52 protein-coding genes (1 of these 52 running past the window's edge) are annotated in these 57,671 nt (G+C 72.4%); 27 read left to right on the top strand and 25 right to left on the bottom strand.

Going from position 1 to position 57,671, the window contains the following annotated elements:
- From E1262_RS00245 to E1262_RS30065, 4 genes are all read left to right on the top strand, one after another.
- Positions 1–279: the 3' portion of a sulfatase-like hydrolase/transferase gene (locus E1262_RS00245; RefSeq protein WP_132101038.1), read on the top strand. It extends 1,152 nt beyond the left edge of the window; the window shows 279 of its 1,431 coding nt (coding positions 1,153–1,431); its start codon lies beyond the left edge, outside the window; it ends in the stop codon at positions 277–279.
- Between the two features lie 9 nt (positions 280–288).
- Positions 289–2,598 (top strand): FAD-dependent oxidoreductase, encoded by a 2,310-nt coding sequence (locus E1262_RS00240; RefSeq protein WP_203453389.1) that lies wholly within the window; start codon positions 289–291, stop codon positions 2,596–2,598.
- 90 nt (positions 2,599–2,688) lie between these two features.
- The gene (locus E1262_RS00235; protein WP_132101037.1) at positions 2,689–3,105 is read left to right on the top strand and encodes an NUDIX domain-containing protein; all 417 of its coding nucleotides are present in this window, start codon (positions 2,689–2,691) and stop codon (positions 3,103–3,105) included.
- A gap of 22 nt (positions 3,106–3,127) precedes the next feature.
- Entirely contained in the window at positions 3,128–3,295 is a 168-nt protein-coding gene (locus E1262_RS30065; protein ID WP_162605693.1) for a hypothetical protein, read from the top strand.
- A gap of 8 nt (positions 3,296–3,303) precedes the next feature.
- Here the strand turns inward: E1262_RS30065 and E1262_RS00230 are convergent, their stop codons facing one another.
- Positions 3,304–4,500 carry an MFS transporter gene (locus tag E1262_RS00230; RefSeq protein WP_132101036.1) on the bottom strand — a complete coding sequence of 399 codons (1,197 nt, stop codon included), beginning with the start codon at positions 4,498–4,500 and terminating at the stop codon, positions 3,304–3,306.
- Between the two features lie 125 nt (positions 4,501–4,625).
- Here E1262_RS00230 and E1262_RS00225 point away from each other — a divergent pair, with 125 nt between their 5' ends.
- The 4 genes from E1262_RS00225 (at position 4,626) to E1262_RS00210 (ending at position 8,041) form a co-directional block, all read left to right on the top strand.
- Positions 4,626–5,075, top strand: a complete 450-nt coding sequence (locus tag E1262_RS00225; protein WP_132101035.1) for a MarR family winged helix-turn-helix transcriptional regulator — start codon at positions 4,626–4,628, stop codon at positions 5,073–5,075.
- Between the two features lie 110 nt (positions 5,076–5,185).
- Positions 5,186–6,004 (top strand): hydroxypyruvate isomerase family protein, encoded by an 819-nt coding sequence (locus tag E1262_RS00220; RefSeq protein ID WP_132101034.1) that lies wholly within the window; start codon positions 5,186–5,188, stop codon positions 6,002–6,004.
- The gene (locus E1262_RS00215) at positions 6,001–6,918 is read left to right on the top strand and encodes a 2-hydroxy-3-oxopropionate reductase (RefSeq protein WP_132101033.1); all 918 of its coding nucleotides are present in this window, start codon (positions 6,001–6,003) and stop codon (positions 6,916–6,918) included. Before E1262_RS00220 ends, E1262_RS00215 begins: the two co-directional genes overlap by 4 nt.
- Positions 6,919–7,075: 157 nt before the next feature.
- Positions 7,076–8,041, top strand: a complete 966-nt coding sequence (locus tag E1262_RS00210) for a type IV toxin-antitoxin system AbiEi family antitoxin domain-containing protein (RefSeq protein WP_203453388.1) — start codon at positions 7,076–7,078, stop codon at positions 8,039–8,041.
- Between the two features lie 19 nt (positions 8,042–8,060).
- Here E1262_RS00210 and E1262_RS00205 read toward each other — a convergent pair whose 3' ends face one another.
- The 6 genes from E1262_RS00205 to E1262_RS00180 all read right to left on the bottom strand — a co-directional run bounded on the left by E1262_RS00205 (position 8,061) and on the right by E1262_RS00180 (position 15,164).
- Entirely contained in the window at positions 8,061–8,978 is a 918-nt protein-coding gene (locus E1262_RS00205) for a UbiA family prenyltransferase (RefSeq protein ID WP_203453387.1), read from the bottom strand.
- A 66-nt stretch (positions 8,979–9,044) separates the two neighbouring features.
- Positions 9,045–10,526, bottom strand: a complete 1,482-nt coding sequence (locus tag E1262_RS00200; protein WP_132101031.1) for a glycoside hydrolase family 3 protein — start codon at positions 10,524–10,526, stop codon at positions 9,045–9,047.
- Between the two features lies 1 nt (position 10,527).
- A complete protein-coding gene (locus tag E1262_RS00195) occupies positions 10,528–11,355 on the bottom strand; it encodes a carbohydrate ABC transporter permease (RefSeq protein WP_203453386.1) in 828 nt (275 codons plus the stop codon).
- Complete coding sequence (locus E1262_RS00190; protein WP_420810497.1) at positions 11,352–12,209, bottom strand: carbohydrate ABC transporter permease; 858 nt, start codon at positions 12,207–12,209, stop codon at positions 11,352–11,354. Before E1262_RS00190 ends, E1262_RS00195 begins: the two co-directional genes overlap by 4 nt.
- A gap of 214 nt (positions 12,210–12,423) precedes the next feature.
- A complete protein-coding gene (locus tag E1262_RS00185; protein ID WP_132101029.1) occupies positions 12,424–13,719 on the bottom strand; it encodes an extracellular solute-binding protein in 1,296 nt (431 codons plus the stop codon).
- Between the two features lie 257 nt (positions 13,720–13,976).
- Complete coding sequence (locus E1262_RS00180) at positions 13,977–15,164, bottom strand: ROK family transcriptional regulator (protein ID WP_203453384.1); 1,188 nt, start codon at positions 15,162–15,164, stop codon at positions 13,977–13,979.
- Between the two features lie 172 nt (positions 15,165–15,336).
- Here E1262_RS00180 and E1262_RS00175 point away from each other — a divergent pair, with 172 nt between their 5' ends.
- From E1262_RS00175 to E1262_RS00145, 7 genes are all read left to right on the top strand, one after another.
- Positions 15,337–16,311 carry an SMP-30/gluconolactonase/LRE family protein gene (locus E1262_RS00175; RefSeq protein ID WP_203453383.1) on the top strand — a complete coding sequence of 325 codons (975 nt, stop codon included), beginning with the start codon at positions 15,337–15,339 and terminating at the stop codon, positions 16,309–16,311.
- 20 nt (positions 16,312–16,331) lie between these two features.
- Positions 16,332–17,033 (top strand): SDR family oxidoreductase, encoded by a 702-nt coding sequence (locus E1262_RS00170; protein ID WP_132101027.1) that lies wholly within the window; start codon positions 16,332–16,334, stop codon positions 17,031–17,033.
- Between the two features lie 90 nt (positions 17,034–17,123).
- Positions 17,124–18,344 (top strand): hypothetical protein, encoded by a 1,221-nt coding sequence (locus E1262_RS00165; protein ID WP_132101026.1) that lies wholly within the window; start codon positions 17,124–17,126, stop codon positions 18,342–18,344.
- A 1-nt stretch (position 18,345) separates the two neighbouring features.
- Positions 18,346–18,879 carry a hypothetical protein gene (locus tag E1262_RS00160; RefSeq protein ID WP_132101025.1) on the top strand — a complete coding sequence of 178 codons (534 nt, stop codon included), beginning with the start codon at positions 18,346–18,348 and terminating at the stop codon, positions 18,877–18,879.
- Entirely contained in the window at positions 18,876–19,586 is a 711-nt protein-coding gene (locus E1262_RS00155) for a hypothetical protein (protein ID WP_203453382.1), read from the top strand. Before E1262_RS00160 ends, E1262_RS00155 begins: the two co-directional genes overlap by 4 nt.
- Positions 19,583–22,645, top strand: a complete 3,063-nt coding sequence (locus E1262_RS00150; protein WP_132101024.1) for a coiled-coil domain-containing protein — start codon at positions 19,583–19,585, stop codon at positions 22,643–22,645. Before E1262_RS00155 ends, E1262_RS00150 begins: the two co-directional genes overlap by 4 nt.
- Before the next feature lie 184 nt (positions 22,646–22,829).
- Positions 22,830–23,261, top strand: coding sequence for a CoA-binding protein (locus tag E1262_RS00145; protein ID WP_132101023.1), 432 nt, complete (start codon positions 22,830–22,832; stop codon positions 23,259–23,261).
- A 4-nt stretch (positions 23,262–23,265) separates the two neighbouring features.
- On the opposite strand, the gene E1262_RS00140 is transcribed toward E1262_RS00145, so the two are convergent.
- A complete protein-coding gene (locus E1262_RS00140; protein ID WP_132101022.1) occupies positions 23,266–24,072 on the bottom strand; it encodes a TrmB family transcriptional regulator in 807 nt (268 codons plus the stop codon).
- A 259-nt stretch (positions 24,073–24,331) separates the two neighbouring features.
- On the opposite strand from E1262_RS00140, the gene E1262_RS00135 reads away from it, so the two are divergent.
- Positions 24,332–28,759: a S8 family serine peptidase gene (locus E1262_RS00135; RefSeq protein ID WP_132101021.1), complete on the top strand. Its 4,428-nt coding sequence runs from the start codon at positions 24,332–24,334 to the stop codon at positions 28,757–28,759.
- 59 nt (positions 28,760–28,818) lie between these two features.
- On the opposite strand, the gene E1262_RS00130 is transcribed toward E1262_RS00135, so the two are convergent.
- The 4 genes from E1262_RS00130 to E1262_RS00115 all read right to left on the bottom strand — a co-directional run bounded on the left by E1262_RS00130 (position 28,819) and on the right by E1262_RS00115 (position 33,158).
- Complete coding sequence (locus E1262_RS00130; protein WP_132101020.1) at positions 28,819–29,739, bottom strand: serine protein kinase RIO; 921 nt, start codon at positions 29,737–29,739, stop codon at positions 28,819–28,821.
- Positions 29,740–30,136: 397 nt separating this feature from the next.
- The gene (locus E1262_RS00125; protein ID WP_162605692.1) at positions 30,137–31,198 is read right to left on the bottom strand and encodes a type IV toxin-antitoxin system AbiEi family antitoxin domain-containing protein; all 1,062 of its coding nucleotides are present in this window, start codon (positions 31,196–31,198) and stop codon (positions 30,137–30,139) included.
- 297 nt (positions 31,199–31,495) lie between these two features.
- Positions 31,496–32,020: a 5-(carboxyamino)imidazole ribonucleotide mutase gene (gene purE, locus E1262_RS00120; RefSeq protein ID WP_238992785.1), complete on the bottom strand. Its 525-nt coding sequence runs from the start codon at positions 32,018–32,020 to the stop codon at positions 31,496–31,498.
- 13 nt (positions 32,021–32,033) lie between these two features.
- On the bottom strand, positions 32,034–33,158 hold the full coding sequence (locus tag E1262_RS00115) for a 5-(carboxyamino)imidazole ribonucleotide synthase (RefSeq protein ID WP_203453381.1): 1,125 nt from the start codon (positions 33,156–33,158) through the stop codon (positions 32,034–32,036).
- Between the two features lie 202 nt (positions 33,159–33,360).
- On the opposite strand from E1262_RS00115, the gene E1262_RS00110 reads away from it, so the two are divergent.
- Complete coding sequence (locus E1262_RS00110; protein WP_203453380.1) at positions 33,361–33,834, top strand: GtrA family protein; 474 nt, start codon at positions 33,361–33,363, stop codon at positions 33,832–33,834.
- Between the two features lie 7 nt (positions 33,835–33,841).
- Here the strand turns inward: E1262_RS00110 and E1262_RS00105 are convergent, their stop codons facing one another.
- The 8 genes from E1262_RS00105 to E1262_RS00070 all read right to left on the bottom strand — a co-directional run bounded on the left by E1262_RS00105 (position 33,842) and on the right by E1262_RS00070 (position 41,733).
- Positions 33,842–34,741, bottom strand: coding sequence for a hydroxymethylglutaryl-CoA lyase (locus E1262_RS00105; RefSeq protein WP_203453379.1), 900 nt, complete (start codon positions 34,739–34,741; stop codon positions 33,842–33,844).
- A 1-nt stretch (position 34,742) separates the two neighbouring features.
- Positions 34,743–35,528: an enoyl-CoA hydratase/isomerase family protein gene (locus E1262_RS00100; protein ID WP_132101015.1), complete on the bottom strand. Its 786-nt coding sequence runs from the start codon at positions 35,526–35,528 to the stop codon at positions 34,743–34,745.
- A 27-nt stretch (positions 35,529–35,555) separates the two neighbouring features.
- A complete protein-coding gene (locus E1262_RS00095) occupies positions 35,556–36,278 on the bottom strand; it encodes a nucleotidyltransferase family protein (protein ID WP_132101014.1) in 723 nt (240 codons plus the stop codon).
- 87 nt (positions 36,279–36,365) lie between these two features.
- On the bottom strand, positions 36,366–36,764 hold the full coding sequence (locus E1262_RS00090; RefSeq protein ID WP_132101013.1) for an NUDIX domain-containing protein: 399 nt from the start codon (positions 36,762–36,764) through the stop codon (positions 36,366–36,368).
- The gene (locus tag E1262_RS00085; RefSeq protein WP_132101012.1) at positions 36,761–37,783 is read right to left on the bottom strand and encodes an adenylate/guanylate cyclase domain-containing protein; all 1,023 of its coding nucleotides are present in this window, start codon (positions 37,781–37,783) and stop codon (positions 36,761–36,763) included. The genes E1262_RS00090 and E1262_RS00085 overlap by 4 nt, the downstream gene beginning before the upstream one ends.
- A complete protein-coding gene (locus E1262_RS00080; RefSeq protein WP_132101011.1) occupies positions 37,780–38,289 on the bottom strand; it encodes a PH domain-containing protein in 510 nt (169 codons plus the stop codon). Before E1262_RS00080 ends, E1262_RS00085 begins: the two co-directional genes overlap by 4 nt.
- A gap of 46 nt (positions 38,290–38,335) precedes the next feature.
- Positions 38,336–39,076, bottom strand: a complete 741-nt coding sequence (locus E1262_RS00075; RefSeq protein ID WP_132101010.1) for a biotin--[acetyl-CoA-carboxylase] ligase — start codon at positions 39,074–39,076, stop codon at positions 38,336–38,338.
- Positions 39,076–41,733 carry a phosphoenolpyruvate carboxylase gene (locus tag E1262_RS00070; RefSeq protein WP_132101009.1) on the bottom strand — a complete coding sequence of 886 codons (2,658 nt, stop codon included), beginning with the start codon at positions 41,731–41,733 and terminating at the stop codon, positions 39,076–39,078. Before E1262_RS00070 ends, E1262_RS00075 begins: the two co-directional genes overlap by 1 nt.
- Before the next feature lie 105 nt (positions 41,734–41,838).
- On the opposite strand from E1262_RS00070, the gene E1262_RS00065 reads away from it, so the two are divergent.
- The 6 genes from E1262_RS00065 to E1262_RS00045 all read left to right on the top strand — a co-directional run bounded on the left by E1262_RS00065 (position 41,839) and on the right by E1262_RS00045 (position 47,999).
- Positions 41,839–43,440, top strand: a complete 1,602-nt coding sequence (locus E1262_RS00065) for an acyl-CoA carboxylase subunit beta (RefSeq protein ID WP_132101008.1) — start codon at positions 41,839–41,841, stop codon at positions 43,438–43,440.
- A 24-nt stretch (positions 43,441–43,464) separates the two neighbouring features.
- The gene (locus E1262_RS00060; RefSeq protein ID WP_132101007.1) at positions 43,465–43,674 is read left to right on the top strand and encodes an acyl-CoA carboxylase subunit epsilon; all 210 of its coding nucleotides are present in this window, start codon (positions 43,465–43,467) and stop codon (positions 43,672–43,674) included.
- A gap of 60 nt (positions 43,675–43,734) precedes the next feature.
- The gene (locus E1262_RS00055; protein ID WP_132101006.1) at positions 43,735–45,399 is read left to right on the top strand and encodes a DUF885 domain-containing protein; all 1,665 of its coding nucleotides are present in this window, start codon (positions 43,735–43,737) and stop codon (positions 45,397–45,399) included.
- Between the two features lie 117 nt (positions 45,400–45,516).
- Positions 45,517–45,594 (top strand): putative leader peptide, encoded by a 78-nt coding sequence (locus E1262_RS31945; RefSeq protein ID WP_407717011.1) that lies wholly within the window; start codon positions 45,517–45,519, stop codon positions 45,592–45,594.
- A gap of 111 nt (positions 45,595–45,705) precedes the next feature.
- Positions 45,706–47,127 (top strand): dicarboxylate/amino acid:cation symporter, encoded by a 1,422-nt coding sequence (locus E1262_RS00050; RefSeq protein WP_132101005.1) that lies wholly within the window; start codon positions 45,706–45,708, stop codon positions 47,125–47,127.
- A 191-nt stretch (positions 47,128–47,318) separates the two neighbouring features.
- Entirely contained in the window at positions 47,319–47,999 is a 681-nt protein-coding gene (locus tag E1262_RS00045; protein WP_238992771.1) for a Maf family protein, read from the top strand.
- 6 nt (positions 48,000–48,005) lie between these two features.
- Here E1262_RS00045 and E1262_RS00040 read toward each other — a convergent pair whose 3' ends face one another.
- Entirely contained in the window at positions 48,006–49,535 is a 1,530-nt protein-coding gene (locus E1262_RS00040) for an acyl-CoA carboxylase subunit beta (protein WP_132101003.1), read from the bottom strand.
- Between the two features lie 78 nt (positions 49,536–49,613).
- A complete protein-coding gene (locus E1262_RS00035; protein WP_132101002.1) occupies positions 49,614–50,783 on the bottom strand; it encodes an acyl-CoA dehydrogenase family protein in 1,170 nt (389 codons plus the stop codon).
- 100 nt (positions 50,784–50,883) lie between these two features.
- Here E1262_RS00035 and E1262_RS00030 point away from each other — a divergent pair, with 100 nt between their 5' ends.
- Positions 50,884–51,270 (top strand): MerR family transcriptional regulator, encoded by a 387-nt coding sequence (locus E1262_RS00030; protein ID WP_132101001.1) that lies wholly within the window; start codon positions 50,884–50,886, stop codon positions 51,268–51,270.
- Here E1262_RS00030 and E1262_RS30060 read toward each other — a convergent pair.
- Positions 51,267–52,259 (bottom strand): DUF4366 domain-containing protein, encoded by a 993-nt coding sequence (locus tag E1262_RS30060; RefSeq protein WP_162605691.1) that lies wholly within the window; start codon positions 52,257–52,259, stop codon positions 51,267–51,269. The genes E1262_RS00030 and E1262_RS30060 overlap by 4 nt on opposite strands.
- Positions 52,256–52,819 (bottom strand): SigE family RNA polymerase sigma factor, encoded by a 564-nt coding sequence (locus E1262_RS00025; RefSeq protein WP_132101000.1) that lies wholly within the window; start codon positions 52,817–52,819, stop codon positions 52,256–52,258. Before E1262_RS00025 ends, E1262_RS30060 begins: the two co-directional genes overlap by 4 nt.
- Positions 52,820–52,977: 158 nt before the next feature.
- Here E1262_RS00025 and E1262_RS00020 point away from each other — a divergent pair, with 158 nt between their 5' ends.
- Both E1262_RS00020 and E1262_RS00015 read left to right on the top strand, forming a co-directional pair.
- Positions 52,978–54,774: an acetyl/propionyl/methylcrotonyl-CoA carboxylase subunit alpha gene (locus tag E1262_RS00020; protein ID WP_132101241.1), complete on the top strand. Its 1,797-nt coding sequence runs from the start codon at positions 52,978–52,980 to the stop codon at positions 54,772–54,774.
- 90 nt (positions 54,775–54,864) lie between these two features.
- Positions 54,865–55,260, top strand: coding sequence for a PPOX class F420-dependent oxidoreductase (locus E1262_RS00015; RefSeq protein ID WP_132100999.1), 396 nt, complete (start codon positions 54,865–54,867; stop codon positions 55,258–55,260).
- 1 nt (position 55,261) lies between these two features.
- Here the strand turns inward: E1262_RS00015 and E1262_RS00010 are convergent, their stop codons facing one another.
- Complete coding sequence (locus E1262_RS00010; protein WP_162605690.1) at positions 55,262–56,395, bottom strand: winged helix DNA-binding domain-containing protein; 1,134 nt, start codon at positions 56,393–56,395, stop codon at positions 55,262–55,264.
- A gap of 103 nt (positions 56,396–56,498) precedes the next feature.
- Here E1262_RS00010 and E1262_RS00005 point away from each other — a divergent pair.
- Positions 56,499–57,671, top strand: a 1,173-nt coding sequence (locus tag E1262_RS00005; protein WP_132100997.1) for a hypothetical protein, incomplete at its 3' end; no start/stop codon positions are given.

The raw sequence follows: 57,671 nt of genomic DNA, 5'->3' as shown, positions 1-57,671 counted from the left end.
CGGACGGCCGTGTATGCCGAGGCCGTCGACCAGCGGATGATCCGTACCCGCGAATGGAAGCTGGTGCACTACCGGGCCAAGGCGTACGGCGAGCTCTACCACCTCGTGAGCGATCCCGGCGAGACGATCAACCGCTACGACGACCCGGACTGCGCCGCCATACGCGACGAGCTCCGGGCGATGCTCGTCGACCGCGTCGTCGGCCTGGAGGAACGGCTGCACCGAGAGGTCCCGTTCGTCGAGTTCCCCGCCGACGATGTCCGTCTTCCGGCCCTGTAGAGGAGTCTCGTGAACGTCCGTGACCGTCTGGTCGCCGCCCCCGCCACAGACCACCGTGAGTTCCGCACCGAGCAGCACGGGGCCGACCTCGTCGTCGTCGGCGGCGGACTGGCCGGCACCTGCGCCGCTATCACGGCCGCACGTGCCGGCATCCGGGTCGTCCTCGTCCAGGACCGGCCGGTGCTGGGTGGCAACGCATCCAGCGAGGTGCGGCTGTGGGCGCTCGGCGCGACCGCGCACATGTTCAACAACAACCGCTGGTCCCGCGAGGGCGGGGTCATGGACGAGATCATGGTCGAGAACGTCTATCGCAACCCGGAGGGCAATGCCGTCCTGGTCGACACCGTTCTCCTCGACAAGGTCATGGCCGAGCCCAACATCACCCTGCTGCTGAACACCGCGGCGATCAGTGTCACGAAGGACGGCGACGGCGACATCGCCTCCGTGACGGCGTTCAACAGCCAGAACTCGACCCGCTACGAACTCTCCGCCCCATTGTTCTGCGACGCGTCCGGCGACGGCGTCCTCGGCTTCCTGGCCGGCGCGGCGTTCCGGATGGGCGCGGAGAGCACGGACGAGTTCGGCGAGCTGTTCGCACCCGAGGAGTCGTACGGCAGCCTGCTCGGCCAGTCGATCTACTTCTACAGCAAGGACGTCGGTGCGCCGGTCGAGTTCACGCCGCCGGACTACGCGCTGGCCGACATCACGACGATCCCGCGGTGGCGCAGCTTCACCACGAAGGTGCAAGGCTGCCGGCTGTGGTGGATCGAGTACGGCGGGCGCCTCGACACCGTGCACGACACCGAGACGATCAAGTGGGAGCTGTGGAAGGTCGTCTACGGCGTCTGGAACCACCTCAAGAACTCCGGGCAGTTCCCGGAGGCGGAGACGCTGACGCTGGAGTGGGTCGGCCTGATCCCGGGCAAGCGCGAGAGCCGCCGGTTCGAGGGCCTGTACATGCTGCGCCAGCAGGACCTCGTCGAGCAGCGCGAGCACCACGACGCCATCGCCTCCGGTGGCTGGTCGATCGACCTCCATCCGGCCGACGGCGTGTTCAGCGAGCACCCGGGCAGCCACCACCTGCACGCGCGCGGCGTCTACCAGGTGCCGTACCGGTCACTGGTCAGCCGTGACATCGGCAACCTGTTCCTGGCCGGGCGGATCATCAGCGTCTCGCACGTCGCGTTCGCCTCGACCCGGGTGATGGCCACCTGTGGGCAGATCGCCCAGGCCATCGGCATGGCCGCCGCGTTGTGCACGCGGCAGGGCGTGGCTCCCGCGGACCTCGTCGAGCCGGCCCGGATGAGCGAGCTGCAGCGCGAACTGCTGCGGACCGGCCAGCACATCCCACGACTGCGGCTGGACGACCCGGACGACCTCGTCCGGCACGCCGAGCTGTCGGCGTCCAGCTCGTTCGTGCTGTCGTCGTTGCCCGACGACGGCCCGGCCGTCGCCCTGGACACGTCGCTGGCCCAGCTCCTGCCGGTGCCTGCCGGGCGGCTGCCGCAACTCGCCCTCTCGGTCGACGTCGCCACGCCGACGACTCTGCGGGTGGAGCTGCGTTCTGGCGCCAGGCCCGACGACTACACCCCCGACGTCGTGCTCGGCACCCGCGAATTCGACCTCGAGGCCGGCCCGGATCAACAGGTGAAGATCGACCTCGACGTCGAGATCGACGAACCTCGCTACGTGTTCGTGGCCCTGATGGCCAACGACGACGTCGCCGTCCACACGACGCAGACCCGGATCAGCGGCCTGGTCTCCGTCCGGCACACCGGAACACAGGAGTCCGAGCCCGGGATCGGCCGTCCGCGGGTCGAGTTCTGGACGCCGGAGCGCCGGCCGGGCGGCCACAACCTGGCGCTCACCCTCGACCCGCCGATCACGGCCTGGAAGGTCGAGAACCTGGCCAACGGCTTCGCCCGGCCCACCGCGCAGCCGAACGCCTGGGTGGCCGCCGCCGGCGACGACGCGCCCTCCGTCACGGTCCGCTGGCCGGCGCCGCGACGGATCGCCCGCCTGGACCTCGCGTTCGACACGGACTTCGACCACGCCATGGAGACGGTGCTGTGGGGGCATCCGGAGCGGGCGATGCCGTTCTGCGTACGCGACTACCGCGTCCGGGCCGGCGACACCGTCGTCGCCGAACGCACCGGCAACCACCACACCCGCAACACCCTCGCGTTCGACCCGCCGCTGGAGACCGACCGGCTGACCATCGACATCCTCGCCACCCACGGCGATGCCCCGGCCGCCGTCTTCGAGGTCCGCGCCTATGCCCCCGCGATCCACCCGGCCGGCTGGTCGAGTCGGTCATGACGGACGTCTCGTGGTCGGATCGGGCGCGCCGAGGCGACATCCCGGCGATCCGCCCGCATTCGGCCGCCTCTTGCGTCACACTTGTCCGCCATGACCGACCCCACCAGCGAGGCGCTCGACACGGGACCGTTCGTCGCCACCATCGTCGTGACCAGCCGGGGACCGAAAGGGCCGCACGTGCTGCTCCTGCACCCGGCCGACATCGAGATCCTGGACGGCGATTGGTCCTGGGTGCCGCCGGGCGGCGTCAGGCAACCGGGCGAGAAGATCGCCGACTGCGCCGCTCGCGAACTGCGCGAGGAGACCGGGATCGTGGCCGCTCCGGAGCCCGTCCGCGTCGACGAATCCGACGAGGTGGGGATCTACCGGCTCGAGGTGCCGTGGGGCACGCCCGTGAAGCTCAGCGCCGAGCACACCCTCTCCGAGTGGGTGCCGGTCGAGCAGGTGGCGGACCGCTGCAAGCCCGCCGACCTGCTCGACACCGTTCGGACCGGCCTCGACGCCTGAGCCGCGAGGTCAGCGTCCAATCGTGACCGTTCAGCCCGCAACCACCAGCGCCGGCTCGTCGGCGACACTGTTGATCACGGAGAAGTCGGCGTTCCGGGGCAGGCGGACGCCCACCTTCTCGATGATCAACGCGCCCAGAAGGCCGGAGCAGTTCCGCTCGCAGGAGACGCCGACGCCGATCGCCGCCTGACCCCGTCGTCAGCAGGGCGTCGCCACCCGTACCGGCACGGCGGCACCCGTCGCCTCGGCGGCCGGAACGCGGTCCAGCCGCCCGGCGACGACGGCGAGCAGCAGCGCGCCGAGCGCCATCAGCGCCCCCACCCAGTTCGGCGCCGTGTAGCCGAGCCCGGCGGAGATCACCAGCCCGCCGAGCCAGGCAGCCAGCGCGTTGCCGACGTTGAACGCGCCGATGTTGACCGCCGACGCGATCGTGGGCGCCGCCGCCGCGCTGTCGAGCACGCGCATCTGCAGCGGCGGGACGGTCGCGAACCCGAAGGCGCCGAGCAAAAAGAGCGTGACCGCCGCCGGCACCGGTGCGGTCGCCGTCAGCGTGAACACCGCCAGCACGACCGCGAGCCCACCGAGCAGCAGGTAGAGGCTGAGCATCAGCCGCCGGTCGGCGAACCGGCCGCCGAGCAGGTTGCCGAGCACCAGGCCGGCGCCGAACAGCACGAGCAGCCAGCTCACCGCGCCCTCGGAGAACCCCGCCTCCTCGGTCATCATCGGCGCGACGTAGGTGAACGATGCGAACACGCCGCCGAAGCCGAGCACGGTCATCGAGACCGCCAGCCAGACCCGTCCGCTGCGCAGCACCCGCAGCTCCTGCAGCACGCCGCCCGACGCGGCCCGCGGCAGGTCCGGGACCAGGACGGCGATGCCGGCGAACCCGATCACGCCGAGCGCCACGACCGCCCAGAACGTCGACCGCCAGCCGAACTCCTGCCCGAGGAACGTGCCCATCGGCACGCCCAGCACGTTGGCCAGCGTCAGCCCGGTGAACATGAACGCAATGGCGCTGGCCCGCTTGGTCGGCGCGACGAGGTCGGCCGCGACGACCGAGCCGATGCCGAAGAACGCGCCGTGGCAGAACGCCGCGACGATCCGGCCGGTCATCATCACCGCGTACGACGGGGCCAGCGCGGAGATCGCGTTCCCGGCGATGAAGACCACCATGAGGAGCAAGAGCAGGTGCTTGCGACGCATCCGTGAGCCGAGCACCGTCATCGGCACCGCACCGGCCGCCACCCCGAGGGCGTAGCCGGAGATCAGCCAGCCGGCCGTCGGGATGGAGACGCCGAAATCGGCGGCCACCTCCGGGAGCAGACCGGCGATGACGAACTCCGTCGTGCCGATGCCGAAGGCGCCGATGGCCAGTGCGAGCAGAGCGAGAGGCATGAAGGTCCCTGGAGTCGAGCGAATTACCGGGCGTTGCAAATAATTGCACACGCGCTCTATCTACAGAAGCGGGCTACCCTCTCGGACAGGTAAACTGGCATGAACGGACCGAAGGAGGTGCCGCGATGTTCCTCGCCGACGACGCCGTGGAAGCGCGGGCGCAGGGCTGGCGGGTATTGGCCGCGCTGCATGGGCGCCTGGAGTCACGCATCGAGCGTGCACTGCAGGAGGCGCACGGCCTGAGCGTGAGCGAGTACACCGTGCTCGACGTGCTCAGCCGCCAGGACGGCTGGCACATGCGCATGCAGCAGCTGGCCGACGCCGTCGTGATGAGCCAGAGCGCCACCACGCGGCTGGTGACGCGGCTGGAGAACCAGGACTACCTCGGCCGCTACCTGTGCGACACCGACCGGCGCGGCATCTACACCGAGGTCACGGAGGCCGGCTGCGCGCTGCTGGCCGAGGCGCGGTCGACGCACGACCAGGCGCTGCGCGCGGCGCTCGACGAGGCCGCCGAGTCGCCCGAGCTGAAGCCGCTGGTCGACGCGCTGAGCGGCCTCTACGCGACCACCTGACCGCACCGGCCGCCCGCTCGACAGCGCCGGAACCCCGGCTATAGTGCCGTCGCGGTGCTTCTATGGTCGGTATCGGATGGGTGGTCAGACCAATCAACGACGGGATGTCGATGCCTGAGCCGCGATTCGCCGTCAGCTGCTCGATCCTCCTGACCCGGCTGCCGCTGCGCGAGCGGCTCGACGCCGTCCGTGCGGCGGGGTTCGAGGCGGCCGAGTTCTGGTGGCCGTTCCCCACCGCGACGCCCGGTGACGCCGAGGTCGAGGCGTTCGTCGACGCGATCCGGGCGTCCGGGCTGCGGCTGGCCGGGCTGAACCTGTTCGCCGGCGACCTGCCCGCGGGCGAGCGCGGCGTCGTGTCCTGGCCCGGCCGCGAGGACGAGCTGCTGGCCAGCGTGCAGGTGGCGGCGCACGTCGGGGCAGAGCTGGGCTGCCGCAACTTCAACGCGCTGTACGGCAACCGCCTGCCAGGCCGCGACCCGGCCGAGCAGGACGCCGTCGCCGCCGGGAACCTCGCCGCCGCGGCCGCCGGGCTGGCCGCCATCGGCGGGACGGTGCTGCTCGAGCCGGTCAGCGGCATCGACGCCTACCCGCTACGTACCGCGGAGCAGGTGGTCGCCGTGGCCGACCAAGTCGCGGAGTCGTCGGGACAAACGAACCTGGGCCTGCTGCTCGACGTCTATCACCTCGCGGTCAACGGCGACGACGTCGCGGGCGCGATCGAGCGGTTCCGCGACCGCATCGCGCACGTCCAGCTGGCCGACGCGCCCGGCCGGGGCGCGCCCGGCACCGGGACGCTGCCGTTGCGCGCCTGGGTGGACGACCTCGTCGCGGGCGGGTACGACGGGTGGATGGCACTGGAACACGTGAGCGACGACGCGGACCCGTTCGCGTGGCGCGCGGCGTGGCGGACTGGAGGGAGCCGGCGATGACGGCCATCGGCTTCATCGGGCTGGGCGTCATGGGCGGGCCGATGGCGGCGAACCTGGTCAAGGCCGGGTTCGAGGTGACCGGGTTCAACCGCAGCCCGGCGAAGGTCCAGCGGCTGGTCGAGGCCGGCGGACGCGGCGCTGCATCGGCTGCGGCGGCCGCCGAGGGCGCCGACGTCGTCATCACGATGCTGCCCGACTCCCCCGACGTGGAGGCAGTGCTGCTGGGCGACGGCGACGACGACGGCGTGCTGGACCGGCTGGCGCCCGGGACGATCGTCGTCGACATGAGCACCATCCGCCCCGACGTCGCCCGGTCGCTGACCGCGGCCGGCGCGTCGCGCGGCGTGCGGGTGCTGGACGCCCCGGTCAGCGGCGGCGAGCAGGGCGCCGTCGACGCCACGCTCTCGATCATGGTGGGCGGCGACGCCGAGACGTTCGCCGCGGCCCGGCCGGTGCTCGACGCGCTCGGCCGCACCGTGGTCCATGTCGGCCCGCCCGGCGCCGGTCAGACCGTCAAGGCGGCCAACCAGCTGATCGTCGGCGGCACCCTGCAGCTGGTCGCCGAGGCGCTGGTCTTCCTCGACGCCCACGGCGTCGACCGGTCCCGGGCGGTGGACGTGCTGGCCGGCGGCCTGGCCGGCAGCGCCGTACTCGACCGCAAGGCGCCGGACATGCTGGACCGGAACTTCCAGCCCGGCTTCCGGGTCGACCTGCACCACAAGGACCTCGGCATCGTCACCGCCGCCGCCCGCGACGCCGGCGTCGCCCTCCCGGCCGGCTCCCTCGTGGCGACGCTCATGGGTGCGCTACGCGCCCAGGGCCACGGCGACCTCGACCACACCGCCCTGCTGCTCCAGGTGGAACAGCTCTCCGGCCGATCCCCCGCGGAGCGATCAGCGCGGGACGGGAAGTAGCGGTAGAGCGCAGCTGGAGCGTGCGAACGCCGAGATCTCCCGTGATCATCAAGGATTGACCCCGTCATGACGTGGTCGATCCTTGATGATCATGGTTTATCCACAGGTGGCGAACCGGGCCTGGCGCGACGGCGCCGACTCACGCACGCTGACATGCGTGGATCTCGACGACCTCCTGGCATCGCAGCAGGGCGTGATCAGCCGTGCTCAGGCGCACGCCTGCCGCCTGACGGATCGCCGGTTGGAGTGGCTGGTCTCGTCCGGCCGCTGGCAGCGCGTTCACCTCGGCGTGTACGCCACGTTCTCCGGCCCGCTGCCCTATCTCGCGTGGGTGTGGGCGGCGATCCTGCGCGCCGGCCCAGGCTCCGTGGCAAGTCACCGCACCGCCGCCTACCTCGACGGTCTGTGCGACGATCCCGGCCCGGTCATCCACGTGACCGTGCCCGCCGACCGGTACGTGGAGCCTCGCATCGACGGAGTCCGGGTCCATTTCGCGCACCGACTGGCGCGGACCCGGCACCCCGCCGCGACACCACCACGGACCCGGGTGGAAGAGACCGTGCTCGACCTCGTCGACGTCGCACCGCGCCCACGCGAGGCCGAGACCTGGGTGACCGCCGCCTGCCAACGCCGCCTGACCACTCCCGAGCGACTCGCTGACGCGCTGGGCCGGCGGAAGAAGATCCGCTGGCGCGCGATGGTCGAAGCGATGCTCGCCGACGTCGCCGACGGGGCCCAGTCGCCGCTGGAACTACGCCACCTGCGCCGGGTCGAACGCGCCCACGGGCTTCCCACCGGCCACCGGCAACGCCGCATCGCCGGCAACCGCGTCATCTGGATCGACGTCGACTACCCCGAATACCGCCTACGAGTCGAGCTGGACGGCCGCATCGGCCACACCGGCGAAGGACGCTTCCGCGACCGACACCGCGACAACCGCGCCACCGTCGACGGCCATGCCACGCTGCGCTACGGCCACGCCGACGTCTTCGGCGACCCGTGCGGCGTCGCCGCCGAACAGGCCCGCGTCCTCCGAGCCCGCGGCTGGACCCGGCGCCCGCGGTCGTGCGGCCCGTCCTGCCCCCACCCGTCCCGTGATCATCAAGGATCGATCCCATCATGACGTGGTCGATCCTTGATGATCACGGGAGCGTGCCGGTGTAGGTGAGGACGAACGTCAGGCTCGGCACCATGAACAGGACGGCGACCGCGATGATCCCGCGGAAGCTGCGCTCGGCCCGGACCAGCCGCCGGTACGCGAGCACCAGCAGCGGCACCAGGACGATCTCCATCGGCAGCATCGACCGCGGGATCACCACGTCCGCGGCCGACATGACCAGCGACAACGTCCCGGCCGCCAGCCACAGCCCGAGCCCGAGCAGGTACGCCCGCCGCGGGCCGAGTCGCACGGCCACGGTCGTGTAGCCGCTGCTCCGGTCCGCCTCGAGGTCGGCCAGCGTCGTTGGGACGTACAGCGCGGCGCCCACCAGCGTCCCGAGCACCGCCATCGGCCACGGGAACTCCGCGAGCGGCCGCAGCAACGACCACCCGGCCAACTGGCCGGCGGCCCCGATGGCCAGCGCGTTGACCGTGACGTCGAAGCCCGGCCGCGCTTTCAGCCGCAGCGGCGGCGCGCTGTACGCCCAGCCGACCAGGAGCACGATCGCCGTCCCGAGCGCGAACAGCGGCCCGGCGAACAGTGCCGCGGCCACCGCCAGCACCCCGGCCAGCAGCGCCACGACCTGCGCCGCGAACGGCGTCAACCGGCCGCCGACCAGCGGCGATCCGGCCTTGCGCGGATTGAGCCGGTCGCCGCGCAGGTCGTGCGCGTCGTTGACGGCCAGCACCGAGATCCACATCAGCGGGCCGATCACCGCCGCGCCGAGCGCCAGCACCGGCCAGTCCGCCGCCGGCGGGACCACCCGACGGGTCGCCAGGACGACGCCCAGGTAGTACGGCACGAGCGAGACGAACCAGAACCACGGCCGGCCGATCGCCAGCACGTCGCCGGCCAGCTGACGAGGCCGGACCGGCCCGGACCGAGTGCGCACAGTCGTCATGCCGACGATGCTTCCGGTCCGGACCCGTGCTCGGCCTCCCCCGAGCGAGGGAGTGAGCCGTGCCGGCTACCCCTGTGGAGCTAGCCCGGCCGCCAGCCGGTCGGCCGCCGCCTCCGCCGTCACCCGGGCGGCGCCGTGGGTCAACACGTAATGGTCGCCGAGCACTTCGGGCAGCGGGTTGACGTCGTGGTCGACGACGATGAGGTCCGGCCGGGCGGCCCGGGCGGCCTCGACGACCGCGACCTGCCACGGACGCCGTCGGACGCCACGCACACCGATCACCAGGCGCCGCGACGGCAGCGCGGCGAGCACCGCGGACAGGTCCGCGGTCGACTCCGTCACGCGCGCCAGGACCGTGCCGGGCAGACGGTCGACCAGGTGCCGGCCGATGCCCCACGGGATCGGGCCGGCGGCAATGGACGGGTCGTCGTCGAGCTCGACCACCAGCGGCGGCGCGGTGAGCGTGACGTCGCCGTGGACGGTGACGGCGCCCCGCGCGGCGTCGGCCGCCGATCCGTGCACCACGGGCGACGGCGACACGTCGCGCAGCCAGCGGCGCAGCGCCTGGACCCGTCCCGCCGCCTCGGCCAGCCGCTCCTCCGGCAGCCGGCCGGTCCGCACAGCGTCGACGAGCGCCGCCACCATCGCCTCGAGGGTCTGGGGGCCGACGGTGTCGCCGCCGACGCACAGCGCGTCGACGCCGGCCTGCAGCGCCAGCACCGCGCCCTCGGGGTGCCCGACGGTGTGGCTGATGGCGTGCATGTCCATGCCGTCGGTCATGACCAGGCCGTCGTAGCCGAGTTCGTCGCGGAGCACGCCGGTGACGACCGGCCGCGACAGCGTGGCCGGGCGGTCGCCGTCGAGCGCGGGGAACCGGATGTGCGCCGTCATGACGATCTTGACGTCGGCCTTCACCGCCGCCCGGAACGGCGGCAGGTCGCGGGCCTGGATGACGTCCAGCGGGTCGTCGATGGACGGCACGGTGAGGTGGCTGTCCTCGCTGGTGCCGCCGTGGCCGGGGAAGTGCTTGGCCGTGGCGGCGACGCCCTGCGCCTGCTGACCGGCGACGAACGCCGCGACGTGCCGCGCGACGAGGTCGGGGTCGAAACCGAACGAGCGGACCCCGATGACCGGGTTCAGCGGGTTGGAGTCGACGTCGGCGACGGGCGCGAAGTTGAGGTCGATGCCGCAGGCGCGCAGCCGGGCGCCCACCTCGGCCGCCACCCGCTCGGTCGCGGCGGGGTCGTCCAGCGCGCCGAGCGCGGAGTTGCCAGGCAGCATGGACCCGGCCGCGACGTCGAGCCGGGTGACGTCGCCGCCCTCCTCGTCGATGCCGACCAGCAGGTCGGGGTTGACGGCGTGCAGCGCGCCAGTGAGCGCGGCCACGCCGGCATCACCGCGGTCGGGGTCGACGTTGCGACCGAACAGCACGACGCCGCCCAGTCCTTCGGCGGCTAGCGCGGTCAGCCACGGCGGGACGGCGTGGGCGCCCAGGAAGCCGGGGAAGATCGTGGCGAGGGCGAGACCTCGCAGGTCACTGGCGTTCATGTCAGCCCTTCACCGCCCCGGACACCAGACCCGAGGTCATGCGGTGCTGGACGAGCAGGAAGAAGATCATCACCGGCACCGCCACGAGGACGGATCCGGCCATGATACCGGCCCAGTCACTGACGCGATTCGCCTCCGTGAACGAGCGCAGCCACAGTGGAAGAGTCATGTTCTCCGGTCTCGTCATGATCACTAGGGACAGGGTGAATTCGTTCCAGGCCTGCAGGAACGCGTACACGCCACTGGCAACCAACCCGGGTGCCAGCAGGGGGAACGTGATGCGGAAGAAGGCCTGCAGCCGGCTGCAGCCGTCGACCAGCGCCGCCTCCTCCAGCTCACGCGGCACGCCGTTGACGAACCCGCGCAGCATCCAGATGGTGAACGGCACGACCGCAGCGATGTAGAGCAGCGACAGCCCGACGACGCTGTTCAGCAGCTGCCAGCCCTCCAGGAGCTTGAACTGCGAGATGAACAGGCCCTCGGCCGGGATCATCTGGATGATCAGCACCGCCAGGATGAAGCTGCGCCGGCCTCTGAACCGGAACCGCGACAGCGCCAGCGCGGCCAGGAAAGCGAACAGCAACGCCGCGACGACGGTGATCCCGGTGACCATCGCGCTGATCCGCAGCGTGTCGAAGAAGTTGCTGTCGAACACGCGGCCGTACGCGGACAGCGTCCCGTTCAGCGGCAGGAAGGTCGGCTCGGCGGCGCGAATGCGGTTGTACGGCAGGAAGGAGCTGTTCAGCATCCAGTAGACCGGGAACATCCAGATCAGCGCGATGACGACGGCCAGCGCGCCGAACGTCCGCTGCCGGGTGCGGGTTCTCACAGCTCCTCCTCGCGGATCAGGACCCGGACGTAGTAAAGGCTCAGCACGACGGTCAGCAGCAGCACGAACCACGACGCGGCCGCCGCCAGCCCGAACTCGCCCTCGCCCAGCCCGAGCCGGTAGATGTACGTCCCGATCAGGTTCGTCTGCGCGGTGATGCCGCCGGCGTCCTGCAGCACGAAGATCTGGGTGAACACCTTCAGGTCCCAAATGATCTGCAGCAGCATGACGATCAGCAGCACCGGTCTCACCAGCGGGACGGTCACGGTGCGGAACCGCGCCCACGCCGACGCGCCGTCGATCTGCGCCGCCTCGTACAGCTCACCCGGCACCTGCGTCAGGCCCGCGTAGACCGCGAACGCGACGAACGGCACGCTCATCCAGACGACGATCACCGTCGCGACGACGAAGAACGAGAGCTGGTCGATCAGCCATGAGTGCCCGGCGAACTGCTCGAAACCGAGGTTCAGCAGCAGCCAGTTGATGACTCCGTACTGCGAGTCGAACAGCCACTGCCACACCGTCAGCGACGCCAGGTGCGGCATCGCCCAGGCGAGTAGCAGGCCGATCTGCAGCATCAGCCGCGGGCCGCGGCCGACCAGCGTCATCAGGACCGCCAGTGCGACCCCGATCACCATCGTGATGGCGGCGTTGGCGAAGCAGAACAGCACCGACCGGACGATGACCGTCCACAGGTAGGAGTCGGTGACCAGCGTGACGTAGTTGTCCAGGCCGACCCACTCCGGCGGCTGTCCGAACTGCTGCGCCAGGCCGTACTCCTGGAACGACATCACCGCCTGGCGGTACAGCGGGTAGCCCAGCGCGGCGACCAGGATCGCCAGCGCCGGCAGCAGGAGCACGTACGGCAGCAGCGAACGTCGAGGCCGTCGTGGCCGGCGGGGTGCGATGTCACCCGCCGTCCCCCGGTCGGCCCGTGGGTCGTGCGGCGGCGGCGCGGGGACCGACCGGCCGGGTCCCTGGTCCCGGCCGGTCCGCCCCGCCGCTCGGCGATTCCCCTTTTCCCCTGCGGGACTCACGACAGCCTGGGCCTTGGCGGCCGGCCGTCGCCTATCCCAGCTGGTCGGCGATGGCGGCATCGGCGTCCTCAGCCAGCTGCTGCACGTCGCCGCCGTTGGCGATGGCGACGAAGAGGTCCTCGAGCACCCGGGAGCCCTCGACGGTGGCCCAGTTGGCTGCGGCGGGGGTCAGCTTCGCGTTCGTGACCGCCTCGACGGTGGCGGCGGCGAACTCGTCCGTGCCCAGGCCGTCGGCCAGCGAGACCTTCGCCGGAGTGAGGCCGTTCTCGGCGTACTGGCTCTGAAACTCGTCGCTCATGATGATGCGCAGCAGGTTCGCGGCCAGCTCCTGGTTCGGCGACTTCGCGGAGATGGCGATGTTCGAGCCGCCGAGCAGGACGGGGGCCGGCTCGCCGTCGCTGCCCGGGAGGGCGAAGACGCCGACGTTCGGCATCATGTCCGGGCAGCCGATCTCCGGGTCCTCGAGGCTGCCGCGCAGCCAGCCCGGCCGCAGCATCATGCCGACCTCACCAGCGCAGAACGGGACGTGACCGTCGGCCTCGTTACCGTCCTTCGGCGCGCCGGAGGCCTCGGTGAACAGCCGCTGCACGAGCTGCAGGCCCTCCTGCGACTCCGGCGCCGACAGCGCGCCGGTCCATTCGCCGTTCTCCTCGACGGCGAACTCGCCGCCGGCGTCCCACAGGAAGGCGGCGCCGTCACGCCAGTCCTGGCCGGGCAGCCAGAAGCCGGAGAAGTTCGGGACACTGGCGTTGTCCTGCTTCAGCTTGACCGCCGCGTCGACGAACTCCTGCATCGTCGTCGGGACCTCGATGCCCGACGCCGCGAACAGGTCCTTGCGGTAGAAGACGTAGGACGAGCCGGCGTACAGCGGGACGGCGTACGTCTTGTCGTCCGCGCTCCCCGCCTCGACGAAGCCCTGCAGCAGGTCGTCCCCGCCGAGCTCAGGCACGAGGTCGGTGATGTCGGTGAACGCCCCGATCGTGGTGAACGTCGGCGCCTGCGTGTTGCCGACCTCGACGACATCCGGGGTCTCGGACTCGCTGCCCAGTGACGTCGTCAGGCGGTCGACCAGGCCCTCCCACTGCTGCTCCTCGATGGTCAGCGTCGAGCCGGGGTTCTGCTGCTCGAACTCGGCGACCAGCCAGTCGCGCATCGACTGGGGCGTGTCGGGACCGTTGAGCCAGAGGCGGATGTCCGCCGGCTCCGGCGTGCCGCCGTTCTCGGCATCGGCGGCGGGTTCGGTGCTGTCGTCGCCGTCGCCGCCGCATGCGGAGAGGGCGAGCGCCGCGGCGGCCAGGCCGGCGGTGAGACGAAGTGCTCTGTTCACGGCGGATTCCTCCGATTCGGCCCGAGCAGGGCGCGGGACGGGTGAACTGAAAGCTAACCTTCCAGTAATTCTGCCTACTGTAAGGTTTCTTGCCAGTCTCGGCAGTCACGTTTCCGTAACACCCGCTACCGAATCGGGGCTGGTTGGCGCTGGGCGAGAAGTGCCGGGCAGCCGCCCATCCGCCGCCCCATGATCATCAAGTATCCACCACACCATAGGGTGTCGAATCCTTGATGATCATGGAACGGGCCGTCCGGCTACTCCGTCGAGGCGAAGAGGGTCTGCCGGGCGTGGTCGACGGCCGTGAGGACGGCGCCGCGGAGAACCGGGGCGCCGGGGACCGTCGTCGGGACGACGCGGGGGTTGACCGGAGCGATGCGCCGGACGTCCTCGCCGACCATGTCGCACAGCCGGTCCCCGCCCGCCGCCCCGACCTCCCCGGCCACGACCACCAGTGCCGGGTCGACGACCGTGCACACCGACGCGACCCCCAGCGCCAGTCGATGCGAGAACGCCTGCAGGAACCCGTCCGCCGCGGCACCGCCACCGGCCAGCGCCGCCCGGACCGCCGCGGCCGCACCATTGGCCACGATGCCGTACTCACCAGCCAGTTCGTCCACGGCGCCGGCACCGACCAGCGCCTGGAACGCACCCTTCGCCGGGCGCTCCACGCTGGCCGGAGATGGAACGCCGGGCATCGGCAAGTAGCCGATCTCGCCGGCCGCACCGGTCGCGCCGCGGTGCAGGTGACCGCTGAGCACGACCGCGAGACCGACGCCGCGGCCGATCCACAGCAGCACCATGTCGTCGACGTCGCGGCCGGCGCCCTCGGCCCGTTCGGCGACGGCGGCGAGGTTGACGTCGTTCTCGAACGTCACGTCGCAGCCGAGGTCGTCGGCGAGCAGGTCGCGCATGCCGCGGTGCCAGCCGGGCAGGTCGAAGGAGAGCTCGATGTCGCCGGTCGACGGGTCGACGACTCCAGGCATGCCGATGACGACGTCGTCGACGTCGGCCAGGACGATACCGGCGTCGGCGGTCGCGGCCAGCGCGATGTCGTGGACGAGCCGGCGCGAGTCGGGCCCGCCGGCCGCGGAGATCTCGGCCGCGACCGGGGCCGTCACCGAGCCGATGACCGTGCCGGTGACGTCGGCGACGGCGGCCTCGGCGACGTCCGGGTTCAGCTCGACGCCGATGGAGTACGAGCAGCCGGCCCGGACGGCGTACAGCTCGGCGTTGGGACCGCGGCCGGCCGACCGGGTGCCGACGACCTCGACGAGGTCGCGCTCCTGCAGCCGCGCGAGGAGCTGCGACGCCGTCACCTTGGACAGCCCGGTCATGCGGCCGAGGTCGACGCGGGTCAGCGGTCCAGCGGTGAGCAGCAGCTCGAGCGCGCTGCGGTCGTTGATCGCCCGCAGCAGGCTCGGGGTGCCAGGTCGTTGCGACACGTGATCTCCGATCCGGCATCTGGAAACACTCTTGTGAAAAGAATTCTTGCCGACACGGTACAACCGGCCCCCGGACCCGGCGAGGATCGGCGTCCACAGCGCTGGACGTCGCGGGCGACGACGGCTATACCGGAACAAGCGCATCGGACCCGGCCTCGAGGGGGCGGCCATCATGTCCAAGGCCATCATGTCCAGCACGTCCAAGCTCGTCACGCTGTTGCTCGTCATACCAGCCGCCGTGCTGACGACGGCCGCCGCGCGGCCCTCGCCCGAATCGGTGCCGCTGCCGGACGACTTCTCGCCCGAGGGAATCGCCGTCGGCACCGGCGACACCTTCTACGTCGGCTCGCTGGTCGACGGCGACATCTACCGGGGCGATCTGGGCACCGGCGCCGGCGCCGTCTTCGTCGACGCGCCGCCCGGCCGGCAGGCCGTCGGCCTGAAGGTGGACGAGCGGCACCACACGATCGTCGTCGCCGGCGGCATCACCGGGCGGGTCTTCGTCTACGACAGCCGCGACGGCGCCCCGCTGGCCGACGTCGAGCTCACGCCGCCCGGAACGGGCATCATCAACGACGTCACGGTCACCCGGGAGGCGGCGTACGTCACCGACTCGGCCAACCCGGTGCTCTACCGGATACCGCTCGGCCCCGACGGCGCCGGCTCGCCCGAGACGATCCCGCTGAGCGGCCCGGCCGCCACCATCGCGGGCGACTTCAACCTCAACGGCATCACCGCCACGCCGAACGGCCGCACGCTGATCGTCGCGCACACCGGCCTGGGCGCGATCATGACGGTCGACCCGGCCACCGGCGCCAGCCGGCAGATCACGGTGACCGGCGGCGCTCTCACGCCCGGCACGCTCGACGGCATCCTGCTCGACGGCCGGACGCTCTGGGTGGTGGAGAACTTCGCCAACCGTGTCGTCGGCGTCACGCTGAGCCCGGACCTGTCCAGCGGCCGGATCACCGACGTCATCACCGACGCCGACGTGGATGGCCTGTTCCGTATCCCCACCACGGTGGCAGAGCACGGCAACCGGCTGGCCGTGGTCAACGCCCGCTTCGACGTCGGCCTGCCGCCACCGCTGGGAAGCGGCGTCCCGCCGGGCACGGACTACGACGTGGTGGTGGTCGACAAGCCCTGACGGCGGCCTAGGGTCGGCGCATGACCGACCCCGTGTTCCTGATCACCGGCGCGTCCCGCGGCATCGGCGCGGCCGTCGCCCGGCAGGCTGCCGCCGCGGGCCATCGCCTCGTCCTCACCGGCCGGACGGCGGCACCGCTCGAGGCCCTGGCCGACGAGTTCGGCGGGCCGTCCCGGGCGCTCGCTCGCGTCGCCGATGTCACCGACTGGACGGCGCTGACCAGCGTCGTCGCCGAGGCCGAGGAGCGCTTCGGCCGGCTCGACGTCGCCCTTGCGAACGCCGGCGCCAGCGTCGTCACGTCGTTCCTCGGCACCACCGGCGCACCACCCGAGGAGTGGCGCGACCTGGTGCTCACCAACGTCTACGGCCCGGCGCTGACCGCGCGCGCGACCCTCCCCGCGCTGCTGAAGACGCGAGGTCACCTACTCTTCACCGGCTCGGCCGCCGGGCGCGGCGTCCGTCCCGGCAACCTGTACGCCGCGACCAAGTGGGCGGTCACCGGGCTGGCCCAGGCGATCCGCGCGGAGTGCGTCGGCACCGGCATCCGGGTCACGCTGCTGCAGCCGGGACTCGTCGACACCGAGTCGATCCCGCCGAGCCGGGCAAACGACCCGAGGCTCCACCCCGACGACGTCGCCCGCGCGGTCCTCTACGCCGTCGGGCAGCCGCCGCACGTCGACGTCAACGAGATCATCGTCCGGCCGGCGGGCCAGCGGAACTGACTCTTCTTCACCGACTGCGTCAGACCTCGCGGTCGGCTGCAACGCCTTTCGGTTGGACAGACGGCCCACCCCGGATGGCATGCTGTCCCGATGACCGCCGGGCCCGAGCTGACGCTGGACCAGCTCGCCGGCGACGCCGCCGTCGAGCGGCTGTACCGGCAGGTCTTCGCGGTGCTCGCGCGCGAGTCCGGCGCGATGATCAGCGATCTCGAGCTGCTCGACGTCGACGAGGCGATCCTCGACGCGTTCGCCGACGCCGGGCGCGACGGGCTCACCGTCGACCAGGCGGTCGCCGCGTGCCGGCCGATCGACCCCGGCCTCATCCACCGCCGGTTCGAGGTGCTCCGCGACTACGGCGCGATCAGCAAGGTCGTCGACCGCCCCAACGAGCGGTTCCACCGGGCCGCGTTCGCGCCGTATGTCATGCTGCTGTTCCTGCGCCGGCTGGCCGAGCAGGGCGGTCAGGCCGAGCTGCACCAGCTGCTCACGCTCGAGCACGTCAGCGTCACCGCGCCCGACGCCGAACCCGAGACCGGGCAGACCACGATCAGCCGGCTGACCCGGATCTTCCGCCACCTCGGCAACGAGCTGGCCATCCTCGCCGCCGGCAGCACCGCCGAGCAGCTGGGCGACCACGCGCAGCTGCTCTGGGGCAACAAGGGCCTGATCAGCCAGGCCGAAGAGGTCCACACCGTCGTGCTGAACCGCTGGCCGCAGCTGGACCGCGAGTGCACGGCGCTGCGGGTCGCGCTGGCCGCGTACGGCGACGCCGTCGAGAAGGCGGCCGGGCGGCTGATCGAGCGGGCCGGGACGACGCGGGCGCTCGGGCTGCTGTCCGTCGAGACCTGGCTGAGCTTCGCCAGGACGGCGAACGAGGACGACCTCGCCGGGGTGCTCGACACGTTCGTCTTCGACGCGCCGGCGCCGTGGTTCTCGCCGAACCTGCTCACCGAGGCGGTCGAGAGCGGCCGCGGCGCGAACACCGTCCGGCAGCCGCCGCCCCGGCCCGAGGGCCCGGCCGCACCACCGCCGGACGACGTCCGCCCGGCCGACGACGCCGCGAGCCTGCGCGAGACCGCGGAGCGGCTGCTCGGCGACGGCGACGCCGTGGCGGTCTCGGATGTGCTCGACGATGCCGGCGACTGGCTGGCCGCCCGCCGGTTGCTGGCCGACCTCACCGCCATCCACCACCATCCCGACCTCGCGTACGAGCTGACCTGGTCCGACGGCCTGCACGTCGACCCCGGCGGCAGCCCGTCCTGGGTGTCGGACGGGACGTTCCGCCGCGGCCGCACCGAGGACGCCGCCTGACATGAGCATCGACGACACCGCCCTCTGGTGGGCGCGGCACCGCGCGGCCGGACCCGAGCGCGTCCCGCCCGCCAGCGCCCACCCCACCGGCATGATCCGCCTGGTCGAGCCGGACGCGAGTGCCGTCTGGCTGCTGCCCGAGCTGCCTGACAACGCCCGCCCGGACGTGCTCGACGAGCTCGGGCTGCCGGGCATCGCCGTCGACCAGCCGAACGACACCGCGCGCGTGCTGGCGGCCTGCCTGCGCTGCTGCTGGAACGAGCCCACCGGCCCGGTCTGGCCTGCCGTGCCGGCGCCGTTCGACCACGTCATCGGCGTGTTCCGGGCCATCACCGGCAGCCGCGACGAGCGCGCGCTGCACGCCGCCGCGATGGGCGCGGTGCGCCGGCTGGCCGGTGCCGGCTGGGTGCTGTTCGACGAGGACACCCGCGTCGTCCGGCTCGGCCCGCGGGTCGCGTCGTGGAGCGCCGCGGAGCTGAGCACGCTGCGCGAGCTGTGGCGCTCGCTGCCCGCCCCACCGGCGGGCGGCGCATGAGCGCGGTCTTCGACAGTGCCCTCGCCGAGCTGAACGAGCGCCACCGCGACGAGGTGCTGGCCGCGTTCGCCGCGCTGGAGCACGGCCGCGAGCCGGTCCCCGAGGCGCAGCTGCTGGCGCTGCGCGACGCGACCGTCCGCCGCGACCTGCAACGGCTGCTGTACCGGCTCGGCCGCACGCTGGTCCGGGTCGGCAGCACGCACTGGACGTCGGGGTTCCGCGACGACGTCGTGGCGCGGCTGGCCGCCGAGGGCGCCACGGCCCAGTCGCGCATCGACCGCGCGGTCCTGGTGCTGGTGCTGGTCCACTCGGTCGCGATCCCGCGAAGTCAAGGGCTGGTCAGCGGCGACTCGTGGACGTCGGCCCATCCGACCTCGGTCGACGAGCTGACGCGGTACACCCAGTTGCCACGCGGCGAGATCCGGCCGGCGCTGCAGCGGCTGCGGGCCGCTGGGCTGGTGCAGATCGCCCCGCCGCGCGGCCGGTCCGCGGTCACCGACGGCCCCGCCTACCTGCCCGGACCCGCGCTGCACCGGCTCACCAAGGCGGCCCGGGAGCGGCTGGAGCACGAGCTGATCCTGGCCGCCGCGCCGGACAGCCCGCTGGCCGCGGCGATCCGCGCCCGCCGTCCGGCGGCGGCCCCCGCCCCGGTCGCGGCCGCGGCCGACCCGGCGACGAGCACCACCGAGAGGAACGAGGACACGTGAGCGCTGCCGCACCGGGCGCCTTCGACGTCGTCGGCGAGCGGGTGCTCGTCGGCGTCCAGGTCGTCGACATCTCCCGGCTGTCCACCCACCCGGTCCCGATGATCGGCCAGGGCCTGGTCACCGTCGCCGGGCAGGGGCCGAAGGACTCCAACGGCGCCGGGAAGTCCTCGTTCATCGCCGCGCTGAGCCTGCTGCATGCCGACGAGCAGTGGAAGCTGGCCAGCGGCGCCGCCGGCGCGGCCGAGCTGCTGTTCACCGCCGAGCTGGCCGCGCAGGAGGGCCGCTGGTCCAACGTCGACCGCGGCTACGTCATCGGCGTCTTCGCGCCGCCCGGCAGCGCGCCGCAGGACGACGCCGTCACGGTCTGGCTCCGGATCAACCGCAAGGCGCCCTACCTCGACCTGCGCTGGACCAGTGGGCTGCACGTGCCCTATGGGGCGACGGAGTCCGAGCGGGCCGCGCGAGTCGACGAGCTGTGGGGGCAACTGCCGCGCAGCAACGGCCGCACCGACTTCCACGCCGGTCAGCTGTCGCGGGTGTTGTTCGGGCAGAACGCGCGCTGCGTGTCGTTCCTCTCGACGTCGGTGCGGTCCAGCCAGGCGGCGAACCTGCTGGCCCAGCCTCTGAACGACCTCCCGCCGCACCGGATCTTCGACGCGATCGCCACGCTCACCGGACTGGACCGCGAGCTGGAGCACGAGCAGGTGCTCCGCTCGGCCGAGCACCGGCACCGCAGCGAGGTCGAGGAGACCGAGCGGCAGATCGCCGAGTGGGAGAGCGAGGTCGCGGTCATCGAAGCCGGCATCGCCCGCCGGCTCGCGGCCAGGGAGCTGCTCGGCGAGGCGCGGACGGCGTGGCGGTCGCGCTGCGCCCGGCACCTGCTGGACGGCGTCGAGCGCGCGGCGGAGCTGCGTCAGGCGCTGGCCGAGCTGGACGACACCGAGGCGGCGCTGCGCCAGGAGCTCGAGGCGGTCGAGGACCGGCTGGCCGCGCTGACCGACGACGACGAGTCCGCGCGCCGGTTCGAGGCGGCCCAGCGCAAGCGCAACGAACTGATCGCCCGCGACCGCGAGCTGGAGGCCGCCCAGCTGGCCGCCACCCAGCACCTCGACCGCCTGACGACGACGCAGCGCCAGCTCTCCGACGAGGCACGCGCCGCAGACGGCCGCACCCCGGACGTCGCCGCGGCGGAGCTGGCCGAGGCGCGGACCGCGCTGGAGGACGCGATCGCGGCGCAGGCGGTGGCCCGGGCCGCGGCGAACGAGGCGGCCCGCCGGATGGCGGCGGCCGAGTCCGGCGACGACGTCGCCGCGGAGCAGGTGGAACGGCTGCGCGCGGCCGGTCTCGGCGCCGCGGCGCTGGTCGACGTCGTCGCCGTCGACCCCGCCGAGCGGGACGCGTGGGAGCCGCGGCTGTCGCCGTACCGCGAGGCCGTGGTGGTCGGCCGGAAGGACGCGACGAAGGCGGCGAAGGCGCTGGCCGGGCTGCCCGGGTCGCTGCTGGTGCTGGCCGACCCCCGAAATGTCGCTGCCGGTGGCTTCGATCTGTCGACGTTCCTCGACGCCGTCGCCGCGCGGGCCGGCAAGGGCGCCGTCGTCGACGAAGCCGCCGGGGTGCTGGCCATCGGCGGGTTCGCCGAGCCGATCACCGGCCAGCCGGCCCGCGTCGCCGCCGCCCAGGAGGCGCACCGCGAGCTGACCGCGTCCCTCGACGCGGCGGCCGCGGTGGTCGAGCAGGCCCGGACGGCGCTGTCGCGCGCCGAGACGCGGGCGAAGGCGGCCGAGGCCGCGGAGCGCGCCGAGGCGTTGCAGGACGAGATCGGCGAGCTGCGCGCGGCCAACGCGGAGCGCCAGGAGCACCGCGATGCGCTCGCCCCCGGGCTGACCGAGGCCGAGGCCGCCTACGCCCACGAGCTGGGTGTGCACAACTCCCGCGAGGAGCGGATCACCAGCCTCCGCGACACCCGCAAGCGGCTCACGCAGACGCTGCGCGAGAAGGAGGCCGACCGGTTCGCGCTGACCGAGGAGCGCGACCGCCTCGCCCTGCTCGACCGCGAGAAGGCCTGGGGCGATTCCCCCGACGCCGCCCGCCGGCACCTCGTCGAGCTCCAGGCCGACCTGCAAACCCGCACCACTACGGCCTGGGACGAGGACGCCACCCGCCTCACCGACGAGGTCGCCGTCCGCTGCTTCCCGCCCGGCACCCCACCGGAGGAGCTGACCGCGGAGCTGCGCGAGCTGCTGGTCACGCCGAACTGGTCCGGCGCGGCCCTGGAGACGCGGGTCTCGCTGGTCGCGGCGCTGCTGCGGGCGCTGGACACCCACCTGCGCGACCACGAGGACCACGACCGGCACCAGCTCAAGCAGATCGCCGAGCAGCGGGCCCGCCGCACCGCCGACCTCGACGCCGCCCGGCTCGGGTACAGCGAGGCCGAGCAGACGGTGCGCGCCCACCGGACGTCGCTCGCCGCCGGCATCAAGACGATGCTTCGTAAGGTAGCCGCGGAGTTCGACCGGCTCGACCAGGAGTACGGCGGCTACGGCGCCGGCCTGGACTACCCCGAGCCCGAGCCGCCGTCGGAGCCGGACAAGCCGTGGCGGTGGACGGTCAGCCCGAAGTGGCGCCGCGCCGAGGGCCAGCGGATGTCCGCCTACACGCTGCGCAGCAACACCGCCCAGATGGACGAGAAGGCGGTCAAGCTGGTCTGCGCCGCGGCGCTGGCCCGCGGCGGCGACCGGCCGCTACTGCTCATCCTCGACGAGCTCGGCCGCAACCTCGGCAAGCAGCACCGCCGCGAGGCCGTCGCCCTGTTCGAGCGGATCGGCAACGACCACAACATCACCGTCGTCGGCGCGCTGCAGGACGACATGGAGCGCTACGCCATCGAGGCGTCCGGCCTCTACATCAAGCTGCGGCGCCGGTCGGACACCATGGCCTACAACGAGGAGCCGGTCGTCGTCGGCAACGACGCCAACACCGACCGCGTCGAGCTGCTGCACTCGTGGATGTCCTCCTACCGCCCCGGCACCCTCGACGTCGAGTCGACCGGCACGGCCTGAACCGGGCGTTGTCACCCGGGCGGTGTGCACCTCACTCGTTTCGAGACCACACCAGGGCCGGAACGGCGCGGTATCCGGTCCTCCGGCGGGTGAAGTGCCCACGAAGCGAGTGAAGAAACCACGGTGTTCGTCGAGGGACGGCGGCCCATGCGGGCGATCCTAGACCCGACGTAGGGTGGAGGGAGTGAGCACGCACGTGAACGATCCCGAGACCGTCCGCCGGCTGCTTGCCACCCCCGCCACCTGGGCCGTCGTCGGGTTGTCGCAGAACACGGCGCGCGCCGCGTACGGGGTCGCGCAGTTCCTCGGCGACCGCCTCGGCATGACGATCGTGCCGGTGAACCCGCGCGGCGAGGACACCCTCGGCGCGATCGGCTACAAGAAGCTGGCCGACGTGCCGGGGCCGGTGGACGTCGTGGACTGCTTCGTGAACAGCCGGCGGGTCGGCGAGGTGGTCGACGACGCGATCGCGGAGAAGGAGCGGCTGGGCATCAGGGCCGTCTGGCTGCAGCTGGGCGTCATCGACGAGGAGGCGGCTGAGCGGGCCAAGGCCGCCGGGCTGGACGTCGTCATGGACACCTGCCCCGCCATCGAGGCGCCCCGGCTCGGGCTCTGAACGGTCAGTACGACCGCGCCGCGGCCACGTCGTCCAGCGTCCGCGCCTGCGCCCACAGGCTCTCGAACGCGATCTTCAGCGTCGCCGCCAACGCCTCGTGCTGGACGACCAGCGTCGTCACCGAGCCGTCGCCCTCGGCGGGGTCGGGCATGTTGAACGCCACCGACCGGCCGTCGACGATGGTCAGCTTCAGCGGCAGCTCGGTGGCCAGCCGGATCTGCTCGCCCAGCGCTGCCCACGTCCGCACCCGCTCGGCCATCCGCGGGTCGTCGAGGATGGACGTCTCGTAGATGGAGCGCTGCACGATGCCCGCCGGCACCGCGTCCGTCGACGGCGTCGACGCGCCGAGATAGGGCGGGTGGACGAACGTCAGCACCTCGTGCCGGGCGTCGGTCCACAGCTGCTGCACGCGTTCGACGGCGTGTTCGCGGTCGCGCAGCACCTCGACGTAGTCGAACGGGTTGCCGTGGTCCTGGCCGCGCTGGAACAGCGAACGCAGCTCGCCCGCGACGTCCGCGCTGATCTGCGTCAGCCGGTCCAGCTCGCGCCGGCGCACCGCGAGCAGCAGCTCGGCGACGTGGTCCGGCGGCTGCGCGCGGTAGCGCACCACATGGCCCGGCACTTGCACGACCAGCCCACGCTCGGACAGCGTCGCCAGCACGTCGTAGGCGCGCTGCCGCGGGATGGACGCCATCCTCGAGATCTCCGCCGGGGTGGCGTCGCGGCGGCCGACGAGCGCGACGTACGCCCGCGCCTCGTAGCTGGTCAGGCCGAGGTCGACCAGGCCAGCGACGTTCGCGGACGTGTCCATGCGCTTCACCCTAGTCTGTCACCATTGACAGTGGTGACAGGCTTCGTCTAGTTTCACCCGTTACCGAGCAGCTCATGGCAATGTGCATAGCAGCACGCCAGCTGCCAGGAACCTCGCTCCTGAGGAGGCCGGTGATGCCGACGCCACCGCGCGGACACCGGTGCCACGTTTCCATCCCGCCAGCACGTTCGCGCGTACTACCGACCCGTCGCCACCACACCCCGGAGTGGCCGGCGGGTTCGTCGTTGAAGGAGCCCGCATGTTGCGACGAAGCCTGACCTTTCCGGCGGCGGCGGCCCTGGCCCTTGGACTCACCCAGGCCGCCGGGGCCGTCCCTTCGGATCCGCCGTTGCCCGAGCAGCTCGAGGCGGTGACCGACGTCTCCGTGCAGCAGCAGGAGAAGGGCGTCGCCCTCAGCCTCGGCACGGCGGCCGCGCCGGAGCTGTACATCGTGCAGCTCGAACAGCCGGCCGTCCCCACCTACGACGGCGGCGTCGACGACCTCGCGGCCACCGGGCCCGAGGCCCGCGGTGCCGTGCCGCTCGACGCGGACAGCCGGGCCGCCCAGGCGTACGCCGGCCACCTCGAGGAGGCGCAGGCCGAACTGGTCGCGCGGATCGACGACGAGATCGGCCGCACCCCCGAGGTCGCCTTTACCTACACGTACGCGCTCAACGGCATCGCCGTCGAGCTGACCAAGGACGAGGCGCTGGCGGTCGCCGAGCTGCCCGGCGTCACGTCCGTCCAGGTCGACCAGCGGCGTGAGCTGCACACCGACGTCGGGCCGGAGTGGATCGGCGCGCCGGCGCTCTGGGACGGGTCCGGCACCCCGGACACCGGCGACACCGGCACCAGGGGCGAGGGCATCGTCGTCGGAATCCTCGACACCGGCATCAACCCGGCGAACCCCTCGTTCGCCGACGTCGTCGCACCGGAGGACGGCGGCGACGGCTACGACCACACCAACCCGCGCGGCGCCGGCAGCTACGTCGGCGTCTGCGACCCGGCGAACCCCGCCTTCATCCCCGACTGGGGCTGCAACGACAAGCTGGTCGGCGCGTGGGACTTCACCCCCGTGGACGGCACGAACCCGTACGACCACGACGGCCACGGCAGCCACACCGCCAGCACGTCCGCCGGCAACCAGGTCGAGGCCACCACGTTCAGCGCCGAAGGCACCGAGCACGAGTTCAGCGCCACCCGCACCATCAAGGGCGTGGCACCGCACGCGAACCTCATCGCCTACGACGTCTGCGACGCCGAGGGCTGCCCCGGGTCGGCCACCCTCGCCGGCATCAACCGGGCCATCGCCGACGGCGTCGACGTCATCAACTACTCCATCGGCAGCCCGTCGGCCTCGCCGGACCCGTGGAGCGACCCGGACTCCGTCGCGTTCCTCAACGCCCGCGCGGCCGGCGTGTACGTCGCCACGTCGGCCGGCAACGAGGGTCCCGGCGCGGCCACCACCGGCTCGCCCGGCGACGTGCCGTGGGTCACCGCCGTCGGCGCGGTCCAGCACAACCGGCAGTGGCAGTCCGAGGTGCAGAACATCGCGGCCGACGGCGGCCAGTCGCTGCCGGCGATCCGCGGCCAGGCCTTCAGCGCCGCCACCGACGGAGCTTTCCCGCTGGCCTACGCCGGCGACCTGGGCAACCCGCTGTGCCTGGTCGACGGGTTCCCCGCCGGCACCGACTTCACCGGCCGGATCGTGATCTGCGACCGCGGCGAGAACGGCCGGGTCGAGAAGGGCCAGATCGTCGGCGACCTCGGCGCCGAGGGCTTCATCCTGGCCAACGACGAGGCCAGCGGCACATCACTCAACGCCGACCCCCACGCGATCCCGGCGGTGCACATCACCTACGCCGACGGCGTCGCGCTGAAGCAGTGGATGGCGTCGGTCACCGGTGAACAGGCCTCGCTGTCCGGCGGCCTCGAGGTGATCTCCGACGACCTCGGCGACATCATGGCGTCGTTCTCCAGCCGCGGCCCGAACCGTACCGTCGAGCTGATCTCACCGGTCGTCAGCGCGCCCGGCGTCGACGTGCTCGCCGCCAACGGCACCGGCAACGACGTGTCCTGGGGCTTCATCTCCGGCACCTCGATGGCCAGCCCGCACGTGGCCGGCTCGTACGCGCTGTTGAAGGCGCTGCACGGTGACGACTGGACGCCGGCGGAGGCGCAGTCGGCGCTGATGACGACGTCGGCCACCGACGTCACCGACACCGACGGCTCGCCGGCCGACTGGTTCGACATGGGCTCCGGCCGCGTCGACCTCAACGTCGCGGCGATGGCCGGCCTGGTCATGGACGTCACGCCGGCCGAGTACGCCGCCGCCGACCCTGCCGAGGGCGGCGACGTCAAGGACCTCAACACCGCCAGCATGGCCGATCGCCAGTGCCTGGTGACCTGCGAGTGGACCCGTACCGTCACCGGCACCTCGACCGGCGCCGGGACCTGGACCGTCAGCACCGAGTCGATCACCGACGGCATCACGCTCACGGTGGAGCCGTCGACGTTCACCATCGCCGAGGGCCAGGACATCGAGCTGACGATCACGGCCGACGTCACCGGCTCGCCGACCGACGCCTACCAGTTCGGCACCGTCGTCCTGACGCCGGCCGAGGTCTCGGCCGCGCCGGTCGCGCACCTGCCGGTGGCCGCGCTGCCGTCGACCGGCGTGCTGCCCGACGGCATCGACATCGACACCCGCCGCGACGCCGGCTCGCAGGAGTCCTCGCCCATCGAAGCCATCGAGATCGACGACTTCACCGCGACGGTGTCCGGGCTGGTCCCGCTGCAGGAGCAGCAGCTGTCGATCCCCGAGGACACCACGAACACCAACCCCTACGACGGCAACGGGACGGTGACGATCCTGGTGGACGTGCCGGAGGACGCCGGCCGGCTGGTCGCCTCGCTGTCCGACTCCACCGCGCCGGACCTCGACCTGTTCGTCGGCACCGGTGACACGCCGAGCGAGGCGACCGAGGTGTGCGCCAGCGCCACCGGCAGCGCCGACGAGTTCTGCGACGTCGGCAACCCCGACGCCGGCACCTGGTGGATCCTGGTGCAGAACTGGGACGCCTCGACGCCGGGTGGCACCGACACCGTCACGCTCGGCACCGCCGTCGTCGCCGGCGCCCAGGGCAACCTGACGGTCGAAGGGCCGGCGTCGCAGCCGCAGGGCGAGCCGTTCACCATCCGGGCGTTCTACGACGAGCCCGACCTCGACCCCGGCGAAACATGGTTCGGCGCGGTCGCGCTGGGGACGTCGCCGGACTCGCCGGGCGACATCGGCGTCATCCCGGTCACCGTCACGCGGCACGCCGACGATGTCACCAAGACGGCGTCCGTCGAGACCGCCGGGCCGGGCGACACGATCCGGTACACGCTGACGGTGCAGCCGAACGTCACGCCGGAGGACCTCGCCTACACGATCACCGACACCCTGCCCAAGGGCACCCGGTACGTGGAGGGGTCGGCGACCGGCGGGGCCACCGTCGAGGACGGCGTGCTGACGTGGGAAGGCGCATTGGAAACCCTGGTCGGCGTCGAGGGCGCGTACGAGATCACCACCAGCGCCACCGACCCGCAGTGCATCAACCCGTTCACCGGCGCGGCCTCGTACTTCGACCTCGCCAGTATCGGCCGGGCACCGAACCCGAATGTGAGCGGCGACGGCGTCGCGTTCGGGGTCAATTTCGGCGGCACGTACGGGTTCTACGACCAGCCTTACACCCAGGTGGGCTTCAGCGACGACGGCTTCCTGATCTACGACGTCGACGCGAACTACGGCGGCGACCCGGGCACGCCACAAGCGCTGCCCTCGTCGGCCCGGCCGAACAACCTGGCCGCGCTGCTCTGGCACGACATGCAGATCGTCCACAACGCGGCGACGAACTCCGGCGTCACGCTGGCGGCGACGACCAGCGGCGGCGTGGGCATCATCGAGTACGACGACCTGCGGCTCGCCGGCGATCCGACCGGCGCGCAGGGCACGTACGACATGGAGGCGATCGTCTTCTCCGGCAGCAACGACCTGGTGTTCGCCTACGACAACATCACCGGGCCGCTGGCCGGGCCGATCACCATCGGCACCGAGAACGCCACCGGCACGTCGGCGACGGCGCTGGTCAACGCGGGTAGCGCGGCGGGCGTCATCGCCGACGACACCGTCGTCTGCGCAAACTATGCCGGGCCGAATGTCGACCCCGTCGTCATCACCTACGACGTCACCGTGAACGACGACGTCGAGAACGGCCAGGTGCTGACGAACTCGGCGGTGCACGTGACCGACAACCCGGGCGCGCAGGAGGTCACCGTCTCCGACAGCGTGACGGTGTCCGTGCCGGCCATCACGGTGGCGGCGACGGCGGACGCGGTCGAGCCGGCGACGGACGGCGCACTCACCTTCACCCGTCCGGCGGGGTCGGCGGCCCGCGAGCTGACCGTCACGTACTCCGTCGAGAACAGCCGGTACACCCGGCCGGGCCGCGACTACGAGGCCCTGGACGGCGAGGTCACGTTCGCTCCCGGGCAGACCACGGCGACCGAGGTGATCGAGGTCATCGACCGACGCGGGCCCAGCCCTCGGGAGCGTTCGGTGACCGTCACCGTCGAGCCGGGCGCCGGCTACCGCGTGGGCGATCCCGCCTCGGCGACCGTCGACATCATCAGCGACGGCCGCTGATCTGAGTAGGACCGGCGCGGCGGGCTCCTTCAGGGGCTCGCCGCGCCGGCGTTTCGTGGTCAGGTGAGGCGGGCGTCGGCGGCCAGGTCCCGGCCGAGCCGGTCGACGCGGTCCGGGTCGAGGCCGCGGGCGATGAACCAGCCGCCGACGTTGCGGACGTCGCGGTCGAGGAACTCGCGGCCGTGCGGGTTCCCGACGACGTCGACGATCTGCGGCACGTCGATGACCACCAGCCGGCCGTCGTGCACCAGCAGGTTGTACGCGGACAGATCGCCGTGCGCGTAACCGGCCAGCGCCAGCAGCGACAGGTTGTGCGCAAGCTGCTCCCACAGGTCATCGAGTTCGACGGGGTCGGGCCGCAGCTGCGCCAGCCGCGGCGCCGCGTTGCCGTCGTCGTCGCCGATGAACTCCATGAGCAGCTCGGTGCCGAGGATCTGCACCGGGTACGGTACGGCGACGCCGGCGCTCCACAGCGCGGTCAGCGCGGCGAACTCGGCGTGCGCCCACTGCCCGGCGACCGCCTCGCGGCCGAACGCGCTGCCCTTGGCGATGGCCCGGTTGATCCGTGATTCCTTGTCGCGGCGGCCCTCGCGATAGCCGACGTCGCGGTGGAACATGCGATGCTTCGGGTCGCGGTAGCGCTTGGCCGCCATCAGCGTGCGGCGGTCGGTGCCGGGGACCGAGCGCTCCACCAGGAAGACGTCGGCCTCCTTGCCGGTCTTCAGGATGCCGAGCTCGGTGTCGACTGCGCCGAGCTCGGTGACGACCCAGTCCGGGTACGGCCGCGGGCCGCGCTGACCCGCGGTCGAGTCGTCCCAGGTGGTCCAGCGGTCGCCGTACGGCGGGTCGTCCGTGACCGCCTCCTCGCCGGGGGCGGTGAGGCCGTACTTCGCGGCGTAGTAGGCGAAGGTGTCATCGAGGCTGCGCCCGGCGACGTCGGCGCGGTCCTCGCGGGTGCGGGCCCGCCCACGGGTGCGCATGGGTTGGAACTCGTGATGGTTCGGCACTGCGGTGGTCTCCTGACGAGGAGGTCCCCACCGCGTGTGTTTCGGCGTCAGGCGGTGGGAACGGCGAAGTGAGGGCGGTATGGCGCGCAAGCGACAGCGCGCCGCCTCGAGTGGGCAGCCATCGGACACGCCTCCCTTCGCCTCCGCCGGACGTCTCCACGACTCCGGCTCCTGTGTGCGAGGCCAGCCAACCGGTTCGGCGCCCGCCCGCGCAACCGAATTTCCGGCCGGACCGGCGGCCGTCGCCCGCCGCGCTCCTCACCCGCCCGCCGCGCTCCCCACCCGCGCCGAGGGCGCATGGACGCCGCAAAGCGGCCGCATGCGGTCCTCAGGCGGGTGACGTGTCGTCACGGCGCGTGAGCCAGCCGCTTCACCGGTCCCAGCCGGCCGGGAGGACGATGCCGCTCGGACTCGGCGACGGCCAGTCCGCCGGCTCGGGATCGACGGCGCCGGCGCCTGGTACGTGCTTCCACCAGCGCACCGGCCGCTCGCGCCCGGCGTGCTCGCGCAGCAGCCCGGCGAACCGCGCCGCCAGCTCCGCCCGGTTCCGCCAGGCGAGGTCCCACCCGAAACGGACGACGTCGAGACCCAGACGCCGCAGCCGCCACTCGCGTTCACCCTGCCGCGCCACGATCCGCGACGCATCGGGCCGGTTGTCGTACTTCAGCGCACCATCGGCCTCGAACACCACCCCGTGGAACGGCCACAGACCGTCGACCCGGTACTCGGGCCCGCCCTCGCCGACCCACGCGTTGCACACCGGCAGCGGCAGGTCGAACTGCAGACACGTGAACCGCCCGAGCGTCTCCAGCGGCGACTCCGCCCCTGGGTCGGCGTGCTCCGCCACCCACCGCGCCCGCCCGACTCCTGGCCAATGCGACATGTACCGCAGCGCGTCGGCGAGGTCCGCCCCCAACGCGGCGGCGGCGTCCGCGGCGACGAGCGCCGGCAGGATCGGCCCAGTGCGCGCGAGATCGGCCACCGCCCAGGCCCGGCTCACCACGTTCACGCCGCTGGTCCGGCGGGCGTGGTTCGGAGCGAGGGTGACGGCGCGCAGGTCGCCGAACGGCGTGTTCCGTACGGAGTGACCATCCGCGACGTGACGCACGGCGGTGTGTCGTGCCGGCGGTCGTCCGATCGCCGGGAGCCGCCACGTGACCACCGCGGACCAGCCGGTCAGGAGTGCCGCCGGTCCGCAGTGAGCGGCGAACGCACGGGCGCCGAGACGGAACACCTCCCACTCGTCATCGAACGAGGTCGTGGCGGCGAAACAGCCGGGAAGCAGCACCGTGAGCAGCCCGGCGTCGCGCAATCGCCGCAGCCGGCGCGGGTCGACGCCGGCGGCCCGGGCGACGCCGACCGCGACCACGCCGTGCTCACGTTCGATGAGCTCGGCGATGTCGTCGGGAATCCGGCGGGGTCGTCCAGGCACCGGCCCAGCGTCGTCGTCGCAGCGGTGGCGCACCAGGGCCGGCGGTCGATCTGTGGACAACCGCCGGAACCATGCCGGCCTGTGGATATCCCCGTCCTCGCTCGGCCGAGGTACACCTCGCTCGTCTGGGGACCGCATGAGCGCCGTTTCTGGCGCGGATGCGGTCCCCAGCCGAGTGAAGTGCTCCGTCAGCGCGCGAGGCGCCACAGACGCGGGCGAGGTGCGGGCGCGCCTGGGCGAGCGCGGGGGCGAGGGCGAGCGCCCGTGGGGCGAGGTACGAGCGCCGGGGGGGTTGGCTCAGGCCTCCTCGGACGCCAGCCGAGCGCGGAGGGCGACGCCCTTGTCCGTCGCCGCCGCCTCGAGTGACGAACGGAAGTCGTCCAAGCGTGAACGCAGGGCGGCGTCGGACGAGCCGAGGATCCGGGCCGCCAGCAGTCCGGCGTTCCGGGCGCCGCCCACCGACACCGTCGCGACGGGGACGCCGGCCGGCATCTGGACGATCGACAGCAGCGAGTCGAGACCGTCCAGGTACTTCAGCGGCACCGGGACCCCTATCACGGGTAGCGACGTCACCGAGGCCAGCATGCCCGGCAGGTGCGCGGCCCCACCGGCGCCGGCGATCAGCACCCGCAGCCCGCGCCCGGCCGCCGCCTCCCCGTACGCGAGCATCGCCTGCGGCATCCGGTGCGCCGACACGACGCCGACCTCGTACGGCACGGCCAGCTCGTCGAGCGCCGAAGCGGCCGCCGACATCACCGGCCAGTCGGAGTCCGAGCCCATGACGATGCCGACCAGCGGCGCGCCCGCACCTCGAGCCGTCACCAGGTCGGAAACGTCACTCATCGATGTCCCCCCGGATGTAGTCCGCCGCGTGCCAGGCCCGCGAGCGCAGGTCCGCGAGGTCCGAACCGTACGCCGTCACGTGGCCGACCTTCCGGCCCGGCCGCACGCCCTTGCCGTACCAGTGCACCTTCAGCTCGGGGTCGCGGGCCATGACGTGCCGATAGGCCGGGTAGACGTCGGGCAGGTCGCCGCCCAGCAGGTTCACCATGACGGTGTACGGCGCCCGCGCGACCGGCGAGCCCAGCGGCAGGTTTAGCACCGCCCGCAGGTGGTTCTCGAATTGGCTAGTGACGGCGCCGTCGATGGACCAGTGCCCGGAGTTGTGCGGCCGCATCGCCAGCTCGTTGACCAGCAGCCGCCCATCGACGGTCTCGAACAGCTCCACCGCCAGCACCCCCACGACGTCCAGCGCCGACGCGATCGTCAACGCCAGCCGCTGCGCCTCCACCGCCAGGTCCGACGACAGCCCGGGCGCCGGCGCGACCACCTCGACGCAGATGCCGTCGCGCTGCACCGACTCGACGACGGGGTACGCGACGGCCTGGCCGTGCGGCGAGCGGGCGACGACGGCGGACAGCTCGCGCGCGTAGTCGACACGCTCCTCCGCCAGCACCGGGACACCGGCGCGGAACGGCTCCGCGACGACCTCGGCCGGGGTGGACGACGTCACCAGCCAGACGCCCTTGCCGTCGTAACCGCCGCGCGTGGTCTTCAGCACGACGTCTCCCCCGAGGGACGCGGCGAACGACGCCACCTCATCCGGCCCGGACACCACGGTCCACCGCGGGCACGGAATCCCCAGCGACGTCAGCCGCGACCGCATCACACCCTTGTCCTGGGCGTGCAGCAGCGCCGCCGACCCCGGCCGCACCAGCACGCCGTCGGCCTCCAGCGCCTCCAGGTGAGCGGGCGGCACGTGCTCGTGGTCGAACGTCAGGACGTCGCACCCGGCGGCGAACGCGCGCAGGTCGGCCAGCGCCTTCTCGTCGGCGATCACCGGATCGTGGACCACCTGCGCCGCCGACTCGTCCGGCCCCGCGGCCAGCACCTTCAGCCGCACGCCGAGCGCCACCGCCGCCGGCTGGGTCATCCGGGCCAGCTGGCCCCCGCCAACCATGCCCACCACGGGCCACGTCGCATCATCACCCACAGGCCACGAGCGTACGGCACGGCCGGCGGACTGGGCTCGTGAGACAAACGATCAGCGCCTGACCTGCGCAAACCATGCGGGATGTCCGGATCCGGGCGTTGTGCCTTACCCTTGGCGGGTGCTCGATACCGCGCCACCGCAACACCGCACCTCGCGTCTGCCAGGTGCGGTGTCTCGTGTCTGGTACGGCCTGCACCACCTGATCCGCGAGGCCGCCAAGTTCGCGACCGTCGGTGGCGTCGGCTTCGTCTTCGACCTTGCGATCTTCAACGCCCTGCTGTTCTGGGGCGAGAACGGCATCGGCCCGCTGCACGACTCCCCGCTGTGGGCCAAGACCATCGCCGTCGTCGGCGCCACCACGGTCACCTACACCGGCAACCGGCTGTGGACGTTCCGGCACCGCGCCCGCACCGGCCTCGCCCGCGAGTACACGCTGTTCTTCGTGCTCAACGGCATCGGGCTGGGCATCGCGCTGGCCTGCCTCGGGTTCTCCCGCTACGTGCTGGGGCTCTCCGGCCCGCTGGCCGACAACGTCGCCGCCAACGTGGTCGGGCTGCTGCTGGGCACGCTGTTCCGGTTCTGGTCGTACCGCACCTGGGTGTTCCCGGCGCACCGGGTCCAAGTCCAGGAACAGACGACGTAGAACCGGCTCAGCGCACGGCTGGGCCGGCCCGCAGCACCTGCGAGTCGAGCTTGTGGCCGACCAGCCGCTCGGCCAGCCCGGCGACCCCGATGAGCGCCGGCAGGTCGATGCCGGTGTCGATGCCCATGTCCTCGAGCAGGTAGACGAGTTCTTCGGTGGCGATGTTGCCGGACGCTCCGGGCGCGTACGGGCAGCCGCCCAGGCCGCCGACCGAGGCGTCGAAGTCGTCGACGCCGAGTTCCAGGGCGGCGTAGACGTTGGCCAGCCCGGTCCCGCGAGTGTTGTGGAAGTGCAGGCCCAGCGGCAGACCGGGGTGCGCGGTGCGCGTTGCGCCGACCAGCCGCGTCACCCGCGGCGGCGTCGCCATCCCGGTGGTGTCGCCGTAGACCAGGCTGTCCACACCGGCCTCGACGCCGCGGCCGGCCACCCACAGCACCCGCTCGACCGGCACGTCGCCCTCGTACGGGCAGCCCCACGACGTCGACACGATGAGCTGCAGCGTCCCGCCGGCCTCATGGACGAGCGAGACCAGCGCGGGCAGTTCCGCCAGTGACTCCTCCGTCGTCCGGTTGATGTTGCGCTGGTTGTGCGTGTCAGACGCCGACACCACGACTTCCAGCTCGGTGAACCCGGCGGCGAGCGCCCGCTCGGCGCCGCGCAGGTTCGGCACCAGCGCGGAGTAGCGGATGCGGGGGTCGCGCCGGACCCGCGACCACACCTCGTCGGCGTCGGCCATCTGCGGGATCGCTTTGGGGTGGACGAACGACACCGCCTCGATGCGCCGGACGCCGGTCATCGCCAGCGCGTCGATCAGCTCGACCTTGGCGGCCGTCGGGATCGGGTCCTCGTTCTGCAGGCCGTCGCGCGGGCCTACCTCGCGCACGCTCACCTTCGTTGGGAACGCCACGTCACTCACCTGGCCAATCCGGACGCCGTTTCTCGTTGAACGCCGCCACACCTTCCTTTCTATCCCCGCTGAAGGCGGTGGCGCGCCAGGCGGCGTCCTCGATGTCCAGGCCGGCCGCGAGCGGGGCGTCGAATCCGTGCCGCATGGCCCGCTTCGCGTTGCGGATCCCCACCGGCGAATTCGCGGCGACGGCGGCAGCCAGCTCCAGCGCGGCGGCGCGCGCGGACCCGGCCGGGACCAGCCGGTCGGCCAGCCCGAGCCGGTACGCCTCGTCGGCGTCGAGCCGGCGGGCGGTGAAGATCAGGTCGGCGGCCCGGCTCCAGCCCAGGCGACGGGTGAGCAGCTGCGTGCCGCCGCCGCCCGGGATGACGCCGACGGACACCTCCGGCAGCCCGACGACGGCGGTCTCGTCGGCGACGATGAGGTCGCAGGACAGCGCCAGCTCCAGGCCGCCGCCGAGCGCGTACCCGTGCACGGCCGCGACGGTGGGCACCGGCAGCTCCACCAGGCCGGTGAACATCGCGCGGAACACGACTCGCTGCGCACGCAGGCCGTCGTCGTCGATGGTGTTGCGCTCCTTGAGGTCGGCGCCGACGCAGAACGCCTTCGGCGCCGACGACGACAGCACGACGGCGCGAGCGGCCGGGTCGGCGGCGACCTCCGCCGTCGCCGCGGCGAGCTGCCGCGCGTGGTCGGTGGAGAGCGCGTTGTGCGCCTCGGGCCGGTCCAGGACCAGCTCTATGACACCCGGCACGCCATCGAGCCGGTTGATCGTCACACTTCCCATGCCTCGAACACTACCGGGGCGCGGCGGTCACTCCCCGAGTGTCTGCCGGAGCGCCGCGAGCTCCTTCGCGGCCTCGGCGAGGTCCTTCGCGGTGTCGATGGCCCGCCAGTACGTCTCGATCGGATACCCGGCCAGCAGCCGCTCCTTGGCCAGTGACGGGAACGTCGTGCGCTCGTGGTCGCCGACGTCGGGCAGCAGGTCGAGGATCTGCGGCGAGAACACGTACACCCCACCGTTGATCGGGTACGGCGACGGCGGCGACTCGACGAAGTCGGTGACCCGGCCCAGCTCGTCCAGCTCGACGACGCCCCACGGCATCCGCGGCCGGGCCAGCGCGATGGTGGCGACGGCCTGCCGCTCGACGTGGTAGGCCGCCATGCCGCGCAGGTCGAAGCGGGTCCAGATGTCGCCGTTGAGCGCGTACCAGCCCTCGTCGGGCGCGGGCAGCTGCTTGCCGGCGTACTTCAGCCCGCCGCCGCGGCCCAGCGGCTGCTCCTCGACGACCGTGCGCACCCGCACCGGCAGCTCGCGGGAGTCGAGGTGGGCCAGCAGGACCTCGCTGAGGTGCCCGGCCGACACGACGACGTCAGTGACGCCGGCCTCGGCCAGCCAGTCCAGCTGGTGGTCGATGATGCACCGGCCCGCGATCTCGATCATCACCTTCGGCACGGTGTCGGTGTACGGCTTGAGCCGCGACCCCTGCCCACCGGCGAGGATCACGGCCTGGCGCACCGTCGCCGCACTCGTCATGCCGTCGCTCCGCTCGTCATGCCGCGGACCCTACCCGCTCATGGTGACGCATCGGCAAGGCTCTGGTGACCGCGAGCCGGCCGCCCGTCACTCGGCGGGCAACACCCGCCGCAGGAGGCCGGGATAGCGGGGATCGGGCAGCGTCAGGTCCACCGCCTCCGCGAGGGCGAACCAGCGCACGTCGTCGTGCTCCTCCGGCGCGAGGTTGCGCGGCGTGCCGTCCCAGCGCAGCAGCTGGACGAACGTGATGTCCTCGTCAGCCTCGACCCAGCGCGCCAGCTCGCGATGTGCCGCGGCCGCAGCGATGCCGAGCTCTTCGCGGCACTCGCGGCGCACCGTGTCGACCACGGTCTCGCCGTCCTCGACGTGCCCGCCCGGAAAGTCCCACACGTCCGGGTACCACGCGCGATCGGCGCGACGATGGCACAACAGGACGTGCGAGTCGCGCACCAGCACCGCGGCGGCGACCCGGTGCTCGACCGTCATGCCGGCGCCGGGGGTTCGCGGCGCGGGGTGACGGTGAACGCGTTGACGACGCCGAGGCCGCGCACCGTCGTCGGCGGCAGCGCGCGCAGCGCGAAGGCGGGCGCGTCGGCCAGCTCCTTCGCCGTCACGTCGTCGATCAGTACGGTGTTCCGCTCTGCCAGCGCGGTCAGGCGGGCGGCGAGGTTCGTCGGGGTGCCGAACACGTCGCCGAGCCGGGCCACCACCGGGCCGGTCGCGATGCCGACCCGGATGTCGGGCAGGTCGGCGTTCTCGCCGATCTCCTCGACCAGCCGGCAGCCGATCAGCGCTGCGGTCTCGGGGTCGTCGGCCGTGAACACGACCTCGTCGCCGAGCGTCTTGATCACCCGCCCGCCGGTGCCGAAGATGACGTCGTTCGTGGTGGCCTCGAACCGCTCGACCAGCTGGCCGAGCTCGTCGACGCTCAGGCCGCGGGAGAGCCGGGTGAACGAGACGAGGTCGGCGAACCCGACGGACGCGGGTGCCGCCAGCAGCGGCGCGTCGCCGATGCGGCCGATGGCGACCAGCCGGTTGACGGACGCGGCCAGCTTGCGCCGCCACGCGTAGATGAGCAGCCGCTCGAACTCCGGCAACAGCTTCTGCGCCACCAGGTACGCCGACGTCAGCCGGCTGCCGGTGCCGTGCCCGGCGGCCTCGTTGTCCTCGATGATCTCGGCGAGCGTCTCGACGTGCCACTCCGCCAGGCGGCCGGTCATCCGGCCCAGCGCCCGCACCATCTGCACCGCGGTGGCCTCGTCGACCACCTCGTCGCGCACCAGCTCGGTGACGCCGCGTAGCGCCTCCATGTCCCAGACGGTGAACGCCTGCTCCTCGCCGACGTCGGGGAACCCCAGCGCCCGCCAGTACCGCGTCACCTCGTCGACGGTGAGCCCGGCGCCCTCGGCGATCTGCTCCCGCGTGTAGCGGCGGGACGCACCGAGCAGCAGCCGTTCGAGCTCGTCGGGGGTCGGTTTCCGCGGCGGTTCGGGCGGCAGGGTCACGCGCGCTCGTCCTCGTCGTGCGCCTCGCGCACGAGCTCGCTGAGCCGCAACTGCACCTGCTGCACCCGCGGCACGTCGTGGAGCCGCACCTGGCCCTGCTCGCTGGCGGCCGACACCACCAGCGTGCCGCAGCGCAGGATGCGGTCGTTGAGCTGCATCTCGTAGGCGACGTCGTTGATGACCCGCAGCGGGATGTCACGGCCGGTGCGGGTGATGATGCCGCGCCGCGTGACCAGTCGCTCGCTGGTGATGGTGTACGTCGTGGTCAGCCAGGTGAGGAACGGCCAGATGACCCACGCGCACAGCGCCACGATGCCGACGATGACGATGGCCCAGCGGCCCACCGTGCCGACCAGCTCGTCGTCGGGCAGCGCGCCCAGGCCGAAGCCGACGCCTGCCGCCAGCAGCAACAACACCAGCACCGGCACGATCAGCGCCTTGACGTGCGTGTGCAGGTGGTAGATCACCTGCTCGTCGTCGCTGAGGTGCTTGTCGGAAAACCCCATGTCGTGAATCCTGGCACGTCGGACCCGCAGGCGAGAACAGGCGCTCTCACTGCGGCCGCAGGTGGACGACATCGCCGGCGCCGACCGCGACCTCGTCGCCGGTGCCGTCGACCCGCAGCACCAGCCGCCCGGCGTCGTCGACGCGCGTCGCCCGGCCCACGACGGCCTCGCCCCCGGGCAGCTCGGCCCGGACGTGGCGGCCGATCGTGTCGCAGCGGCGGGCGTAGTCGGCGGCCAGCCCGGACGCGTACGGGTCGCCGGCGGCCGCCCGCCAATCCGAATACCGCACCGCCAGCCCGTCCACGACGGCGTCGAGCACGGCGTCGGCCGCGGCGCCGTACGGTGCGAGCGACGCCCCTCCGGGTGGCAGCTGGTCCGGCGTCTGCGCGACGTTGAGCCCGATGCCGAGGACGGCGGCCGGCCCGGACGGCGTCTCGACCCGCTCGGCGAGGATGCCGGACAGCTTGCCGCCGTCCAGCAGCACGTCGTTCGGCCACTTGAGGACGGCGGACGCCCCGGCCGCCGCCGCGACCGCGTCGACGACGGCGACCCCGGCCAGCAACGGCAGCCACGACCACCGGGTCGCCGGGACGCCATCGGGCCGGAGCAGGAACGACATCGCCAGCGCCGTGCCGGGCGGAGCCTCCCAGCGGCGATCCAGCCGGCCGCGGCCCGCGCTCTGGTGGTCGGCGACGACGGCGTAGCCCTCAGCGGCACCGGAGCGGGCCGCCGCGGCGACGTCGGCGTTGGTCGACCCCGTGGTCGCGACCCGGTGCACCGACCACATCAGCCGGTGTTCTGCAGGCCGGCCGCGACGCCGTTGACACTGATCTGCAGCAGCCGCCTGGTGGCCTTCTCCTCCGCCGAGCCGGACTCGACGTCGGCCTGCCGGAGCGCCCGCAGTGCCCGGACCTGCAGGTACGACAGCGCGTCGACGTAGGGGTTGCGCAGCGCGACCGCGCGGCCCAGCACGTGGCGGTCCTCGAGCAGCCGGCTGTGCCCGGTGACGTCGAGCACCCAGCGGGTGGTCAGCGCGTGCTCGGCGAGGATCCGCTCGGTCAGCTCGGGACGGTCGCCGAGCGCCAGGTACCGCGCGGCGATGCGGCGGTCGGACTTGGCCAGCGACATCTCCGCGTTCTCCATCATCACGGTGAACAGCGGCCACTCCTCGTACGCGCGGCGCAGGACGTCGAGGTCGCCGACGGCGGCCAGGCCGGAGCCGAGGCCGTACCAGCCGGGCAGTGTGACGCGGGTCTGCGACCACGAGAACACCCACGGGATGGCCCGCAAGTCGTCCAGCGACGACACCGTCAGCCCGCGCCGGGCCGGCCGCGAGCCGATGGGCAGCGAGCCGACCTCCTCCAGGGGGGTGACCCGGGCGAACCACTCCGGGAAGCCGTCGGTGCGGACGAGCGCGTGGTAGGCGTCGCGGGCAGCGGTGTCGAGCACCGAGGCGACCGAGGCGAACTCGACGGCGGCCGCCCGGGCCCGCTCCTCCACCGCCGGCGTCGACGCCAGCAGGACGGCGGACGCGACCTGCTCGATGTGCCGCCGTGCGATGGCGGGGTCGCCGTACCGGGCGAAGATGACCTCGCCCTGCTCGGTGAGCTTGAACCGGCCGTCGACCGAACCCGGCGCCTGCGCCAGGACCGCGCGGTTGGCCGGCCCGCCGCCCCGCCCCAGCGCCCCGCCGCGGCCGTGGAACATCGTCAGCGTCAGCTCGTGCTCCCGGGCCCACGCGGTGAGCCGATCCTGCGCGTCGTACAACGCCAGCGTGGCCGACACCGGGCCGACGTCCTTCGCGGAGTCGGAGTAGCCGAGCATGATCTCCATGCGCCGGCCGGTCTCCTCCAGCCGGGACCGCACCTCGGGCAGCTCCAGCACGCCGTCGAGGATGTCGACGCAGGCCGCGAGGTCGGCGCCGGTCTCGAACAGCGGCACGACGTCGAGCGCGAGCGGCCGGCCGTCGAGCGCGTACCGGGCCAGTTCGAACACGGCGGCGACGTCGCCGGAGGACTGGGTGAACGAGACGACGTAGCGGCGGCAGGCGTCGGGGCCGAACCGGGCCTGGATCTGCGCCATCACCCGGATGGTGGCCAGGACCTCCTCGGTACGGTCGGACAGCATGCCGCCGGCGCGGACCTCCTCGAGCGCCGCCCGGTGCACGGCGCTGTGCTGACGGACCTCCAGCTCGGCCAGGTGGAACCCGAACGACTCGACCTGCCAGATGAGGCCCTGCAGCTCGCCGTAGGCCTGCCGCGCGGCGCCGGCCTCGGCCAGGCTGGCCTGGACGGCGCGCAGGTCGGCCAGCAGCTCGGCCGCCGACGCGTAGGACAGGTCGGCGTCGCGCCGGCGGGTGGCGCCGATGCGGGTGGCGGCGTACAGGACGGCGATGCGGTGCGGCTCGTTGGGCGAACGCGAGGCCAGCTCGGTGTACAGCTCGGGCTGGGCGGCCTGGGCATCGGCCAGGATGCGGCGCAGCTCGGTGGCCGCCGGCGTGGTCGAGGCGTCGAGCGTCAGCCCGCGGCCGACCCGGGTACAGGCGCCTTCCAGCGCCCGCAGCACATGGTCGGACTGGACGGCCATCGCCTGCCGGGTGACGGCGCTGGTGACGTGCGGGTTGCCGTCGCGGTCGCCGCCGATCCAGGAGCCGAGCCGGACGAACGCAGGCACCTGGGGCGCGGCGACCGCCTCGGAGCCGCCCGCCAGCGCCATCTCGGCGCGCCGGTACACCTGCGGCACGACGTGGAACAGCACGTCGTCGAAGGCGGACATCGCGGTGCGGACCTCGTCGAGCGGGCCGGGACGATCGACCCGCAGCGGAGCCGTACGCCACAGCACGTCGATCTGCTCCAGCAGCTGCCGCTGCGTCTCGGCGTCCTCGGACGCGCCCAGGCGCGGGTCGTCGCGGCGCTCCAGCAGGGCGGCGATGCGGCGGATGGCGGTGACGATGGCCCGGCGGCGCGCCTCCGTCGGGTGCGCCGTCAGGACCGGCCGGAACTCCAGGCCGTCGAGCAGGTGCTTGGCCTTGTCGTGCCCGGCGAGCCGGGCGACGTCCTCGACCGCCTTCGCGACGGTGCCGGCCAGCGGGTGGTCGGCGCGGTCGCCGGCTCGCAGCGAGCGGACGCGGTGGTACTCCTCGGCGGCGTTGACCAGGTGGAAGTAGACGGTGAACGCGCGCGCGACCTCGTCGGCGCGGTCCAGCGTCCACGACGCGACCAGCTGCTCGGCCAGAGTGGCGGCGTCGTCGGCGACCGTCTGGTCCTCGTGGTGCGAGGCGATGGTCAGCTCGCGCAGCCGCTCGACGTCGGCCAGCAGGCCGTCGCCGCCGTACTCGCGCAGCACCTGGCCCAGCGCGTCGCCGAGCTGCCGGACGTCGGCACGCAGCCGTTCGGGCATCTCGAAGCGCGCGGCTTCGCGGGATCCGGTGGCAGTGGAGGCCATGCGCCCAGCGTAGACAGCCGACGTGGAACGCCGCGGCCGTGCCCCACAGTGCGAGACGGACGTGCTCTACCCTGCTAGGGCTCCACCGATCACGGAGGCCACGACATGACGACGCACGAGGGTCCGGACATCCACACGACCGCGGGCAAGCTCGCCGACCTGCGGCAGCGGATCGACGACGCCGTGCACGCCGGCTCCGAGCGGGCCGTCGAGAAGCAACACGCGCGCGGCAAGAAGACTGCCCGCGAGCGCATCGCGATGCTGCTCGACGAGGGCTCGTTCGTGGAGTTCGACGAGCTGGCCCGGCACCGCTCCACCGCGTTCGGCATGGAGAGGAACCGGCCCTACGGCGACGGCGTCGTCACCGGCTTCGGCACCGTCGACGGCCGCCAGGTCGCGGTGTTCGCGCAGGACTTCACCGTCTTCGGCGGCAGCCTCGGCCAGGTCTTCGGGGAGAAGATCGTCAAGGTCATGGACTTCGCGCTGAAGACCGGCTGTCCGATGATCGGCATCAACGACTCCGGCGGCGCGCGCATCCAGGAGGGCGTCGTCTCGCTCGGGCTGTACGGCGAGATCTTCCGCCGCAACGTGCACGCGTCGGGCGTGATCCCGCAGATCTCGCTGATCATGGGCCCGTGCGCCGGCGGCGCCGTGTACTCGCCGGCGATCACCGACTTCACCGTCATGGTCGACCAGACGTCGCACATGTTCATCACCGGCCCAGACGTCATCAAGACCGTCACCGGCGAGGACGTCGGCTTCGAGGACCTCGGCGGCGCCCGGGCGCACAACACCAAGAGCGGCAACGCCCACTACATGGCCGGCGACGAGGCCGACGCCGTCGACTACGTCAAGGCGCTGCTCTCCTACCTCCCGCAGAACAACCTCGACCCCGCGCCGTCGTTCCCCGACGCCGTCGCGTCGCTGGAGCTCACCGACACCGATCTCGCGCTCGACACGCTGGTCCCGGACAGCGCGAACCAGCCGTACGACATGCATGCGGTGGTCGAGGCGGTGATGGATGTCGCTGCCGATGGTTCCGCCGATTTTCTCGAGGTGCAGCCGCTGTTCGCCGGCAACATCATCGTCGGCTTCGGCCGGGTCGAGGGCCAGTCCGTCGGCGTCGTCGCCAACCAGCCGCTGCAGTTCGCCGGCACCCTCGACATCGACGCGTCGGAGAAGGCCGCCCGGTTCGTCCGCACCTGCGACGCGTTCAACATCCCCGTGCTGACGTTCGTCGACGTGCCCGGCTTCCTGCCCGGCACCGACCAGGAGTGGAACGGGATCATCCGGCGCGGCGCCAAACTCATCTTCGCCTACGCCGAGGCGACCGTGCCGCTGGTCACGATCATCACCCGCAAGGCCTACGGCGGTGCCTACGACGTCATGGGCTCCAAGCACCTCGGCGCCGACGTCAACCTCGCCTGGCCGACCGCGCAGATCGCCGTCATGGGCGCCCAGGGCGCGGTGAACATCCTGTACCGCCGCGAACTCGCCGACGCCGACGACCCGGCCGAGCGCCGAGCCCAGCTCATCACCGAGTACGAGGACACGCTGGCCAACCCCTACGTCGCGGCTGAGCGCGGCTACGTCGACGCCGTCATCGAGCCGTCGCGCACCCGGGTCGCGGTGACGCAGGCGCTGCGGGCGCTGCGCACCAAGCGCGAGACGCTGCCGCCGAAGAAGCACGGCAACATCCCGCTGTGAGCGGCGGCCATTAGGGTGGACGGCGTGAGCGAGACGCCGCTGCTGCGGGTGGTCCGGGGAAACCCGACCGACGAGGAGCTGGTCGCGCTCGTCGTGGTACTGACGGCGAAGGCCGCGGCCGGACGCGCGTCGGCGAGCCCGCCGCGGTCGGCGTGGGCGTCGTACTGGACGAGGCGACGGGCGCCGCTCACCCCGGGCGCCGGCGCATGGCGGGCCAGCGCGCTGCCGCATTGACGAGGATCTGCCCGTCGATCGTCCTTCTCGCCGCAAGGATCGCCCGGATAGGGTCGCAGCGTGACGACTCCGCAGCCGCCGTCCGTCGACGAGATCGCTGACGCCTACGTCGACGAGTACGCTGCCCTCGACCCCTACACCGCCACCTACGCCGGCCTGAGCGGCTACGACGCCCAGAGCACGGACCTGTCGCCGGACGGGTTCGCGCAGCGCCGGGCGCTCGCGGAGCGGACTCTTGCCGCACTCGAGACGGCCACAGCGGCCGACGAGCGGGAGCGGGTCGCGGGCAAGGCGATGCGCGAGCGGCTGTCGCTCGACGTCGAGCTGGACGACGTCGGGCTGAACCGCAACCTCAACGTCATCGAGAGCCCGATGCACTGGGCCCGCGAGACGTTCGACCTGATGCCGACCGACACCGACGAGCAGTGGGCGAACATCGCCGCCCGCATGCGCGCCGTGCCCACGGCGCTGGATCAGTACCGGCGGACGATGGACGCCGACGTCGCCGCGGGCCTCCCGCCGGCCCGCCGTCAGGTGCTCGCCGTCGCCGAGCAGGCCGGCCGGGTCGCGAACACGTTCTTCACCGGCCTGGCCGCGGGCGGTCCGGAGGCGCTGCGCGCCTACCTCGACGCGGCCGCCGCGGCGGCGTCCGAGGCGTTCCGGTCGTTCGGCGGCTACCTCGCCGAGACGGTGGCCCCGGTGGCGCGCGAGCAGGACGCCGTCGGCCGCGACGCCTACGCCGTCGCCTCCCGCTACTTCCTCGGTGCCACCGTCGACCTCGACGAGACCTACGAGTGGGGCGTCGCCGAGCTGGCCCGCATCGAGACCGAGCTGGCCGAGGTCGCGCAGGACATCGTCCCCGGCGGCACCGTCGACGACGCCGTCGCCGCCCTCGACGCCGACCCCGCCCGCAAGATCGCCGGAACCGACGCGCTGCAGGAGTGGATGCAGAAGCTGTCCGACCGCACCATCGAGGCGATGAGCGGCGTGCACTTCGACATCCCGGAGCCGATCCGCCGGCTGGAGTGCCGCATCGCGCCCACCAAGGAGGGCGGCATCTACTACACCAGCCCGAGCGAGGACTTCACCCGCCCCGGCCGCATGTGGTGGTCGGTGCCCGAGGGCGTCGAGGAGTTCTCGACCTGGCGCGAGACCACGACGGTCTTCCACGAGGGCGTGCCCGGCCACCACCTGCAGGTCGCCCAGGTCATCTACCGCCGCGAGGTGCTCAACCGCTGGCAGCGGCTGCTGTGCTGGGTGTCCGGCCACGGCGAGGGCTGGGCGCTCTACGCCGAGCGGCTGATGGCCGACCTCGGCTTCCTCGACGACCCCGGCGACCGCCTCGGCATGCTCGACAGCCAGGCGTTCCGCGCCGCCCGGGTCGTCGTCGACATCGGCGTCCACCTCGGCAAGCAGATCCCGGCGTCGGTGGTGGCGGCCGACGAGCTGCCGGCCGGCGTGTGGACGCCGGAGTCGGCGTACGCGTTCCTGCGCGCCCACTGCCGCCTGCCCGAAGAGTTCCTCCGCTTCGAACTGGACCGCTACCTCGGCTGGCCCGGGCAGGCGCCGTCATACAAGATCGGCGAGCGGATCTGGCTGGCCGCCCGCGACGACGCACAGCGGCGCAAGGGCGACGCGTTCGACCTGCGCGAGTTCCACCGCGCGGCGCTCGACCTCGGCTCGCTCGGCCTCGACCCGCTGCGCGAGGCGCTGGCCCGCCTCTGACGTGCCGTTCCGGTCGGCCGGGACCACGGGTGTGACCTACGTCATTCGCCACTGGCCGCGAAATACTGGCGGAAATCGGGAATACCCACGTCAACCCGGGTCGTTGAGGACGCTGACATGGTGAACATCTGGGGTCTCACTCAGCGCCTGCACGTCGATCTGCGACGGCAGGCCAGCTCTGCCTGTCCGGCCTAGCTAGCCGCATCCGCGCGCGCCCCGGGCGGAGCCCTGCCCTCGATCGGCGCCGTCTGCCCGCGCGCGGTCCCCGCCTCACCCCGTCCCCTCCCCGTTCCGGAAGGTCTTCGCATGTCCGAAACCGCGACCGCAGGCGCGCCCGCGTCCCGCCGGCTGCGCCTGCCCTCGTTCTCCGTCCAGGTCCTGATCGGCCTGGCGCTCGGAATCGTCCTCGGCCTCGTGGCCCGCGAGCTGGGCCCGGCCGCCGACGGCAACCCCAACTGGCTGACCAGCACTCTCGACACCGTCGGCGGGCTCTTCGTCGACCTGCTGCGCGCGGCCGTCATCCCGCTGATCTTCACCGCGATCGTCGCGAGCATCGCGAACCTGCGCAACGTCACCAACGCGGCCCGGCTGGCCGGGCAGACGCTGCTGTGGTTCGCGATCACCGCCTTGATCGCGGTCGCCATCGGGATCGCGCTCGGCCTGATCCTGCAGCCGGGCGAGCACACGTCCGTCACGCAGGACCAGGCCGCCGAGCCGGGCCGCACCGGCGACTGGTGGGCGTTCCTCACCAGCCTGGTCCCGACCAACTTCCTCGCCCTGACGGCGGACACGTCGCTCGACCCCGAGACCGGCGCGGCGACCACCAGCCTCAGCTTCAACGTGCTGCAGTTCGTGGTCGTGTCGGCGGCCATCGGCATCGCCGCCCTGAAGCACGGCGAGAAGGCCGAGCCGTTCCTCGCGTTCAACCGGGCCGCGCTGTCGATCGTGCAGAAGGTGCTCTGGTGGATCATCCGGCTGGCCCCGATCGGCACCATCGGCCTGCTGGGCTACGCCGTCGCCGACTACGGCTGGGACGCCATCGGCTCGCTCGGCCGGTTCACGCTGGCCATCTACATCGGCCTGGCGCTGGTGCTGTTCGCCGTCTACCCGATCCTGCTGCGCTCGCACGGCCTGAACCCGGTCAAGTTCTTCACCGGCGCCTGGCCGGCCATCCAGCTGGCGTTCGTGTCGCGCTCGTCGGTCGGCACGCTGCCGGTCACCGAGCAGGTCACCGAGCGCAACCTCGGCGTCTCGCGGTCGTACGCGTCGTTCGCGGTGCCGTTCGGCGCGACGACGAAGATGGACGGTTGCGCCGCGATCTACCCGGCGATCGCCGCGATCTTCGTCGCGCAGTTCTTCGGCCTGGACCTGTCGGTGTCCGACTACCTGCTGATCGTGCTGGTCTCCGTCGTCGGCTCGGCCGCGACCGCCGGCACGACGGGCGCCACCGTCATGCTCACGCTGACGCTGTCGACGCTGGGCCTGCCGCTGGCCGGCGTGGGCCTGCTGCTGGCCGTCGACCCGATCCTCGACATGGGCCGGACGGCGGTCAACGTCGCCGGGCAGGCGCTGGTCCCGACCATCGTCGCCAAGCGCGAGGGTCTGCTGGACGTGGCGGTCTACAACTCCGACCGGCGCGGTGACGTGTTCGCCGACGGCGGCGAGGACCGGCCCGCGCCGGAGGCCGACGAGGCCGCGACCCGGCCGGGGAGCCTGGCGACGGCCTGATCGCCGCGCTGGAGGGCTGCTGTCGGATGTGACGGCGGCCCTCCAGCGGCCGGGCCGGGTCCCGGGCAAGGCCGAGACAAAGCGGCCGACCGCGGGTTAGCCTCTCCATGACCATGATCACCCGATATCGGCGGCGGCCGATCCGTTTCAGGCATCGACCGCCGATGATCATTTTCGGTAACGTGAGGTCCGTGGTGCGCCTGCTGCTCGCTTCCCAGTCCCCCGCCCGGCTGGCGACCCTGCGCTCGGCCGGCATCGAACCCGTGGTCCAGGTCTCCGGCGTCGACGAGGACGCCGTCCTGGCCGACGCCCGGGCGCGCGGGCCGCTCCCGCCGCACGACGTCCCACTGCTGCTCGGCCGCGCCAAGGCGGAACAGGTCGCCGGCAAGACGTTCACCGGCATGATCGTCCTCGGCTGCGACTCCGTGCTCGAGCTCGACGGCGAGATCCACGGCAAGCCGGCCGACTCCGTCGACGCGGTGCGCCGCTGGCAGCGCATGCGCGGCCGGTCCGGTGTGCTGCACACCGGCCATTGGCTGATCGACCTGCGCGAGCCCGAGGACGGCGGCACCGGCCGGGCCATCGGCGACACCGCCAGCACGACGGTGCACTTCGCCGACCTCTCCGACGCCGAGATCCGCGCCTACGTCGCCACCGGCGAGCCGCTGCGGGTGGCCGGCGCGTTCACCATCGACGGCCTCGGCGGCCCGTTCGTCACCGCCATCGACGGCGACCACCACGCGGTCGTCGGGCTGTCGCTGCCGCTGCTGCGGACCCTGCTGGGCCGGCTCGGCGTCTCGATCACCGAGCTGTGGCGCACCGACCCCGACCACGAGCCGGTCCGCCGCCGCGCCCGCCGCGCGGCCCGCTGACGGCGCTCAGACCGGCGGCACGCCGTGCCGGCGCTCGGAGAACCGGCGGTCCTTGCCGGCCGCGGCCGCCAGGCGGGCGACCAGTTGGCCCCGTAGCTCCTCCGGCTCCACGATCGCGTCGATGACGAGGTCGGACGCCAGCCGCAGGATGTCGATGTCGGCCTCGTACTCCAGCCGCAGCCCGGCGACGTACGCGGCGCGCTCCTCGTCGTCGGCGATGGCGGCGATCTTGTTGAAGTAGACGGCGTTGACGGCGGCCTCCGGGCCCATGACGGCGATCTTCGCCGTCGGCAGCGCGAGGCACGCGTCGGGTCCGAAGCCGGGACCGCACATCGCGTAGAGGCCGGCCCCGTAGGCCTTGCGGATGATCACCGACACCGTCGGCACCGTCGCCTCGGCGACCGCGGTGATCATCTTGGCGCCGTGCCGGATGATGCCCTGCCGCTCGACCTCGGAGCCGATCATGAAGCCGGGCACGTCGGCCAGGTAGATCAGCGGCACGTTGAACGCGTCGCACAGCCAGATGAACCGGGCCGCCTTGTCCGCGGAGTCGGTGAACAGCACGCCGCCCTTGACCGCCGGCTGGTTCGCGACGATGCCGACCGGCTGGCCCTCCAGCAGCCCGAACCCGGTCACCAGCTCGGCCGCGAACAGCGGCTTGACCTCGAGGAACGAGCTGTCGTCGACGATCGCGTCGATGACGTGGTGGATGTCGTAGCCGAGGGACTCCTCGGCGGGGACGAGGTCGCGGGTGAACTCGCGGGCGGCACCACCGGCGGTGTACGACGGCGGCGCCTGCCGCCACGACCCGGGCAGGTAGGAGAAGAACGCCTTCGCCTGCTCGATCGCCTCGGCGTCGTCGGCGGCGAGGTTGTCGCCACAGCCGGACACCGTCGCGTGCATGCGAGCGCCGCCCATCTCCTCCAGCGTCACCTTCTCGCCGACCACCATCTCGGCCATCCGCGGCGAGCCCAGGTACATCGAGGCGTTGCCCTCGACCATGATCACGACGTCGCAGAACGACGGGATGTAGGCGCCGCCGGCCGCGCTGGGCCCGAAGAGGCAGCAGATCTGCGGCACCTTGCCGGACAGCGCGATCTGGTTGTGGAAGATGCGCCCGGCGCCGCGGCGGCCCGGGAACAGCTCGACCTGGTCGGTGATGCGCGCGCCGGCGGAGTCGATGAACCAGAACACCGGCAGCTCGTCGCGCAGTGCGGTCTCGGTGACGCGGACGATCTTCTCGACGGTCCGGGCGCCCCAGGACCCGGCCTTGACGGTGGGGTCGTTGGCGACGACGAGAGCCGGCCGGCCCTCGACCAGCCCGCGGCCGGTGACGACGCCGTCGGCCGGCAGGTTCGTGGCCATGGCGTTGGCCAGCTGGCCGTCCTCGACGAAGGTGCCGGCGTCGAACAGCAGGTCGATGCGGTCGCGGACGTAGAGCTTGCCCTGCGCGGCGAGCTTGGCGGCGCCGGAGTCCGACGGGACCTCGGTGGCCTTCCTGGCCGCGTCGACCTCGGCGTAGTGGTCGTGCCCCACAGCGCCCCCTTCCGTCACACCCCTGCCATCATCGCGTGGTCACCCTGATCCTGCATGAGACTGCGGCACTGAACCCCTTCACGACTGAACGGGCAGGCCGAGCCCACGCGCGAGGACGAGCCGCTGGATCTCGCTGGTCCCCTCGCCGATCTCGAGGATCTTGGCGTCGCGGTAGAAGCGGGCCACCGGGTACTCCTCCATGAACCCGTAGCCGCCGTGCACCTGGGTGGCGACGCGGGTGGCGGTGACGGCGGACTCCGTCGCGTAGAGCTTGGCCGACGCCGCCGCCTGCTTGACCTGCTCGGCCGGAGCGCCGGCGTCGCGCAGGGCCGCTGCCCTGTACGTCAGCAGCCGGGCGGCCTGCGCCATGACGTGCAGGTCGGCGATCTGGAAGGCGACCGCCTGCTTGGCGCCGATGGGCACGCCGAACGACGTCCGCTCGTGCGCGTAGCCGACCGACGCGTCGAGCATCGCCTGGATGCAGCCGACCGCCAGCGCCGCGATCGCGATGCGGCCGTCGTCGAGCGTCGCCAGGAACTGGGCGAACCCCTGGCCGCGCTCGCCGAGCAGGTGGTCGGCCGGCACCCGCGCGCCGTCGAACGTCAGCGGGTGGGTGTCGGACGCGTGCCAGCCGAGCTTGTCGTAGGCCGGCTCGACGACGAAGCCGGGCGTGCCGGCCGGGACGATGATCGCGGAGATCTCCGCGCCGCCGTCCGGCCGTTCGCCGGTCCGCGCGGTGATGGTGACGCAGCTGGTCAGCTCCGAGCCGGAGTTGGTGATGAACTGCTTGGCGCCGTCGATGACCCATTCGTCGCCGTCGAGCACCGCGCGGGTCGCCGTCGCCGCCGCGTCGGACCCGGAGCCCGGCTCGGTGAGGCCGAACCCGGCCAGCGCCCGCCCGGCGACGAGGTCGGGCAGCCAGCGGGCCTTCTGCTCGTCGGTTCCATAGGTCAGGATCGGCGTGATGCCCAGCCCGACGGCGGCCTCCACCGTGATGCCCAGCGACTGGTCGACCCGGCCGACCTCCTCGATCGCCACGCAAAGGCTGGTGAGGTCGCCGCCGGCGCCGCCGTACTCCTCGGGCGCGGTCAGGCCGAACAGCCCCAGCTCGCCCATGGCCCGCACGACGCCGACCGGGAACTCGTGCTTGCGGTCCCACTCCGCCGCGTGCGGCGCGATCCGCTCCCGGGCGAAGTCGCGGACGACCGTGCGGAACTCCTCGTGTTCCGCGGAGAGCTCGAACATCATCGTTCCCGCTTTCCGTAGTGCACCGGTACTTGACGTTTACGTTAACGTAAGTTCAGGCCCGAAACCAGGGGTTCGAGCGGACGGGAACGGAGGAGCCGGCGTGGCCGACGAGCGGACGTGGAGCATCGCCGAACTGGCCGACGAGTACGGCGTCACCCTGCGCACGATCCGGTTCTACGAGGAGCAGGGGCTGCTGACGCCGGCCCGCGACGGCACCCGCCGCATCTTCCACGACGGCGACAAGGTGCGGCTGGGCCTGGTGCTGCGCGGAAAGCGGCTGGGCTTCCCGCTGGACGAGATCAAGAAGATCATCGGCATGTACGACGCCGAGCCCGGCGAGGTCGGCCAGCTGCGCTACCTGCTCGACCAGATCGAGCACCGGCGCTCGGAACTGGAACAGCGCCGGCGCGACATCGACGCCACCCTGTCCGACCTCGCCGAACTGGAGCGCCGATGTCGCGCCGACCTGGAGCGGCTCGCGGGTTAGCCGGTCTCGGTCCCGGCGGCCTGCTCCCCGCCCTCCGCCGGCGGGTCGACGATGGGCTGCTTTTCGCATCGGGCGGCTCCGTCCATGACGACCTCGGCGACTTCACCGGCGGACATCAGGAAGTGCCAGGCCCGGACGATGACGTCCTCGCCGTGGAACTCCGCGCGGTAGTTGCCGTCACCCATGACCCACGCCTGAGGGTAGGCCGCCAGCATGTCGCTCTCCGTCGAGCCGGCCGCGATGCCCTCCGGCGTCGACACCGGGGTGTAGAAGTGCATCGTCGCGACCTCGTAGTGCGGCCGCAGGTCGTCCGGGTACTCGCCCCAACTGCCGCGCACCGAGATGACGCCGTGTGCGTTCGCGCTGCGGTACTCGCCGTAGCAGGCCTCGTGGTAGCCCGAGCCGGGCTCGTACGGTGTGATCTCGACGCCGTCGATGCCCTCCAGCTCGGTGAGCGGTGTGCCGACGGTGAAGCCGTCGATTCCCTCGTTGGGGTAGATCACGATCGCGTTCGCCGCCGGGTCGTCGGTGGCCGGATCCTCGCCGGTCTCGGTTCCGGTGTCGCTGCCGGTCTCGTCACCGGTCTCGGATACCGGCGGCGCCTCGGTGGTGTCCTCGTCCGGCGGCGGGTCCGGGGTCTCGGTGTTCACCGGCGGTTCGCCCGTCTCCTCGGTCGCCGGTGTCTCGGACGGCTGCAGGGTCGGCGGCGCGGGGGTTTCCTCGATCGTCGGCGTCTCGGGCGTCTCAAGTGTCGTCGGCGTGCCCGCCGGGTTGACGTCGGGCGCGGCGGTGAACTGACCGGTCACCGCGACCGAACCGACCGCCACCGCGGCCACCAGCCCGACCGATCCGACGGCCGAGGCCACGACCCGTGTGGTGTGCCGCCGCTGTGCGCCCTTGACGATCCGCCCGACGGCGTCGGCGCGCGCGGTGAGCGACAGCCGGTCGTCGCCGAGGATCCGGCGCAGTTCGTCGTCGAAGTCGTTCATCGATCTCGTCCCTCCACCGCGGACACGCTCGCCCGCAACTTCACCAGTGCCTTGCTCGCCTGGCTCTTGACCGTGCCCTGACTGATGCCCAACGCCGCGGCGATCTCCGCCTCGGACAGGTCCTCGTAGTAGCGCAGCACCAGCACCGCCCGCTGCCGTGGCGGCAGCTCGGCCAGCGCCTTCCACATCGGCTCGCCGTCGAGCCGATCCGGCTGGAACGCCGCGTGCTCGGGAAACTCGTCGACGAGCACCTCACGGCGGCGCCGCCGCCACCGGCTGACGTGAGCGTTCGCCATCGACCGCCGGACGTAGGCCTGCGGGTCGGCGTTCTGCCGCATGATCTTGGTCCAGCGCGACCCGACCTTCTCCAGGGCGGTCTGCACGAGGTCGGCAGCGTCGTGCGGCGACCCGGTCAGCGCGTGACCGTAGCGCAGCAGCCCGGGCAGGCTCGCCCGGACGAACTCCTCGAAATCCATCGTCGCCTCGTCCAGCTCGGAACGATCAGCCGTCACCGTCGCGCTCGCGGCCGCGTCTTCCTCGTCTGGGGACTGTATAAGCATCACGACCCCGCCCTCGTGTGGTGAACCCTCGTCGCTGCTGTACACGCATGAGCGGCCCGCCGGGTTGCCTCAATGCATCGTGCGTCAGACGGCGTTCATCCGGCGGTCCCCTAGACTCGCCACCAGTTCTGGGAGGAGTCAGCGTGGAGTACCGCCGGATCAGCAAGGTTCTCGTGGCCAACCGCGGCGAGATCGCGGTGCGGGTGATCCGCGCCTGCCGCGATGCCGGCCTGACCAGCGTCGCCGTCTACGCCGACGGCGACCGCGACGCGCCGCACGCCCGGCTCGCCGACGAGGCCTACGCGCTGGGCGGCGAGACCGCCGCCGAGACCTACCTGGTCATCGCGAAGCTGCTCGACGTCGCCGAGCGGGCCGGCGCCGACGCCGTCCACCCCGGCTACGGCTTCCTGGCCGAGAACGCCGAGTTCGCGCAGGCCGTCCTCGACGCCGGGCTGGTCTGGATCGGCCCACCGCCGGCCGCCATCACCGCGCTGGGTGACAAGGTCAGCGCCCGGCACATCGCCGCACGCGCCGGTGCGCCGCTGGTCGCCGGCACCCCCGACCCCGTCACCAGCGCCGGCGAGGTCGTCGCGTTCGCCGAGGAGCACGGCCTGCCGGTGGCGATCAAGGCGGCCTACGGCGGCGGCGGACGCGGCCTCAAAGTGGCCCGCACGCTGGAGGAGATCCCCCACCTCTACGAGTCCGCGGTGCGTGAGGCCGTGGCGGCGTTCGGCCGCGGCGAGTGCTTCGTCGAGCGCTACCTCGACCGGCCGCGACACGTCGAGACCCAGTGCCTGGCCGACCGCCACGGCAACGTCATCGTGGTGTCGACGCGCGACTGCTCGCTGCAGCGGCGGCACCAGAAGCTGGTGGAGGAGGCCCCCGCCCCGTTCCTCACCGACGAGCAGAACGCCGAGCTGTACCGTGCGTCCAAGGCGATCCTGCGCGAGGCCGGCTACGTCGGCGCCGGCACCTGCGAGTTCCTCGTCGGCATCGACGGCACCGTCTCGTTCCTCGAGGTCAACACCCGGCTGCAGGTCGAGCACCCGGTCACCGAGGAGGTCACCGGCCTCGACCTCGTCCGCGAGATGTTCCGCATCGCCGAGGGAGAAGAACTGGGCTTCGACGACCCCGTCATCCGCGGCCACTCCATCGAGTTCCGCATCAACGGCGAGGACCCCGGCCGCAACTTCCTGCCCACCCCGGGCACCGTCACGACGTTCCGGCCGCCGTCCGGGCCGGGCGTGCGGGTCGACGCCGGCGTCGACCCGGGCAGTGTCGTCGGGCAGAACTTCGACTCGCTGCTGGCCAAGGTGGTCGTCACCGGCGCCTCGCGGCGGCAGGCGGTCGAGCGGGCCCGGCGGGCGCTGGCCGAGTTCGAGGTCGGCGGGCTGGCCACGGTCATCCCGTTCCACCGGGCGGTACTCGACGACGCCGCGTTCGTCCCGGCCGCCGACGACGAGCCGTTCGCCGTGCACACCCGCTGGATCGAGACCGAGTGGGAGAACCCGTTCACGCCGTTCGACGGGACCGCCGGCGGCGCCGAGGGCGGTGACGACGGCCGCGAGCGGATCACCGTCGAGGTCGGCGGGAAGCGGCTGGAGGTCGTGCTGCCTGCCGGCCTGGGCGCGTCGGCCGGCCTGTCCAGTGGCGCGGGCACGGGTGCGGGCGCGGGCGCTGGTGCGGCCCGGCGGCCGGCCCGCCGCAGCGCGGGCCGGTCCGGTGCGGCCGCCGCCAGCGGCGACGCGCTCACCTCGCCGATGCAGGGCACGATCATCAAGGTGGTCGCCGAGGACGGCCAGACCGTCGCCGAGGGCGACGTCGTCGTCGTCATGGAGGCGATGAAGATGGAGCAGCCGATCACGGCGCACAAGGCCGGCACGGTCAGCGGGCTGACCGCCGAGGTCGGCGCGACGATCGCCAACGGCGCCGTCATCTGCACGATCGAAGGCTGACGCCGGATCGGGAAGCTCTACGGGTGCGTCCGGCGTTGTCGTTCATGGCAACGCTTGACACGTCAACCTTATGAAGGGATGCACCCCCGTATGCCCGCTCTGCCGGACACCGCCCGTGACCTGTTCTCCCGCCCGATCCCGGCCTGGGCGACCGTGATCGACGCCGACGGCCGCCCGCACAACTCGATCGTCTGGGTGGACGTCGACGGCGACGGCGTGATCTTCAACACCGCCGCCGGCCGCGTGAAGGAGCGGCGGCTCCGCGAGAACGACGTCGTCTCGGTCAGCGTGCTCGACCCCGAGAACGCGTGGCGGTGGGCCAGCGTGACCGGCCGCGCCACGCTGAGCACCGAGGACGGCGACGAGGTGATCGACCGGCTGGCGAAGAAGTACCTCGACGCCGACAGCTACCCGTACCGCAAGAAGGGCGAGCAGCGGGTGACGGTGCGGGTCGCCGTCGACCATGTGCGCGGAGAGGCCGCCTGAGCTACCCCCAGGTGAGCCGGACGTCGGAGTCGAACAGCTCGCCGTAACGCCCGGCGGCGGCCGTCGCCGCCTTCTTGGTGGCGGCGGTGACCTTCGCGGACGGCTCGACGGCGACGGTGAGGGTGCCGTTCTTCAGCTCGTGGCTCCACACGCCGCGCACGACGCCGTCGACCAGCAGCACCGGTGAGATCCAGCCCGCGGCCCGCGACACCCGGTCGATGAAGCCCTCGGGCACCGTGTACGCACGGTGCCCGAGCGGCGCGATGACGTACGGGTCGAACCCCGGTAGCAGGTGCACGCCGACGGCGTCGTCGTTCTGCTTGTTCTGCTGGAGGTCGGCGAGGGCGGCCGGCGTGGACCAGCAGGTGGCGCCGTCGATGTCGACCTGGACCATGACCGCGGCGTGCTCCTTGAACAGCCGGCGTGCCTTCGCGGCGTCGGTGCCCCACCAGCGGCCGAAGTCCTCGTGCGTGGCGGGCCCGTAGACGTCGAGGAACCGCTCGATGACGGCGGCCATGGCGGTGTGCTCGTCGGGCTGCTCGTCCCAGGGCACGTCGGGCAGCCAGGTGCGCGGGCTGGTGAAGGTGACGTTGCGGTCGCGTTCGGGACCGGAGCAGAGCAGGCCGCCGGCAGCGGCCGGCTTGAACATCTGGCCCCAGCCCGACCTCACCGCGGCCTCGATGCCAGGTGCGCGGACCTCGCGGGCGATCTCGGCCAACAGCTCCTCGCGAGTGAGCACCTTGCCCGGGAGCACCTCGCCGATGATCTCGGTGACCTGCCGCAGGACGGCGAGGTTGACGCCGTGGTAGCGCTCCCAGGCGGCGTTGACCTTGGGCCACTGGCGCTGCGCCCACGCCGCGACCAGCTGCGGCAGCTCGGCGGCTGGGAACAGGTGCAGCGTGCCCCTCATCCCCCACGTCTTGACGAGCGTGCGGTCGGTCCACAACGCGGTCGCGATGTCGCCTCGTTCGTAGGCCGGGGTGCGGACGGCCGCGATGAGCTCCGCGGACGACGCCACTTGAGCGTGCAGCCCGACCAGCCGCGCCGCCGTGCCGACGAGGTCGGCGGACGGGTCGGTGACGTGCAGGCGCCGCAGCCGGCGGGCGAGCACCTGGCCCCAGGTGACCTTCTCCACGCGTCCATCGAACCACCTGCCCCCGACAGGGGTCGCGTCTGTCGCGATCATGACGGCCGGACCTCCTCGTGGCACGACGCGCCAGACCGTGGATGATGGGTATATGTCGAGCAGCTTGGACGACGTCGCCGCCGCCCTCCGAAACGACCCGCTCTACGTCGACCTGGACGCAGCGGCGGAGTTGGAGTTCGACGGTAGCGCACAGTCCGCAGCCCGCGAACAGCTGCGGGGCTCAGGCACGCCCATTCGCGTGGCCGTGCTGCCGCGCGACTCCGACATCACCGGCGCCGACCTCGCCGCCAAGGTCGACCAGAGCGGCACCTACGTCGTGGTGCTGGCGCCCAACGGGATGGTGAACGGCGCCTCCGATGTCATCCGCGACGCGAACGACGTCGTGATCAGCGTCGCGGACAACGCCGCGGACATGTCCAGCTTCGTCGACGGTCTCGTCAGCCGGGTCAACGACCTCGCCGCGGGCGGCGGTGGATCCGACTCCGGCAACGACTCGGCGTCGTCCGGTGACGGCGGTGGTGGCGGCCTGCTTCCGCTGGCGATTCTCGTCGCAGCCGGCGGCGGTGGTTTCCTGCTCTACCGCCGCAACAAGCGCAGCAAGGAGCGCGCCCAGCTCGAGCAGGTCCGCGGCGCCCTCGACGAGGACATCACCATGTACGGTGAGCGGCTGTCGGAGCTGGACCTGGACCTCCGACAGGACTCCAAGGTCCCGATCGAGGCGCGCAACGAGTACAGCCGCGCCCTCGACCTCTACGAGAACGCGAAGGTCTACGCCGAGCGCGCCGAGCGACCGGGCGACATGAAGCCGGTGACCAACGCCCTCGAGGAGGGCCGCTGGCTGTTGGCCACCGTCGACGCCAGGATGAAGGGCGAGCCGCTTCCGGATCGTCGTCTCCCCTGCTTCTTCGATCCGGGGCACGGCCCGTCGGCCGAGGACATCGAGTGGGCACCGCCGGGAGGTGTCCCGCGCACGGTGCCGGCGTGCGCCGCCGACGCGCTACGGATCAAGAACGGCGCCGATCCCGCCATACGTATGGTTCCGGTCGGCGAGGGTGAGCGGCGTCCGTACTACGACGCCGGGCCGGCGTACGGCGGGTGGGCCGGCGGCTACTTCGGCGGACTGCTGCCCGGCATGCTGATGGGCACGATGCTGGGTTCCGCAATGTCGACCCCGGTCTACGTCGACGGCGGCGGCGACGGCGGCTGGGGCGGTGACAGCGGCGGCGGCGACTGGGGCGGCGGCTTCGACGGCGGAGGCGATTGG

This window comes from Jiangella aurantiaca, from assembly GCF_004349105.1.
GTDB lineage: Bacteria > Actinomycetota > Actinomycetes > Jiangellales > Jiangellaceae > Jiangella > Jiangella aurantiaca.
This window is presented reverse-complemented; position numbering and strand designations above follow the sequence as displayed.

Excerpts from the sequence above, each read along its gene's own strand:
- E1262_RS00050 (WP_132101005.1), top strand. The coding sequence starts at position 45,706 with ATGTCCGAAACCGCGACCGCAGGCGCGCCCGCGTCCCGCCGGCTGCGC.
- E1262_RS00155 (WP_203453382.1), top strand. The coding sequence starts at position 18,876 with ATGAGCGCGGTCTTCGACAGTGCCCTCGCCGAGCTGAACGAGCGCCAC.
- E1262_RS00170 (WP_132101027.1), top strand. The coding sequence starts at position 16,332 with ATGACCGACCCCGTGTTCCTGATCACCGGCGCGTCCCGCGGCATCGGC.
- E1262_RS00065 (WP_132101008.1), top strand. The coding sequence starts at position 41,839 with ATGACGACGCACGAGGGTCCGGACATCCACACGACCGCGGGCAAGCTC.
- E1262_RS00135 (WP_132101021.1), top strand. The coding sequence starts at position 24,332 with ATGTTGCGACGAAGCCTGACCTTTCCGGCGGCGGCGGCCCTGGCCCTT.
- E1262_RS31945 (WP_407717011.1), top strand. The coding sequence starts at position 45,517 with ATGGTGAACATCTGGGGTCTCACTCAGCGCCTGCACGTCGATCTGCGA.
- E1262_RS00080 (WP_132101011.1), bottom strand. The coding sequence starts at position 38,289 with ATGGGGTTTTCCGACAAGCACCTCAGCGACGACGAGCAGGTGATCTAC.
- E1262_RS00095 (WP_132101014.1), bottom strand. The coding sequence starts at position 36,278 with ATGACGAGTGCGGCGACGGTGCGCCAGGCCGTGATCCTCGCCGGTGGG.
- E1262_RS00220 (WP_132101034.1), top strand. The coding sequence starts at position 5,186 with ATGCCTGAGCCGCGATTCGCCGTCAGCTGCTCGATCCTCCTGACCCGG.
- E1262_RS00075 (WP_132101010.1), bottom strand. The coding sequence starts at position 39,076 with ATGTGGTCGGTGCACCGGGTCGCGACCACGGGGTCGACCAACGCCGAC.
- E1262_RS00215 (WP_132101033.1), top strand. The coding sequence starts at position 6,001 with ATGACGGCCATCGGCTTCATCGGGCTGGGCGTCATGGGCGGGCCGATG.
- E1262_RS00175 (WP_203453383.1), top strand. The coding sequence starts at position 15,337 with ATGTCCAAGGCCATCATGTCCAGCACGTCCAAGCTCGTCACGCTGTTG.
- E1262_RS00035 (WP_132101002.1), bottom strand. The coding sequence starts at position 50,783 with ATGATGTTCGAGCTCTCCGCGGAACACGAGGAGTTCCGCACGGTCGTC.
- E1262_RS00115 (WP_203453381.1), bottom strand. The coding sequence starts at position 33,158 with ATGGTTGGCGGGGGCCAGCTGGCCCGGATGACCCAGCCGGCGGCGGTG.
- E1262_RS00200 (WP_132101031.1), bottom strand. The coding sequence starts at position 10,526 with ATGAACGCCAGTGACCTGCGAGGTCTCGCCCTCGCCACGATCTTCCCC.
- E1262_RS00090 (WP_132101013.1), bottom strand. The coding sequence starts at position 36,764 with ATGACGGTCGAGCACCGGGTCGCCGCCGCGGTGCTGGTGCGCGACTCG.
- E1262_RS00015 (WP_132100999.1), top strand. The coding sequence starts at position 54,865 with ATGCCCGCTCTGCCGGACACCGCCCGTGACCTGTTCTCCCGCCCGATC.
- E1262_RS30060 (WP_162605691.1), bottom strand. The coding sequence starts at position 52,259 with ATGAACGACTTCGACGACGAACTGCGCCGGATCCTCGGCGACGACCGG.
- E1262_RS00160 (WP_132101025.1), top strand. The coding sequence starts at position 18,346 with ATGAGCATCGACGACACCGCCCTCTGGTGGGCGCGGCACCGCGCGGCC.
- E1262_RS00235 (WP_132101037.1), top strand. The coding sequence starts at position 2,689 with ATGACCGACCCCACCAGCGAGGCGCTCGACACGGGACCGTTCGTCGCC.
- E1262_RS00100 (WP_132101015.1), bottom strand. The coding sequence starts at position 35,528 with ATGGGAAGTGTGACGATCAACCGGCTCGATGGCGTGCCGGGTGTCATA.
- E1262_RS00140 (WP_132101022.1), bottom strand. The coding sequence starts at position 24,072 with ATGGACACGTCCGCGAACGTCGCTGGCCTGGTCGACCTCGGCCTGACC.
- E1262_RS00025 (WP_132101000.1), bottom strand. The coding sequence starts at position 52,819 with ATGCTTATACAGTCCCCAGACGAGGAAGACGCGGCCGCGAGCGCGACG.
- E1262_RS00230 (WP_132101036.1), bottom strand. The coding sequence starts at position 4,500 with ATGCCTCTCGCTCTGCTCGCACTGGCCATCGGCGCCTTCGGCATCGGC.
- E1262_RS00070 (WP_132101009.1), bottom strand. The coding sequence starts at position 41,733 with ATGGCCTCCACTGCCACCGGATCCCGCGAAGCCGCGCGCTTCGAGATG.
- E1262_RS00165 (WP_132101026.1), top strand. The coding sequence starts at position 17,124 with ATGACCGCCGGGCCCGAGCTGACGCTGGACCAGCTCGCCGGCGACGCC.
- E1262_RS00225 (WP_132101035.1), top strand. The coding sequence starts at position 4,626 with ATGTTCCTCGCCGACGACGCCGTGGAAGCGCGGGCGCAGGGCTGGCGG.
- E1262_RS00205 (WP_203453387.1), bottom strand. The coding sequence starts at position 8,978 with ATGACGACTGTGCGCACTCGGTCCGGGCCGGTCCGGCCTCGTCAGCTG.
- E1262_RS00130 (WP_132101020.1), bottom strand. The coding sequence starts at position 29,739 with ATGCGCACCCGTGGGCGGGCCCGCACCCGCGAGGACCGCGCCGACGTC.